The organism is Brevibacterium yomogidense, from assembly GCF_900163715.1.
Classification (GTDB): Bacteria; Actinomycetota; Actinomycetes; order Actinomycetales; family Brevibacteriaceae; genus Brevibacterium; species Brevibacterium yomogidense_A.
In genome coordinates this window covers 1-56125 of record NZ_FWFF01000009.1, presented here as the reverse complement: position 1 = coordinate 56125, position 56125 = coordinate 1, and the positions used below count along the sequence as shown (strand labels likewise).

The following is a 56125-nucleotide window of genomic DNA, read 5'->3' as shown; positions in this document are numbered from 1 at the left end:
CTCGACATGAACCTGCCCGACGGCCACGGGCTGATGCTCGTGCGCAGCCTCCGCGCGCGCAAGGTGCCGGTCGACGTCATCGCGGTGACCGCTGCACGCGATATGCAGGTCGTGCAGGAGGCGCTGTCCCTGGGAGTCGTCCACTACATCCTCAAGCCGTTCACATTCCCGGTCTTCAAGACCAAGCTCGAGGCGTTCCGCAGCTTCCGCCTGTCACTGGGAGCAGAGCAGGGCGGGAACGGCCAGATCACCCAGTCGCAGGTGGACGCCGCCGTCGAGGGCCTGCGTGCAGGGACCGGCCCGCAGCGGGCGAAGGGCGTGCCGGACGCCGTGCAGGACCAGATCCTGGGACTCCTCGCCGACGAGGGGCACTCCGCGGCAGAGGCAGCCGACCGGATCGGAGTCTCCCGCGTGACCGCCCGCCGCTACCTCGAGGCGATGGCGGACGTGGGGCTCCTGGAGCGGAGGCCGCGCTACGGCAGTGCGGGCCGCCCCGTCCTCGAATACGTCGCGATCGCCTGACGGCGGAGCCGGCAGTTAGGACCGAGGCCGAGGCGGCTCGGACCGAGGCTGCTGGGACCGGGGCCTCCGGGCTCAGGTGCCCGGGACCTCGGCTGCGGTCGGTTCAGCGGGAGGCGCGCCAGGAGGCGGTCTCCTCCCGAGCGATCTTAGCGGCGATCCCCACGTACGAGCCGGGCGTGAGCGCCGCGAGGCGTGCGGCATCCTCGTCGGGCAGCCCGAGCCCGCCCACGAACTCCCGGAGTGCGGGGCCGTCGACGCGGTGACCGCGGGTGAGCTCCTTGAGCTTCTCATAGGGGTTGTCCATCCCTCCCACACCGCGGAGGAACGCCGCGCGCATGACGGACTGGATCGCCTCCGCGAGCACCTCCCAGTTGCGTTCGAGATCCGCGGACAGGGCGTCGGTGTTGCATTCGAGGCGCCCCAGGCCCTTGACGAGGTTGTTGAGCGCGAGCAGCGAGTGGCCGAACGCCACACCGATGTTGCGCTGCGTGGTCGAGTCCGTGAGGTCGCGCTGGAGCCGTGAGGTGGTGAGCGTCGACGCCAGCGAATCCAGCAGGGCGTTGGAGATCTCGAGGTTCGCCTCTGCGTTCTCGAACCGGATCGGATTGACCTTGTGCGGCATGGTCGAGGAGCCGGTCGCGCCCTCGACGGGGATCTGGGTGAAGTACTCCATCGAGATGTAGGTCCACATATCCGTGGCGAGGTTGTGGCAGATGCGGTTGAAGCGGCTGATGTCCGCGAACAGCTCCGCCTGCCAGTCGTGCGATTCGATCTGCGTCGTCACGGGGTTGAAGGTCAGGCCCAGGTGCTCGACGAAGCTCTGCGCGATGCCGGGCCAGTCGACGCCGGGGGAGGCGACGACGTGGGCGGCGTACGTACCGGTCGCGCCGTTGATCTTGCCGAGGAATTCGGTCTTCTCGATGCGATCCAGCTGGCGGCGCAGGCGGTGGATGAACACCGCGATCTCCTTGCCCATGGTGGACGGCGTCGCCGGCTGCCCGTGCGTGTGGGACAGCAGCGCTGTGTCCGCGAGCTCCTCGGCCATGTCTGCCAGGGAGTCGACGAGCGTCCGAGCGGTCGGCAGCCAGACGTCCTGGACGGCGCCCCTGATCCCCAGCGCGTACGAGAGATTGTTGACGTCCTCCGAGGTGCAGCAGAAGTGGACGAGCTCCGAGAGGTCGCCCGCGCCGATCTGATCGAGGAACTCCTTGATCGAGTACTCGACGGCCTTGACGTCGTGGACCGTGACGGCCTCGAAGGTCCGCAGCTGGTCGATCGTCTCCGCGTCGAACCCTGCGGCCCACTCGCGCAGCTGCGTCTTCTCGTCCTCGAGCAGCTCCCGCGTGCCGCGCACGGCGCCGGATTCGGCCAGGTGGATGAACCATTCCGCCTCGACGTGGACCCGATTGCGGTTGAGCGCAGCCTCGGACAGGTAGTCGATGAGCGGAGCGGCGTCGGCGCGATAGCGGCCGTCGAGCGGGCTGAGCGCGAGGGCGGGGTCGATCTGGGCGAGCTGCACACGGTTCGTCATGCGGCGATTCTCTCACGCGGGTGTGTGCGCACCCGAGGTCACCGTCCGGTACGCGGACGGCTCCCCGCGCGCACGGGTCCCTGGGGACCGGCGCGGCCGCATCCACAGGTCGCGGGCGGAGGTGGTGCACCGAGCCGCACGGGCGAAGGGTGTCAGGAGGCGAGGGGCCGGGCGGCGGAGAGCACGTGAGGGAGAGGTGGGCATCGTGACGGGTATCGAGGGGGCTGCGGCCGCGGTGATCGAGGCGCTCGAGGCGGACAGGGCGGTGTGGGTGGCGCAGGCAGGTGAGATCGGCGCGATCGTCGCTCGCAGTCAGGACGCGCAGCACGTGGAGTGGAGCTCCTCGTCCAGCGGAGCATTCAGGGACGCGCTGGCCGGCTGGGTGCGCGACGGGCACGATCTCATGAGTCTGGCCGACGACGTCATCGTCGCGATGACTGCCCACATTGATGCGCTGCGCGAGGTCGTGGACGCCCTCGCCGCGGCCGCGGCAGCGGGAGGCGAGGGGCCCGGCCTGCCGCTGCCCGGGCTGGGGAATCCCGTCCCCTTCGGAGGTCTCCTGTGAGTCGGACGGATGCGCCGGACGGCAGGCGGGTCTGGTGCGCGGTGAGCGCGCTCGACGTCTTCTCCGCATCCCTGAGCCGCGGTGGAGGCTGGCCCACGGTGCTGCGCCCGGCATCGGTCGCGCAGCGGCTCGATGCCGCAGGCTCTGCTACGGCGGGGTCTGCTGCGGCGGGCTCTGCTGCGGCGGGCTCGGCTGAGGCGACAGCGTCATGCGCGAGGACTGCTTGGCCTCCCTCGGCTGCGGGTGAGAGGCCGGCGCAGGGCGCAGGACTCTGCGACCGCGTGATGGGCTTCGCGGACACGGCGCCGGTGCGCGCGGTCCACTGGTTCCTCGGACCGCGCGGGACGCTCATCGCCGAATCCGCGTGGGGGAGTGCCATCGCCGCGGTCCTCGTCGGCTGGGCACCCCACGACGACGGACGTGCGCAGGGTCGCCACGGAGCAGCAGCCGAGGTCGACGTCGCCGGCAGCCATTCTGCGGAGCGCCGTGCGCCTCTGCCCGGGGCGCTGCTGCTCGGCGTGTTCGACACCGCGGACACCGCGCGCCGCCTCGCAGAGCTCGTACCGGAGCCCGCACATGCTGACCTCGCAGTCGTGGGGCGGTGGGCGCTGCCTGACGGATGCCCTCCCATGCGTGTGCACTCCGTCGTCCATCCGGAGCCTGGAGTGCTGCGACGGGAGCTCGTCACACAGCTGACTGAAGCGTTCGAACGCTCGCAGGAGGGTGCACGGCAGGAGGGTGCGCAGGCCCGTGCCGAGGCCAGCACACGTGCCCGTGTGCAGGACCCGCGCCGATGAGTGCGGGGCCGGCGCAGGATGTCACTGTCACCGGCGGGTCGGGTGGGACGACGGCGCGTCTGGACGACATGCGGGCAGGTGCCGACGTCCTCTCCGCACGCGCCGAGGAGTTCGAAGCGGTGCTCGTGACGCTGGCGCGTGCGGAAGCGGACGCGACGGTCCTCGCGCTCGCCGCGTCGCCCGTGACGGGAGCGGCGCTCGAGGTCGCGTGCGCGCGGTTCTTCGCCCGGTCGGCGGGCGCGGGCCTGCGGATCCGGGGCATCGCCTCAGCGCTTCGGGGATGCGCGGACGCCTATGAATCCGCCGATGCGCTCATCGCGGCCTCCTTCGCCCTCGTGCTCGACACCGCCGCGAACGTGGCGGGACACATGGTGCGCGCTGTCGTGTTCCATCCCGTCACGATGCTCGTCGTCGGGAGTGCGGCGGTGCAGGGGCTCGTGGTCGGCACCGGTGTCGTCCATGTGTGGAATGCGGCGAAGGACGCGGGAGTCCTCGAGCACATCGAGCAGGTCACCGGGATCGACGTCGACGAGGTCGCGGAGCACGGAGCGGAAGCGGTGCTCGGCGTCCTGGCGGACGGTGCCGTGTGGGTGGTGCAGGGTGCAGGAGAGCACTCGGAGCTCACCGGGGCGGCGATGGAGCACGTCCTCCCGGGCTTCGTCGCAGGGTTCGTGGGCGTCCCTCCGGGCCTCGTGTTCACCCCTGCGGACTGGGGTGCGATCCCGCGGGACTCGCAGACGCTGACCGGCTTCGTGCTCGCAGGCCTCTCGCCGTTCGGGTTCTTCGGGGACCAGAGCCTGCTGCCGGATCCGCAGCATCGCCCACCGGTCGACGTGCGCGAGGTCGACGACGGTGACGGTCATGGACGGCCCGGCGGGGCCTCCGCAGGCCACGCGCACGCACCGGGGTCGGTCCGGGCGCTCTGGGAGCGGCAGTGGGCGCAGTCGCGGGGACGGGACAACGGGCGGGTGCGGGTCGAGCAGATCGAGGGCGCGGACGGTCGGAGGAGGCACATCGTCTACGTGCCCGCGACGACGCAGAACACGCTGCGTGCGGGGCGGGAGACCACCGACCACACGACGAACCTCGAAACGGCATCCGGTCGACGCTCCGCACAGCACGAGGTGGTGCGGACCGCCATCGAGGAGGCGGGGGTCGAGCCCGAGGACGAGGTCATGCTCGTCGGCTACTCCCAGGGCGGGCTGGTCGCCGCGTCACTGCTGGCGGATGAGGAGTTCCGTCAGCGCGTCAACGTCACGACCGTGTTCACGGTGGGGTCGCCCGTGTCGGACTTCGCGCCGCCGGACGGGGTGGACATGCTGTCCATCGAGCACGAGCAGGACCTGGTGCCCGACCTCGATGGCGCGCGCAATGCGGATACGGCGGACTGGGCGACGCTCACGGTGGACCTCGACGAGGCGGAGCAGAGGGAGGCGCTCGCCGGGAAGGGGTGGAGCCAGGAGCGGATCGACGCGGCCTTCGACGGGCCCGTCTACGCACACGGGGGCGAGCTCTACGACAACACCCTGACCGGCCTGGAGGAGAGCGGGCACCCGGAGCTCGCGCAGTGGCAGGAGCGCAACAGCCGGTTCTTCGACGGACCGCTGGGGAGCACGCACTCCTTCGAAGGCACGCGACCGTGAGCATCACCGTCACGCGACCGTGAGCATCGCGTGCCCATGGCACTCTGACCTGCGAATACTTGGACATAAAAGTATGACGTCAGAGTGATTGTGGGCGATCGCAGGTGGTCGCTGAGGGGGCTGTTCGGAACCTCTAACGCGGAATGCGCGGCCGTACGTTGGGAAGCACGACAGGAGAACGACTCAGGTTGGCACGGCTCACGCGCTCAGGTATCGTAAATCCCACGATGTGAAACGCATCACGACAGGAGTGCCCACACAACCGTGGACACTCCACCATCCGAGCGCTGTACCCACACCCGGGAGCAGCGTCCAGGAGAGGAGAAGGAACGATGACGTCCGAGATTTCAGCGGGAGCGCGTGCGAAGAGGCAGGCGGGACCGCACATGATTCAGATGCTCACCCCGGAGGGGGAGCGTGTCAGCTCAGGCGAATACGACGTGTTCGCGGCTGAACTCGACACGCAGGACCTCTTCGGCTTCTACCGCGACATGGTGCTGGTGCGCCGCGTCGACGCGGAGGGCCAGGCACTGCAGCGCCAGGGCCAGCTGGGCCTGTGGGCGCCGCTGCTGGGCCAGGAGGCCGCGCAGATCGGCCTGGGCCGCGCGCTGCGGAAGCAGGATTTCGTCTTCCCGACGTACCGCGAGCACGGCGTCGCATGGACGCGCGGGATCGACCCCACGGAACTGCTGGGCATCTTCCGGGGCCAGAGCCACGGCGGGTGGGACCCGCAGGCCAACCGCTTCCACACCTACACGATCGTGATCGGCTCCCAGGTCCTCCACGCGGCCGGCTACGGCATGGGGATCCAGATGGACGGCGACGTGGGCACCGGTGACATCGATCGCGATTCGATCGCAGTCGCCTGCTTCGGCGATGGTGCGAGCTCGCAGGGCGACGTCTCGGAGGGCCTCACGTTCGCCGGCGCGTTCAACGCCCCGGTCCTCTTCTACTGCCAGAACAACCAGTGGGCGATCTCCGAGCCCACCTCCATCCAGACTCCGACCCCCCTGTACCAGCGGGGCAAGGGCTTCGGTATCCCGGGCATCCGCGTCGACGGCAACGATGTGCTGGCGACCTACGCGGTGGCGCGCGCCAGCGCGGACTCGATCCGCGCGGGCAACGGGCCGCTCCTCATCGAGGCCTTCACGTACCGCATGGGTGCGCACACGACGGCCGACGATCCCTCGAAGTACCGCAGCGATGCGGAGACGGAGGCGTGGGCGGCGAAGGACCCGATCGTGCGGCTGCGCCGCTACCTCGAGAACCAGGGCGTGACCGCGGACGAATTCGCGGCGGTCGACGCGGAAGCAGATCAGATGGCCGCCCGCATCCGCGCCGCGTGCGTCGAGATGGCGCCGCCTCCGCCCGCAGAGATGTGGACGCACGTCTACAGCGAGCCCCACGCACTGGTCGATGAGGAGCGCGACGCCTACCTCGCCTACCTCGACTCCTTCGCCGACGTGGAGGAGCACGCCTGATATGACGAGCACCATGCCTCTGTCGAAGGCGATCACAGCGGGACTGCGCAAGGCGATGGAGGATGACCCCAAGGTCGTGCTCATCGGCGAGGACATCGGGAAGCTCGGCGGCGTGTTCCGCGTGACCGAGGGCCTGCAGAAGGACTTCGGCGAGCAGCGGGTCATCGACGCGCCGCTCGCGGAGTCCGGAATCGTCGGCACGTCCATCGGAATGGCGATCCGCGGCTTCCGTCCCGTGATCGAGATCCAGTTCGACGCCTTCATCTTCCCGGCCTACGACCAGATCGTCACCCAGGTCGCGAAGCTCCACGCCCGCACCGGCGGCAACGAGAAGATCCCCGTGGTCATCCGTGTCCCGTACGGCGGCGGGATCGGTTCCCCCGAACACCACTCCGAGAGCCCGGAAGCGGTCTTCGCGCACCATGCGGGCCTGCGGGTCATCTCCCCGTCGACGGCCCACGACGCGTACTGGATGATCCAGGACGCGATCCGCAGCGACGACCCGGTGATGTTCTTCGAGCCCAAGCGCCGGTACTGGATGAAGGGCGACGTCGACACGGACGAGCGCGGTGCCGCGACGCACTCCGCTCAGGTCGTGCGCGAGGGCACCGACCTCACACTCGTGTCCTACGGACCGCTCGTCCCCACCGCTCTGGATGTCGCGAATGCGAAGGCCGACGAGGGTGCGAACGTCGAGGTCATCGACCTCCGCAGCCTCAGCCCGATCGACTTCGACACCGTCGAGCAGTCGGTGAAGCGCACCGGTCGGCTGGTCGTCGCCCATGAGGCCCCGGTGTTCCTGGGGCTGGGCGCTGAGCTCGCCGCGCGCATCACTGAACGCAGCTTCTACCACCTCGAGGCCCCGGTCCTGCGGGTCGGCGGGTTCCACACTCCCTATCCGCCGTCGAAGCTCGAAGAGCACTACCTGCCCGACCTCGACCGCATCCTCGACGCCGTCGACCGGTCGCTCGCCTACTGAGCCCGGTCGACCGAGTCTCCGAAAGGACACCATGTCTGACGTCTTCCTCCTCCCCGATCCGGGAGAGGGACTCACTGAAGCCGACATCGTCTCGTGGAAGGTCGCCGCAGGCGACGCGGTGACGGTCAACCAGATCCTCGTCGAGATCGAGACTGCGAAGTCACTCGTCGAGCTCCCCAGCCCCCACGCGGGCACGATCGGCGCCTTGCTCGTCGACGAGGGCGAGACGGTCGCGGTGGGTACGCCCATCGTCCGCTTCGGCCCGGTGGGCGGGGAGGACCCTGCCCCGGCCACCACCTCGGGCGCGGAGGCATCCGCCGCCGAGGCCGCTCCCGCCGAGCCGTCCGAGGAATCCTCGGGCGCCACACTCGTGGGCTACGGGGCAGTCGCCTCGTCGTCCCGGCGCCGCCCGCGCAAGGCGGCGGCCGGCGGTGCAGCCGCACCGTCCGCGCCCGCCCCGTCCGGGAGTCCGGCGACCGGTGGCGCGGCCCCTGCCGCGCCCGCGGCCGCCGTCCCGCCGCCCGATGACTTCTCTTCCGCCGCGGGGGGTGCGCCACAGGCCGGGGGCGACAGCCGGCCGATGGCGAAGCCGCCCGTGCGGAAGCTCGCGAAGGAGCACGGCGTCGACCTGGCGGCCGTGACACCCACCGGGGCGCGCGGCGAGGTCACACGGTCCGACCTCCTCGCGCACCTCGAATCCGGCGGTTCCGCAGGCACGTCGACAGCCGGTGGCGCCGCAGTCGGTGCCGCTGCAGTCGGTGCCACCGCCGGCGCAGCGGCGGCCGGAGCCGCAGCGGCGAGCGTCGGGGCGGGTGCCTCGGCGGCGAACGCGTCGCGCGAGGAGCGCGTCCCCGTCAAGGGCGTGAAGAAGGCCATGGCCAACGCGATGGTCACCTCCGCGTTCACCTCACCGCACGTGACGATCGGCGTGGACGTCGACGTCACCGGCATGATGGATCTGGTGCGCCGTCTCAAGGCCGATCGTGCGCTGGGCGACGACGTGCGGGTCTCCCCGCTCCTGATCATCGCGAAGGCGGTGACCCGGGCGGCGATCATGTACCCCTACATGAACGCCCGCATGGACGGTGACGAGGTGACGCTGCGCCACTACGTGAACCTCGGCATCGCCGCGGCCACGGACCGCGGTCTGATCGTGCCGAACATCAAGGATGCGGACGCGATGGGGCTGGCGGATCTGGGCCGCGGCATCGGCGAGCTCGTGGAGGTCGCCCGGTCGGGGAAGACCCCACCGGCAGCGCAGTCCGGCGGGACGATCACCATCACGAACGTGGGTGTGTTCGGCGTGGACTGGGGCACTCCGATCATCAATCCGGGCGAGAGCGCGATCGTCGCCGCGGGACGAGTGCAGAAGAAGCCCTGGGTCGTCGGGGATGCCATCGTGCCGCGCGAGGTCATGACGCTGACGGTCTCCGCGGACCACCGCGTGGTCGACGGCGAGACCATCTCGAAGTTCCTCCGGGACGTCGCCGATGTGCTCGAGGATCCCGTGCGCCTCATCTTCTGACGCGGTGCCCCGTGCGGGGCACCGGCAGGACGCAGATGCGCATCTCTGTGCTGCACAGAGCGCGGGCCGGTGACGCGGGCCGGAAGCGCTGTTATCCTGCCGAGCAGGCGGTTGCGACGGATTCGGGCCGCTCTTCGACGGTTTCGGGCCGTGTGACGAAAGGGTAGGGGTGTCGCCTCATCAGAACGCGCCGATGCGCCGGCGGAGGCGATCCGCTCAGCGTGATTCGCTGGTCGCGATCATGGATCGTGATCGCCGGCTCATCTCTGCGCAGGAGCTGCACACGAATCTTCGCGCCGCAGGCGCAGAGATCTCACTCGCGACCGTCTACCGCCACCTGCTGAGCCTCAGCGAGAAGGGCGAGATCCACACGGTCCACGGTCGCGACGGCGAGGCACTGTACCGACGCTGCGGCGATCGCCTCCACCACCACCTGCGGTGCCACGGCTGCGGGCGGACGGAGGAGATCACGGCGCAGGTGGAGCAGGACGCGATGCTCTCGGCCGCCGCAGACGCGGGCTACGACGACGTGCAGTTCACGATCGAGCTCGCGGGCCGCTGCGCCGTCTGCCGGTCATGCGGCGACCAGGGGCATCGGGACGCCTGACGAGACGACTCAGTCGTTGAGTGCGGTCGTCCCGTCCGGGCCCTCGGACGTCGAGAGCTTCTTCGCGAAGCAGTTGTCGCGGTCCAGGCCCAGGTTCGTGCAGGTCGCGAGTGCCTCGTCGGGACTGTCGTAGGGCTCCGCGAGGACGGTGACCCAGAAGTCCGCGAGCCGGAAGCTGCTCCAGTCGCCGCTCCACAGGAGGATCGCCTCCGGATGCCGCCTCTGGTTCTCCTCGAACTCCTCCAGGATCGCCTGGTCGTCCCACGTGCGTCCGTTGGCCTCGAGCCCCGGCTTCTTGGCGCTCAGCTGCACGACCCACTGATCGGCGAGCTGCTCCTCTGCGACACGGGTCCCGTCGGTCACGTGCGCGCTCAGCTGCTCGTCCGCCGTCGCGGGAGCGCCTCCCGTGTCGTCGGGTGCGGGGCTGTCCGCGGCCGAGGAGGAGCCCGGGGATTCGATGTCGGTCGCCTGGATGCCGCGGTCCGGTCCGAGGAACGCGACTCCCAGCCCGATCCCCAGCGCGAGGACCGCCAGCGTCGCGATCACGCCGATGAGGACGGGGCCGGTGCGTCTCCGGCGGACGCCGTGGTCTCCCGGGGCAGCGGCGGAGGTCCGCCCGGCTGCGGTGCCGCCCGCGGATGCGGAGGCGGCGCCGGGAGCCGCAGGGGCGGGGCCCGCAGTGGGCCGCTTCGTGGGGCGGGGAGGGACGGCGCCGTGGGTGACCGGGGCCTCGGCGGGGGCGCCCTGTGCCCGGGCGGGGTGCGATGGGACGGAGCCCGACCCGGACGGGCCGTGCGGGGGGCCCTGCTGTGCGGGGAGTTCCGCGGAATGGCGCGCGATGTATTCGTAGTAGGTGGACCGGTCGTGCGCTGCGGAACCGCCGGCACCGGGTGCGTCTGCTCCTCCCGTGCGCGGCCCCGAATACTCGTGCTCGAAGCTGTGGGCCTTGCGGATCCGCGGACGGGGCGAAGAGGGTGGCTCCGGGGAGCTCATCGGGCCCCGAGCGTTCGGTGCCCGACCCTCACGGGGTCTGGCAGGAGATGCATGCTGTCACTCTTGCACGCGAGGGCGGGTGCGGCAACACCGACCGCAGGCACGCGAGTACGGGTGGGCGGACGCGACCGGCGGGGAGCGCTCCAGCGCGACTTGCCGCACGAGGGCCCGCTCGCATAGGATTGTGGACTGTTGTGAACGCGGCGCGTCGTCCTGCACGATTCGCCGCACGTGCTCATTGAGCGCTGCACGTATGCTAGGCCCTCTCTCACAGGCTTCGGCTACAGCGCTGGTGAGACATCACGTGCCCCGTCACTCGACGAGGCGCGTACGCACACCCGCACCGGGTGTCTGCATATCACCGCTCGCGGTTCCAGAGGCGTGTGCCCGCACACGCAGGAGCTGCACCCGGTGGAATCTGTGCTGATGTCTGCGAAGGATGCAGGCAGACGATCGGATCAGCGCGTGTCCGCACGTGGGATGCCGGTCGGTGCTTCACCGCCGCCAACTGTGAACTGGAGGAAGTCATGGCAGCAACCTGCCAGGTGACCGGGGCCGTCCCCGGTTTCGGACACAACGTGTCCCACTCGAACCGACGCACCAAGCGTCGCTTCGACCCGAACATTCAGAAGAAGCGCTACTACGTGCCGTCTCTGCGCCGCAACATCACGCTGAACGTGTCCACCAAGGGCATCAAGCTGATCGACGCGCGCGGGATCGACGCTGTCGTGAGCGACCTCATCTCGAAGGGAGTGAAGCTCTGATGGCAAAGGCCCAGGACATTCGCCCCATCATCAAGCTGAAGTCGACTGCCGGCACCGGGTTCACCTACGTGACCCGTAAGAACCGCCGCAACAACCCGGACCGCATCGTGCTCAAGAAGTACGACCCCGTGGTCCGCAAGCACGTCGATTTCCGAGAGGAGCGCTGAGCGCACATGGCTAAGAAGTCCAAGATCGCACGCGAGAAGCAGCGTCAGGTCATCGTGGAGCGCTACGCCGAGCGCCGCGCCACGCTGAAGCGCCAGCTGGTCAGCCCGGACAGCACCGATGATCAGCGCGAAGAGGCCCGTCTGGGCCTGCAGAAGCTGCCCCGCGACGCGTCGCCGGTCCGCCTCCGCAACCGCGACCAGGTCGACGGCCGCCCGCGCGGTCACCTCCGCAAGTTCGGCCTGTCGCGCGTGCGCTTCCGCGACATGGCGCACAAGGGCCAGCTGCCCGGTGTGACGAAGTCCAGCTGGTGATCTCCTGAGGATCCGCGTGCCGGATCCTCTGAACGGGGGTCGACGTCTGGTAGTTTCGGACCAGTCGTAACCCGAACACAGCACTGAAGCAGTACTCCAGTCCTGAAGGAGGACACATCCATGGCTAAGAACCGCAGCGAACTGGTTGCAGAGGTCGCAGAGAAGTCCGGTCTGACCCAGAAGCAGGTCTCCGACGTGCTCGACGGCGTCTTCGAGTCCTTCACTGAGGCTGTCTCCAGCGGCGAGAAGCTCACCATCCCGGGCTGGCTGTCCGTCGAGCGCACCGAGCGTGCAGCTCGCAAGGGCCGCAACCCGCAGACCGGTGCCGAGATCGAGATCCCGGCAGGCTACTCCGTGAAGCTGTCCGCCGGTTCGAAGCTCAAGGCTGCTGCCGGCACCAAGTGACACGAGTGCGCTCACGCGCATGATCGCCGAAGGGCGGTCGGGATCCTCCGGGACCCGGCCGCCCTTCTGCATTCAGCCGGCCCTTCGCATTCAGCCGGCACTCTGCGACCACCTGCCCGCGTTCGCCCGCGGTCATCCCGCGGCGATACCCTGGGGCCATGCGCATCTCTGGAATCCAGCTGGGTTACGACGACCACGAAACGCTCGCAGACCGCGTCGTGAGGGCCGCGGACCTGGTCCGCACTCAGCATTCGTCCGACCTCATCGTCCTGCCCGAGCTGTGGCCGTCCTCCGGCTTCGGCTACCGCAGCTGGGGCCCCGCCGCCCAGACCCTGGACGGCCCGATCGTCACAGCCATGCGCGCTGCGGCACGGGACACCGGCGCCCACCTCCACATGGGCTCCCTCATCGAGGGGACTCCCGAGGCCCTCGAACGGCTCGCCTCCGTCGACCACGATGTGAAGCGCCTGCCCGAGCTGCCCGACGGCGAGCGCGGCCTGTGGAACACCTCGGTGCTCATCGACCCGGCAGGGGAGATCATCTCCGTCTACCGCAAGATCCACCGGTTCGGCTTCGGCAACGGTGAGCCCAAGCTGCTCGAGGCCGGTGAGGACATCGTCACCGCGCCGATCGAGGTCGACGGGCGGACCGTGACGCTGGGTCTCGCGACGTGCTACGACCTCCGCTTCCCCGAACAGTTCCGCGCGCTCCTCGATGCAGGTGCAGAGGTGTTCGTCGTCCCCGCGGCCTGGCCCGCGCCGCGCGTCGATCACTGGAGCCTCCTCGCCCGTGCGCGCGCCGCAGAGGACTTCTGCGCGATGGTCGCTGTGAACACCGCCGGCTTCCACGCGAAGACCCAGATGGGCGGGCACTCGGTGATCCTCGACGCGTCCGCGAGCGTCCTCGCGGAGGCCGGACCAGACGAATCGATCATCACCGCGGACATCGACATCGAAGCGATCCACTCCCGCCGGACGTCGTTCCCCGCGCTGGGCGACCGACGGCTGTGACGGAGGGTGTGCGGAATGCGGTGAGTGCGTCGGCCAAGGCGACCCCGGCGACCCGCGGCGACGCGACCACGGGGATCGAACCCCAGGTCCGGATCGCCGCGGTCCCGCTGTTCGTCCTGATCGGCGCTCTCGCGGGCTCGATCGGACTCATCGCGACGGGAGCGGCAGCGCCGACGGTGCTCGCGGACTCCGGCCCGCTGGGCCGGTGGGGCCTGCCGATCGCCGAGTTCGTCTTCAACTCCGCGATGGCGCTGACCATCGGCTCCCTCCTGCTGGCCGTCGTCGTGTTCCCACGCACCACCGGACGCAAATCCTCCCGCATCGACCCCGAATGGAATCGTCTGCTGGGCGTCGCCCAGGTGGCCTCGGCGGTCTGGACCCTCTCGTCCGTCGCCGTCCTCGTGCTGACCTATGTCGACACCGCGGGTGCTCAGGCGTTCCAGGGGGAGTTCTCCGGTCAGCTGTGGTCCTTCATCACGGAGATCGACCTGGGCCGCGTCTGGCTGGCGATCGTCGGCCTCATCGCCGTGGGCTCCATGCTGGTGTTCGGCCTGCGCTCGTTCGCCGGAGTGGCAGCGGCTCTCGTCGTGTCCGCGCTGCCGATCCTGCTGCTGTCGATCCTCGGCCACTCCGCAGAGGCCGATGGGCACATCGAGGCGGTCGGCAGCCTCTCGATCCACCTGGTCGGCGTGGTGATCTGGCTGGGCGGCCTCCTGTCGCTCGCGCTCATCGCACCCGGTCTCACGCGTCGTGCGGACCTCGGCTCGATCGTCGCCCGCTACTCGACGATCGCGCTCATCGCCTACGCGCTGGTGATGTACTCGGGACTCACGAACGCGCTGCTGCGCGTGGGCGGGATCGACGACTGGCTGACACCGTACGGGCTGGTGCTCGTCACCAAGCTGGCGCTCACGATCCTGCTCGGCTTCGCCGGATGGTCCCATCGCCGCGCGGTGATCGGGCGACTGCCCGGCGCCGTCCCCGCGCCGACCGCGCCCCGTACCGGGTCCGACGCACCCGCCGCGAACCGCGAGGGAGCAGCGAGCCGTGCGGGAGCAGCGAGCCGTGCGACGGCCTCGGGCGCGGCACTGCTGTTCTGGCGACTGGTGCTGGGAGAGATCGTCCTCTTCGGTGCGGCGACCGCGCTGGGCGTGGTCCTGTCGCGGACCGCGCCGCCCGTCCCGGACGAGCCGCCCGCCGAGCCGACTGCGTTCCAGATCCTGTCCGGCGAGACTCTGCCACCGGAGCCCACGGCCGCCCGGTACTTCACGGAGTGGCTCTTCGACCCGATCTGGGTCGTCATCACGGTGGGCGCGGCGGTGCTCTACCTGCTCGCGGTCAAGCGGCTGCGCGATCGCGGTGACTCCTGGCCGATCCACCGGACGATCTGCTGGCTGCTGGGGCTCGCGGTCCTCTTCTACGTGACCTGCGGCGGCGCGTCGGTCTACGGCCGCGTGCTGTTCTCCGCCCACATGCTCCAGCACATGGCACTGGTCATGATCGCGCCGATCCCCCTGGTGCTCGGGGCGCCGGTCACCCTGCTCATGCGCGGACTCGCGCCTCGTCGGGACGGATCGCGGGGCGTGCGCGAATGGGTGCTCGCGATCGTCCACTCGCGCTATGCGAGGTTCTTCTCGCATCCGATCGTCGCGGCGATCAACTTCGCGGGCTCGCTCATCGTCTTCTACTACTCCGGCATCATGTGGTACGCGCTCGACACCCACATCGGGCACGAGCTCATGATCCTGCACTTCCTGGCGGCGGGGTACTTCTTCGCGCAGTCGATCATCGGCGTCGACCCGGGGGTGAACCGCTATCCGTACCCGGTACGGCTGCTGGTCCTGCTCGTCACGATGGCCTTCCACGCCTTCTTCGGCATCTCGATCATGTCCTCGACGGCACTCATCGCCGGCGACTGGTACGGGAACGTGGGCCACGGATGGGTCAGCGCGATCGAGGATCAGGCGCGCGGCGGAGAGATCGCGTGGGGGATCGGCGAGTTCCCCACACTGGGGCTCGCGATCATCATGGCGGTGGAATGGTTCAAGTCGTCGACCCGCGAGGCGAAGCGCAGCGATCGCGCGGAGGACAGGTCCGGCGATGCGGAGCTGGAGGCGTACAACGCGATGCTCGCCGAGCTCGCCGCGGCGAACGAGGTGCCCTCGAAGGGGAACGGGGAGCGCTCGACGGACCGCCCTCGATCGCCGCAGGCAGGGAACCCTCCCGCAGAGGACTAGGGTCTCCCCGCACAGACGGCATCTGCAGGATCGCAGGGCAGGGGCTGACACGTCTCTGGGAGTGTCGCTTGAATCCTTGCGCTGCGGGACGCATGCTGGGTGACGTACGGCACACGAGCGGGCGACGCTGCCTGCCCGTGCGCTCCGCATCGGCCGTCGGTGCGCTCCGGTGGATCCAGGCGACGTGGTCGGGATCGCAGACCGGTCGGCACGCACACGACGGCCGCCGTCCCCATGGGAGCCCGCATGTCCACCCATCCAGGTGAGACGCCATCCACCAAGAAGTCGAAGACGAGGCAGCTGCAGCAGGTCGTCGCGGCTTCGATGGCTGGAACGGTCGTCGAATGGTACGAGTTCTTCCTCTACGCCTCCGCCGCGACGCTGGTCTTCAACCACATCCTCTTCCCGCAGTCGGACAACCCGTTCGACGCGGTGCTGCTGGCCTTCGGGTCCTACGCGGTCGGCTTCATCGCACGGCCCGTGGGCGGCATCGTCTTCGGCCACTTCGGTGACAAGTACGGTCGCAAGGCCCTCCTCCAGTTCTCGATCATCCTGGTGGGCGTGTCGACCTTCCTCATGGGCTGCCTGCCCACGTTCGATCAGATCGGCTATGCCGCGCCGGTCATCCTCGTGCTGCTGCGTCTGATCCAGGGATTCGCAGTCGGCGGTGAGTGGGGCGGCGCCGTCCTGCTGGTCGCTGAGCACTCGCCGGCGAAGGACCGCGGGTTCTGGGCCTCCTGGCCCCAGTCCGGCGTGCCCCTGGGCAATCTGCTGGCGACGGGCGTCCTCTTCGTGCTCACCGCGGTCCTGTCCAGCGAGGCGTTCCTGTCATGGGGCTGGAGGGTCGCCTTCTGGCTGTCTGCCGTCATCGTCATCATCGGCTGGTACATCCGCACCCGCGTGAGCGATGCCCCGATCTTCCAGGAGGCGCACCAGGAGATCCATGAGGAGGACGCGGGCTACGGCGTCATCGAGGTCTTCAAGCGCTACCCCCGCGGCGTGTTCGCAGCGATGGGCCTGCGCCTGGTGGAGAACATCCACTACTACCTCGTCGTCACGTTCTCCATCACGTACCTGTCGATCCAGGTGGGCATCGAGAATGCGGAGATCCTGGGCCTCCTCCTGGGCGCCCACGCGCTCCACGCGATCATGGTGCCGTTCATCGGCAAGCTCACCGACATCGTCGGCCGGAAGCCGCCGTACCTGATCGGCATCCTGCTGACGGCGACCTGGGGCTTCTTCGCCTTCCCGCTGTACGACACGGGCGACGGGCTGATGATCTTCATCGGCATCCTCGCGGGCCTGATCTTCCACGGGTTCATGTACGCGCCCCAGCCCGCGATCATGTCGGAGATGTTCCCCACCCGCATGCGCTACTCCGGAGTGTCGCTGGGCTACCAGGTCACGGCGATCGTGGCCGGTTCGTTCGCCCCGATCATCGCGACCGCTCTGCTCAGCGCAACGGGTTCGTCGATCCCGATCGCCATCTACCTGGCCGTCGCCGCTGCGATCTCGCTGGTCGCGCTGTACTTCACGAAGGAGACCCGCGGCGTCGACCTCATGGACGTCGACCGGGTGGACTCCGAATCCCGTGCCGCCCGTCGTCACGGGAAGCTCGAGGAGCACCCGGGCAGGTGATCCTGCGGCAGTGACGGCACGAGATGCCGTCAGTGACGGCAGAGGTGCCGGACACACGCCGAGGCGCCAGTCACCCGTGGAGGTGACCGGCGCCTCGGCGTGTGTCCGGCGCTGTACTCAGCCCGGCAGTTCACCGCGGAGGTGCCGGTCCAGGTTGGTGAGCGCCTCGTCCCAGCCGTCGTGGACGAAGCCGTCACCGGGGTGCCCCGCGATCCCGCGCAGGTGGAGGACGAGCTCCGTCTGCTCGCCCTGCGGGCTGAAGGTGAGTGTGATGACGGGAGCGCTCTCCACGGGCGTGTCCGGCTCGCCCCACGTGAAGACGAGCCGGTCCTGGGGGAGGACCTCGAGGAACTCGCCGCCGGTCGGGAACTGCTCACCGGTCTCGTCGTTCGTCATCGTGTAGCGATAGCGGCCGCCCGCGCGGACGTCGAACGCCACGGAATCGGTCGTGACCCCGAACGGACCCAGCCACTGGGCGAGTTCGGATTCGTCGGTCCACGACCTCCAGACGAGGTCTCGTGGTGCGTCGAGGGTGCGGGTGATCGAGAATTCGGGGATCTGATCGGTGCTGTCTGCGGTGGTCATCGTGCTCACTCCTGAACATCGTCGTTCGTTCTCGCTGTCATCGCCTCGAGGTGGTGCTCGAGTGCGTCGAGGCGAAGATTCCAGTCGCGGCGCTGCTCCTCGACCCATGCCGCGGCGTCGCCGAGCGGCTGGGCCTCCAGCGACAGCGTCCGCCACTGGGCCTTCACCGTGCGCGTGACGAGACCCGCGCGCTCGAGCACCTTGAGGTGCTGTGAGATCGCAGGCGCACTCATGTCGAACGGTTCGGCCACCTCGCCCACCGTGGCCGGTCCCTGTGCCAGGCGACTGAGGATCTCCCGGCGTGTGGGATCGGCGAGTGCGGCGAAGATGAGGCTGAGGCGGTCTGTGGCTGCCATTGAAGCAACTCCTTTATGAAGGAATACCTTAACTGTAGACCCGGTCGAGGTCGGGGTCAAGGGGTGATCGTCTGTGGCGGCGGTGGGTGGCACTGGGCGGCACTGGGCGGCACTCGGCGGCCCTGGGCGGCCCTAGGCGGAGGAGTCGGGGGAGTCGGGGGAGTGCGGCTCTGCCACGACCGTCGCCGTGCCCCGGCCGCTGAGCAGCTTCGAGATGGGGCACCGCGCGTGCGCGGCGGCGGCGAGCCGGTCCGCGGACTCCGGATCGGCGCCGGCGAAGGACACGAAGGCCGTCGGGGTGAAGGCGAACCCGGGTCCGGAGGCATCCTCGTGCAGGGTGACCTCGACCCGGACCGTCACATCGCGACCTGGTGCGACGATGCGGGCGCTCCCGGAGAGGCAGGTCGCCCACGCGAGGGCCAGGAGCTCTTCGGGATTCGAGGGGTGGTCTCCCGGCTCCGGCGATTCCGGCGGCGGGCTGAGGAGGGGCGAGCGCACCGCGACGCGCCACCCGGTGTCCGTCACGCTCTCGCCGTCAGAGCCGGTCCGGTTGACCGCGGTCGCGGTGTACAGCACGGGCTGCGGGTCCTCGGTCATTCGACGTCCTCTCCCCGGCCGCAGCTCTGCGTGTGAGGCGGCAGGTCCGTCCATCGAGGGTGTGCGCAAGCTAATACCCGCACCCCCTCCACGGTGGTCACGACCACCATAGACTGCTGGGGTTGCCATGAAGATCCAAGGGAATTCACACGCGCCCTGAAGCCGGTCTTCCTGCGTGCCGCCCCGTGCGGGCACGCAGCCCCGCGAGCACGCTGGAGAACCCCGCCCCATGTCCGACCGCCCCGCACCGCCCGGCACGAGCTCGGCAGACGAGCGTGCGCCTGCCGCGAGCAGCCCTGCAGTGGACCTGCGCGGTGTCACGAAGCGATTCGGCTCAGTCACCGCACTCGATGACGTGACGCTCGCGATCGAGCGGCAGGAGATCTTCGGAGTGCTGGGTGAGAGCGGGGCGGGGAAGTCCACGCTGCTGGAGCTGCTGGGAGCGCTCGCCCATCCGACGGACGGCACTGTGCTGCTGGACGGGGTGGACCCGTCGACGCTGTCCCCGCGGCAGCTCAACCGGCTGCGGCACGGGATCGGCACCGTCTTCCAAGGCTTCAACCTGCTGGGCAATCGCACGGTCCGACAGAACATGGAGCTGCCGCTCACGATCCAGCGGCGCAGCGATCCGGAGCTGCTCGCCTCACTGCTCGCCTTCGTCGGGCTCGAGCACCGCGGCGACCACTATCCGGCGCAGCTGTCCGGTGGGGAGAAGCAGCGCGTCGCGATCGCCCGTGCACTGGCCACGCGGCCCTCCGTGCTCCTGGCCGACGAACCGACCTCCGCCCTCGACACCTCGACGACGGCGGACATCCTCACGCTCCTGCGCAGCGCGCGCGACGAGTACGGCACCACCATCGTCGTGGTCACCCACGAGCTCGACGTGGCGAAGGCGATCTGCGATCGTGCGGCGGTCTTCGAGCGGGGGAGGCTGCGCGAGACGCTGACGGTGAACAGTCGACGGCGAGACGCGGACGGCAGCTACCTGGAGCACGCGCGGAAGGCGCTCACGGAATGACGGAGGTGCGCGCGTGAACGAGATCCTCGACGTCTTCGCGGAATCCGGCGACAAGATCGTCGAGGCGCTCGTGGAGACGGGGTACATGGTGCTCGCCGCCATCGTCGCCGCAGTGCTGCTCGGTCTGCCGCTGGGCACCCTCATCTTCCTGACCCGGCGCGGCGGCCTCGTCGAGAACCGTCCCGTCTGGATCGCGGCGGAGCTCTACGTCACCATCGTGCGGTCCTTCCCGTTCCTGCTGTTCGTCGTCTTCATGATCCCGGTGACGCGGATGGTGTTCGGGACGACCTTCGGAACGACCGCAGCCTCCTTCCCCCTGGCCTTCGTCGCGATCGCCATCTACGCGCGCCTGGTCGAGCAGATCCTGCTGGAGCTGCCCAGCGGCATCCTCACTGCGGCCCGGTCCATGGGGGCGAACATCTGGCAGACGGTGACGAAGTTCCTCTACGTCGAGGCTCGCTCCGGACTGGTGTACGCGCTCACATCCGCGACGATCAGCTTCGTCTCCTACTCGACAGTCCTGGGTGTGGTCGGCGGTGGCGGGATCGGCGACTTCGCGCTGCGCTACGGCTACCAGGAGTACCAGTTCACCCTCATGTACACGGCGATCGTCCTCACGATCGCCGCCGTCCTGGTCCTGCAGACGGCAGGCCACCTGATCTCCCGCGCTCTTGACAAGCGATGACCGACCACCGCACTCACGAAGGAAATGACACCATGACCCGTCGCACGCTCCTGCCCGCCGCAGCGCTGACCGCTGCCGCACTCACCCTGTCCGCCTGCGGTGCGGACGGAGGGGGCGGCACGACGACCCTCCAGGTCGCCGCAGCCACCCCGCCGATGACGGATGTCGTCGAGGCGGCTGCTGAGGCGATCGGCGACGGCTTTGAGATCGAGATGATCGAGGTCGCCGACTACGTGCAGCCCAACGCGATGCTCGAGGCCGGGGAGATCGACGCGAACTTCGTCCAGCACGTGCCCTTCATGGAGGAGTTCAACGAGGGCAACGACGCGTCGCTCGTCGGTGTGCAGCCGGTCTATCTCACGGCCGTCGCGTTCTACTCGCAGGAGCTCGACTCGATCGAGGAGCTGCCCGACGGGGGGCACGTCACCCTCCCGGCGGACAGCTCGAACCTGGGCCGCGCTCTGCAGATGCTGGCGGAGGAGGAGATCGTCACCCTGGATCCCGCAGCCGAAAGGTTCGAGGCCGGCATGGACGACATCACGGAGAACCCGCGCGATCTGGAGTTCGTCCAGGTTGAGCTGCTCCAGGCGAACGCCGCCTACGAGGAGTCGGACGCGGTGTTCAACCTGCCCGCCTTCGCGAATCAGATCGACCTGAGCCCGTTCGAGGACGGTCTGACCTTCGAGGAGGACCAGCAGTTCGCGGTGACGCTCGTGTCCCGTGAGGACAACCAGGACTCCCCGGAGGTCGCCGCGCTCAAGGAGGCCTTCACGAGCGAGCAGGTGGTGGCGGTCCTCGAGGAGTTCGAGAACACCCCGGCGTTCTGAGCCGGTGGGATGCGCGTATCCCACCCTCTGAAGGACAGCTGAGGGACAGCTGAGGCGGCTCCTGAGGCGCCGCGTGACGGACTGCACCCTGCTGTGTCCGTCAGGCTCCCTAGACTGGGCGGTGTCCGTGCGGCACCAGACGCACCCGCACGGCTCACCACCCGGCCCGGTGGCGAAGTCCATCCGGGACGGTCGACGATGAGGGGGTCCGCTCGTGCCGATGACGCAGGCGATGCTGGAGACGGCCGCGCAGCATCCCGACCGGCCGGCGATCGTCGGTGAAGGCGAGAGCCTCACGTACCGCGAACTCATCGCCGACTCCTCTCGCCTCTTCGCCGTCGTCGACGGCCTCCACCGTGCACAGGCTGATCCGCCGGCACCCGCCGCGGAGACCCGCGGGATCCCGATCGCGGCCATCAGCGCGGAATCGGCGTTCGCGACCGCCCGCTTCGTCGTGGGACTCGCGGGGTTCCGGGCGGTGTCCGCGACGATCGACCCGCGCTGGCCGCTCGAGCACCGCGTCGACGTCGTCCTCACGACGGGGATCGGCCTGGTCGTCACGGACACCGACGATCTGGCACCCGCATTGGCACAGCGCGGGTGGACGGGGACCGTGATCGGCCTCGACGACTTCACCCGCAGCATCGACGGGCTGCGCGGGGCCCCGACCGGACCGCCCCTGGAGCGGCCTGCGGTCCGCGACGGGGACGAGGCGTTCCTCATGCTCTTCTCCTCCGGCACGACGAGCAACCCGAAGGCGTTCCTCAAGACCCGCGACCAGTACCGGGCGAACGCGGCGGTCTCCACCGCGCACCTCGAGCCGTTCGCAGGCGTCGCGACGCTGGCCCCCGGGCCGGTCTCCTACAGCCTCACCCTCTATGCGGTCGTCGAATGCATGGCCACGGGCGGCAGCGTGCATGTCGCCGATGGGTTCGACCCGCTCGCCCTCGCCCATCGCATCGACGACGAGGCGATCACCCGCGTCGTCGTCGTGCCGGCCGTGGTCCGCGCCCTGACAGACGCGGCCCGCCGCGCTCCCGAACGCTTCGCGCGCCTCGACCTGGTCGTGACCGGCGGGGCGAACCTGCCCGCGTCGATCCGCGCAGGCCTCGCCGACGTGCTGCCCCACGTGAGGCTCATCAGCTACTACGGCGCCGCAGAGATCGGCTTCATCGGCGACAGCCGGGACGGCGACGGGACGCTCATCAGCATCTACGACGGCATCGGCGCACAGATCCGGGAGGAGTCCGGGGACCTGGCACCCGACGGGGAGATCGGCACTCTCTGGATCCTCGCGGCGGCATGCTCCGCGGGCTACCTCGCGGGCACGACCGACGAGGTACTGGTGGGCCCGGACGGCTGGGCGACCGTCCACGACCAGGGCCGGATCGTCGACGGACGGCTGGAGCTCGTGGGCAGAGCCGGGGACATCGCGATCACCGGCGGGCACAAGGTCGCCCTGCCCGAGGTCGAACGCGCCTTCGACGACCTCGTCGGCCTGAGAGACGTGTGCGCTGTGCCTCTGCCGGATCCCGCGCTGGGCACTGTGGTCGCGCTGGTCATCGAGGCCGGGGCCGGTGAGGGGCCGGCGGGCTCTTCGGCGACAGCTGCTCTGACGAAGGACGTCCTGCGCGAGCACGCCCAGGAGCGTCTCGCGCCCCAGTACGTGCCGCGGCGCTGGTTCCGGGTCGATGCGCTTCCCCGCACCGTGGGCGGCAAGATCCGCAGACCGGCGACGCGAGACCTCGTGCTCGAGGGGAAGGCGGAACGGCTGTGACGGAGATGCGGCGCGTCGTGGTCACCGGGCTGGGTGCGATCACACCCAGCGGGAACAGCGCAGACGCGCTGTGGGAGGCGGCCCGCGCCGGCCGCAGTGCCATCGGCGTGCTCGAGGGTGAGGAGTTCGCAGATCTGCCGGTGCGGATCGGCGGCCAGGTGCGTGACTTCGACCCCGAGGCGCATCTGCCGCGCGCGCTCGCCCGTCGTCTCAGTCCGGTCCAGCAGTGGGCCATCGCCGCCGCGGACCAGGCTGTCGCGCAGGCGATCAAGGTATCCGGAGCAGAAGCCGATCCAGGAGTCTCGGCGGCCTCCGGGGACCGGGCAGCGGCCTCGGCGGTGGTGCCGGCGCCCGACGATCTCCCCTGGGATCCTCAGCGTCTCGTCGTCCTCGCTGCAACCGGGTCAGGACCCGTCGATGCGATGCAGGCCGCGACGCGCGCGTACGACGAGGGCGGACCTCGGTCGGTGCCGCTGACGCTTGCGATTTACGGTGCGCCCGATGGGGCGGCGGCCCTGCTGAGCCAGCGGTACGGAGCGCTCGGCACGTCGCATGGCGTGAGCGCGACGTGCGCGTCCGGCGCGGTCGGGCTGGGGGACGGGCTGCGACTCATCCGGCACGGGTACGCGGACGCGGTGCTGGTGGTGGGCATGGAGGATTGCCTGGGTCCGGTGAACCTCTCCTCGAACGCGAACCTGCGCGCGCTCGCCGCCGGCTTCGAGGCCGATCCGGCCTCCGCGAGCCGCCCCTTCGACCGCGACCGGTCGGGCTTCGTCATGTCCCACGGGGCCGCTGCGATCCTGCTCGAGGCCGAGGACACGGCGCAGGGCCGGGGCGCCGAGGCCCTGGCGGAGCTTACGGGATTCGGCGCCTCGAGCGACGCCCACCATCCGACCGCCCCGCATCCGGAGGGCCGCGGCGCGGCGCTGTCGATGCGTGCGTGCCTCGCTGATGCAGGGCTGGGTCCGGAAGCCGTCGACCACGTGAATGCGCACGGCACCGGCACTCCTGCCGGGGACGCGGCAGAGGTGAGGGCTCTGTCCGAGGTGCTGGGGCCTCGGGCGCGGGAGGTTCCTGTCACGGCGACGAAGTCGACGACCGGGCACCTGCTGGGTGCCGCCGGCGTCGTCGAGGGGATCCTCGCGATCCGCTCGCTGAGGGACGGCCTCATCCCGCCCACCCTCAACGCGGACGATCCGGAGTTCGACCTCGACCTGGTGCGCGGTGAGGCGCGGAGGATCGACCTGGGCACGGTGCTGTCGACATCGTTCGGCTTCGGAGGGCACAACGCGGCGGTCCTGTTCGCGCGCATGGAGAGACACGAGGAGGAGTCACGATGACGCATTCGCACGAGGCGCCGGCGGCGGCACGGGAGGCGCGGCACGAGGAGCTCGCGCAGACCTACCTGCCGGATGACCTGCTGGAGAGGTTCCGGACGAGGGCGGCCGACTACGACCGGGAGAACGCCTTCTTCTACGACGACCTCGAAGAGCTGAAGGCGTCCGGATACCTGCGGCTCTTCGTGCCGGAGTCGATGGGCGGCCCGGGTCTCACGCTGCACGAGGTCACGCGACTGCAGCAGCGGCTGGCGACGGCCGCACCGGGCACGGCGCTGGCGGTCAACATGCATCTCATGTGCACGGGCGTCGTCCACGCGATGGGTGCGCGGGGGGACCACTCGCTCGACTGGGTGCTGGAGGAGGCCCAGGCGGGCGAGGTGTTCGCGTTCGGGATCAGCGAACCGGCGAACGACTGGGTGCTGCAGGGTTCGAATACGCAGGCGGAGCCGCAGGCCGACGGCGGCTACCTGCTGAGCGGCGTGAAGATCTTCACCTCCCTCACCCCGGTGTGGACGCGGCTGATCGTGCACGGGCTCGACACCTCTGATGCCGCGGAACCGCGGCTGGTCTACGGGTTCCTCGATCGCAGTGCCGACGGGATCAAACCCTCCGATGACTGGGACGTCATGGGGATGCGTCCGTCCCACAGCCGCGCGACGATCCTCGACGACGTGCGGATGGAGCCGGAGCGGGTGGCCAGGCGCATCGAACCGGGTCCCGTGCCGGATCTGCTCACGTTCGCGATCACGAGCAACTTCCAGCTGCTCATCGCATCCGTCTACGCGGGTGTGGCGCAGCGGGCGCTGGAGCTGGGGGCGGAGGCGCTGAAGAAGCGGAAGTCCGCGAAGAGGGGCGTGTCCTACGCCGAGGTGCCGGAGACGCGCGTGCGCCTGGCCGATGCGCACATGGACTACCTGGCGGTGCCCGCGCAGCTGGACTCCTACACGCGGGACTTCGATGAGCTCGCCGACCACGGGGCGGGCTGGCCGCTGCGGCTCGTGAGTGCGCGGATCAACGCGTCGCGCGCGGCGCGGAGGACCGCGGAGGCCGCACTCATGTGCTCCGGTGGAAGCGGATTCGGCAACGGGAACGAGATCAGCCGCGTGTTCCGGGATGCGACTGCCGGGCTCTTCCACCCGCCCAGCGAGGACGCGGCCCGGCCGATGTACGCGGCAGCGCTGCTGGATGAGTGAGGTTGCTGGACAGGTGAGTGGGGGCGTGAGAGCCCGCTCCTGACGTAACGTGGGTCACATGAGTGAACTGCTGACCAACCGCCGCGCCCTCGTCACGGGCGGAGCCTCCGGGATCGGCCGGGCCGTCGCGCTCGCCTTCGCCGCAGAGGGGGCCCACGTCATCCTCGCCGACCGGGACGGGGACGGTGCACGCGCGGTCGCCGACGAGATCGCGGAAGCAGCAGGCGCGAGCCGCGCGGATGCCGGTGAGACGGGTGGCCCCTACCGCGACGCGGCGCCTGCGGCGGCCGGCACGACGGCCACGGCGAGAGTCAGCACCGCGGAGGTGTGGGAGGTGGACCTGGCGGACACCTCGGCGCTGGAGGAGCGGTTCCGCGGCTCACCGCTGGACGTCGACATCCTCGTGAACAATGCAGGCATCCAGCGGATCCATCCGCTGGAGGAGTTCCCGCTGGAGGAGTGGCGGTTCATCCAGACGCTCATGCTCGAATCGCCCTTCGTGCTCACGAAGGCGGCGCTGCCCGTGATGTACGAGCGCGGGTGGGGCCGCATCATCAACCTGTCGTCGGTCCACGGGATCCGCGCGTCCGCGTTCAAGTCCGCGTACGTCGCCGCGAAGCACGGGCTCATGGGGCTCACGAAGACGACCGCACTGGAAGGCGGGCCCAAGGGCGTCACCTGCAATGCGATCAATCCCGGCTACGTCATGACGCCGCTGGTGGAGTCGCAGGTCGCGGACCAGGCGACGACCCGCGGGATCAGCGAGGACGCAGTGCTGGAAGAGGTCTTCCTGGAGCATTCTGCGGTCCCGTCGCTGCCGGGGGCGGAAGACGTCGCCGCGATCGCCGTGCTCATGGCGTCGGAGGCCGGTCGGGCGATCAACGGCTCCGGGTACTCGATCGACGGGGGCTGGTCCGCGGAATGAGTGCGTTGAGTGAGTGGAGAGAGAGTGCGGAGTGAGTGAGGCGCCGCCCGTCGTGTCGAGCGGACATTCCAGCACATTGAGTCGTCACTCCTGCACACGAAACGGGGCTTCTCAGTGCTGAATTGATGACTCAGTACGTGCTGCTGAGGGGAGGCCGTCGCGCAGAGCCAGCAGGACCTGTTCGACGGCGGGACGGCGGAGGACCTCCGGGCGCACCGCCGCCCAGTACTCCATCGGCCGTGAGAAGGTCGGGAGGACGCGCACCAGGGCAGGGTGGGTGGGATCGCCCGGACCATCGTGAGTGCGACCGGCGTGACCGGCGCGATGTTCGCCGCGGTCCGCCGGAGCCTCCTCGCCGGCGGTGGTGGGAAGCAGGCCGATCCCGACGCCCAGCTGCGTCGCACGCACGTGCAGATGGACCTCATTAGAGCGGAAATGGCCCGCAGGCTGGGGCAGCCCCTCCGTCGCGTGTGCCAGATCCTCGACGCTCAGCGAGTGCTCCGGATAGTAGATGAGGCGGTGCGCTGACATCTGGGCGAGCGACTCCGGCTCCCCGTTCTCCTCGATGTACTCCTGCGAGGCGAAGAGGCCCAGCGAGTAGTGCCGGAGGAACTGTGCGATGGACTGCGGGGCGTCCGGACGCCCGACCACGACCTCGATGTCCACCCCCGACCGGTAGCGGCGCGCCCGCTGGGTGGCTGTGAGGACCTCCACCTGCAGCCCGGGGTGCACCCGCTGCAGCTGCGCGAGGACCGGCAACGCGAACCAGTCGGCGTAGCCCGCGGGTGCGGCGAGGCGGACCGTTCCGGTCAGCGCATCAGCCGCTCCGTCCCGACCCGTCGTGGAGGCGGCGGAGGAGAGCGCGGCCTCCACGGCCTCGGCGGCGGGCAGCAGTCGACGACCGCGAGGGGTCAGCTCCCACCCGTCGGGGGAGGCGGCGAGGACGCGCTCGCCCACCGCCTTCTCCAGTGCCGCGATCCGACGGGACACGGTCGTGTGGTTGACGCCCATGCTGGTCGCGGCGGCCGTGTACTTGCCCAGGCGCGCGACGGCCAGCAGCGCGAGGAGATCGTCCGGCGCTATGCGCAGGCTGGGGGACGGGTGTGCGTGCGGGCTCGTCATTCCCGCATGCTATCTGCACTCGCGCACACCATCGGTGCGCAACCTGCGAGCGGTGCTGGACTGCGCCGCTGCTCGGTGGGGAATAGGCTGGTGCCACGCACGTCACATCTCGCATGCATCATGCAAGGAGGCATCATGGCACACATCGGTTGGATCGGGCTCGGGAATATGGGCCACCCCATGACGAAGAATCTCATCGCAGCGGGCCACACGGTCACCGGCTACGACGTGGTCGAGGCCGCGATCACCGCCGCCGCTGAGGACGGGGTCACCCCTGCGGCCTCCATCGCCGAGGCCGTCGCCGGCGCAGACGTCGTCTTCACGATGCTGCCCAAGGGTGAGCACGCCCGCACCGTGTACCTCGACGCGGACGGCGTCTTCGACTCCGCTGAGACGTCGACGCTGCTGGTCGATTCGTCGACGATCGACTTCGACTCCGCACGGACGCTGCACAAGGAGGCCCGCGAGCGGGGCTTCCGCTTCCTCGACGGCCCGGTCTCCGGAGGCATCGGCGGCGCGCAGGCAGGGACGCTCACCTTCATGCTCGGCGGTGACGAGGACGTGGTCGCTGAAGCCAAGCCGATCATCGAGGTCATGGCGGGGAACATCTTCCACGCCGGCGGCGAGGCGGCGGGTCAGGCGGCGAAGATCGCGAACAACATGCAGCTGGCGATCAGCCTGCAGGGCGTCGTCGAGGGCGCAGTCCTCGCGCAGCGCTTCGGCCTGGACCCCAAGGTGTTCTTCGACATCGCATCGGTGTCGTCGGGCGATTCGTGGCCGCTGCGCAACTGGTACCCGGTCCCCGGCGTGGTCGAGACCTCGCCGTCGGAGCGCGAGTTCGCCGCCGGCTTCTCCACGATGCTCATGCACAAGGACCTGGGCCTGGCGCTCGCCGGTGCAGAGTCGCAGGGCGTCGACCTGCCCGCGGCATCGCTCGTCCACGAGAAGCTGCAGCAGCTGATCGACGACGGCTGGGGGAACTACGACACGTCGATCCTCATCCGCAGCGTCGATCCTGAGTCGAAGGGGCTGCCGAAGGAGAAGTGACGGGCTGACGAGCCGTTGGGCCGACTGGCGAGACGCGGTCCGGCGGGGGCCTGTCGTGGCCGGCTTGAAGCCAGCACGCTCGCAGCCTCCACACCCAGAGCCATAGCCACCAACTTTCATCAGACCGCACAGGAAAGAAGTTGTGCGGTCTGATGAAAGTTGGTGGCTTCTGCTGGTTGTGAGGGCGAGAGGCGGTCCGGCGGCAGCTGGAGGTCAGCCCCGCGCACCGAAGATCGTCGAGCCGACGCGGACGATCGTCGCGCCCTCCTCGATCGCCAGGGCGTAGTCCGCGCTCATCCCCATCGAGAGATCCGTCGCACCCTCCGGCAGCACCCCTGTTTCGCGGAGGCGCGCGGACAGCTCCCGGAGCTCCGCGTAGGACGGGCGGATCTCCTCGTCGCTCGTGCCGGGGAAGCCGATCGTCATGAGGCCGCGGATCCGCAGGTGGGGGAGCTCGCGGACCTGCTCCGCGAGTTCCTCCGCTGCATCCGGCGTCACTCCGAACTTCGAGTCCTCCCGTGACGTGTTCACCTGGAGAAGGACGCCGAGCAGGGGTGCGTCTGCGGCGGCGTGCAGCGTCCCCGGGGCCTCGGCGACGAGCGCCTCATGACCCTCCGCTGCGAGAGCGGCGATCCGGTCCGACAGCTTCTGCGCGACCGCGAGGCTGTCGATCGACTGCACGCACACGGCACCCGCTCGCAGGGTGTGGTTCACCTTGTTCCGCTGCAGCGGGCCGATGAGGTGGGGCTCGTGGGGGATGTCCGCGAGCTCGGGGGCCTTCGCCTGCAGCTCCTGCACCCGGTTCTCGCCGATGAGCGTGTGTCCCGCCTGAAGCGCGACGCGGATGCGCGCAGCCGGCTGCGTCTTCGTCGCCAGCATGACCCGGACGGCTTCGGGATCGTCGTGGGCGGACTCCGACGCGGTGCGGACATTTTCCGTCACCTGTGCCAGGCGCTCGCGGATGGTGCGGGCGTCGTCGCCCGCGGCCTCCTGCGGAACGGCGCCCTGTGTGGCGGCGGATGAGGCATCGGGTGCGGTCTGGTCACTCATGCCGTGATTGTCTCAGAGTGCGCGCACGCCCTGTTGAGACCTCCACGTGCAGCGAGTACCGCGGCGCCGCGACTGGCCCCCGGGCGTGTGCCAGCCCCCTCGTACAGTCGCCGGGAACACGGGAGGCGGCGCGCATGTTCCCTCGTGTGACACGCGCGCACCGCGCGGATGCGCGCAGATGGGAGAATCACCGGCATGACCGCTCAGCAGAACACCTCCACACAGGCCGAGGCCCCCGCCGCGGCTGCCGCTCCCGGCACCGCCACCGCGACGGCGCCTCCCGCCCGGAACGGCATCCGCCTGCGCGCCCCGGAGCTCACCGGCCGCCGGTGGATCAACACCGGCGGGGAGGACCTCACACTCCAGGACCTGCGCGGCAAGATCGTGCTCCTGGACTTCTGGACCTTCTGCTGCATCAACTGCCTCCACGTGCTGGACGAGCTGCGTCCGATCGAGGAGAAGTACGGCGACGTGCTCGTGACGATCGGCGTGCACAGCCCCAAGTTCGAGTTCGAGCGGACAGTCGAGGCCGTCGACCAGGCAGTCGAGCGCTACGGCGTCGAGCACATCGTCCTGGACGATCCGGACCTCGTCACCTGGCAGGCCTACACCGCGCGCGCGTGGCCGACGCTCACGCTCATCGACCCGGAGGGCTACATCGTGGCCTCGATGTCCGGCGAGGGCCATTCCGCGGGTCTCGCATCCCTCATCGAGGAACTGGCCGCTGAGCACGAGGCGAAGGGCACGCTCCACCGCGGCGACGGCCCCTACGTGCCGCCGGCACCCGTCGAGCGCGACCTGTCCTACCCCGGCAAGGTCATCCGCCTCGCTGACGTGCCCGGCCACGAGGGGAACCTCCTCGTCGCGGACTCCGGCCACCACTCGCTCGTCGAGTTCGACCCCAACGGCACCCGCATCCTCCAGCGCATCGGCACGGGCGTGCGGGGACGCACCGACGGAGCGGACGACACCGCACAGTTCTCCGAGCCCGGCGGGATCACCGAACTGCCGCGCGATCTCGCCGACGCCGCCGGCTACGACCTCGTCATCGCGGACACCGTCAACCACCTGCTGCGTGGCGTGCGGCTGGGTGCACCCGGCGAAGCGGCCGTCGTCACGACGCTGGCCGGCACCGGCGAGCAGTTCATGGTGGGCGCGCACGACAACGTCACCGACAAGCCCGGAGCGCAGGCGCCGTTCGAGGAGCCCGGCACCGCGATCAAGCTGTCGAGCCCGTGGGACGTCCTCTGGTCCGCGGAGTCGGAGCGCGTCGTCATCGCGATGGCCGGCAACCACACGATCTGGGACTTCGACCCTCGCACCGGCGTCGTCCGCCAGCTGTCGGGCACGATGAACGAGGGGCTGCGCGACTCCGCCTCCTCGGACGAGCCCGCGTGGTACGCGCAGACCTCCGGCCTCGCCCCCGCGGCAGACGGGACGATCTGGATCGCGGACTCGGAGACTTCGGCGCTGCGCCGCCTCGACCCGCGCGACGGCACCGTCACCACACAGGTGGGCGTGGGGCTCTTCGACTTCGGATTCCAGGACGGCCCCGCAGCGGAGGCCCGTCTCCAGCACCCGCTGGGCGTCGCCGAACTGCCTGACGGGTCGGTCGCGATCGCTGACACCTACAACGGCGCGGTCCGCCGCTACGACCCGCTGACGAAGACCGTGAGCACTCTGGCGCGCGGCCTCGCGGAACCGTCCGACATCCTCGTCGTCCTCCCCGAGCACGCGGAGGGTACGGCCGCCGACGCCCGCGAGGCTCACCTGCTCGTCGCCGAATCCGCGGCGCACCAGCTCACCGCCGTGTCGATCCCCGCGGAAGCGCTCGTCGTCGCAGAAGGCGCGCAGCAGACGACGCGGCCCGCGACGACCATCGGCGATGGCGCACTCGAGATCGAGGTCGGCTTCACCGTGCCGACCGGGCAGAAGCTCGACGACCGGTGGGGCGATCCGACGCACCTGCAGGTCTCCTCGACCCCGCCGGAGCTCATCGCCTCCGGCGCCGGCGGCCAGGACGGCATGTCGCGGTCACTGACGCTGAACCCCGAGGTCCGCTCCGGCGTCCTCCACATCACCGCGCGCGCGGCGTCGTGCGATGGTGAGCCCGGCGGTGAGATCCCGCTGCATGCGGCCTGCCACCTCTACCAGCAGGACTGGGGCATCCCCGTCGAGCTGGAGGCCGGGGGAGACGACGTGCTGCGGCTGGACCTCCGCGGCACGAACTGACGAGGCTGCTGGGCTGACGAGGCGGCCGGACCGCCGCCGAGGCCGCCCCACCGCAGGCGCAGCAGTCAGCTGCCGTCCGCGACCGGTGCCTCGTCGGCCGGTCCATCGTCTGGACCGTCGGGTTCGTCCGCATCCTGCTCCGCGTCGGACTCCTCGCCCAGACCGGCCCCGCCGGACAGTCCCGCTTCGAGCGGCTGGATCGCAGGCTTGCCGTCCTCGATCGTGACGGCGGCGCTGAACGTGAACGAGACCGGTTCGTCGAAGTCCGATTCCATCGCCGTGACGATGTCGCGGTAGCGGCCGGACACCTGGGCGACGCCCTCCGCCGGCGCGGTGACCAGGCGACGGCGCTCGGTCGACAGCTGCACGTCCGGGTACTCGACCATCTCCCACGACACGTCGCCGAGCATCGTGTTGACCGTGTCGTGCCCGAAGGTGCATCCGGCAGGCATGAGAGTCGTCGCGGTGACGCATTCGTCCAGGTGCTCGTGCACGAGGCGCTCGACCTCGGCTCGCAGCTCCTCAGTGGGCTCGGCGGCCAACTGGACCTCGACCTCGGGAGCGGATCCGTCGACCACTGCGTTCTGCGCAGTGGAGCGGAAGTAGTCCTCGGCGAAGCCCACGCTGTACTCGACGGGGTAGAGGACGGGCAGGCCGTCGCGGGGCGCAGGCACGTCCGCGTTGTTGATGCGGACGGTCGAGGCTCCGTCGACGACCAGGTCGAGCCGCGGCAGCGTTCCCGGATCGATGAGCCAATCGGGGAACATGCCCCACGTGCCGGGAGCCCTGACCAGCGAGAACTCCTGCGTCTGCGTCGTCCCCGCCAGATCGAATTCGGCGGTGACCGCCGCTGTGTCGCCGTCCACCTCGGCGTGCGTGACGGACACGCGGGTCGGGAGTGAGGGGGCGCCTTCCAGCGCGGCGTCGGTGAGCGCCCACCCGTCGGTGATCTCACCGGTGACGAGTCGCCCGAGCGCGGCATCCGCGTCCGCTCGGTCCAGCGCCTCGAAGTAGGCGCTCACGGTGCGCGCGGGACCGTACGCGACCATCCCGAGGACCGGCACGCTGGTGACGGTGAGCACGACGACCAGCAGCCCGGCGATGGCCAGGCTGCGTGCGCGTGCTGCAGAGGTGCGAGTGCGGACACCCGCGGATTCGTCGTGGTCTGTCATTCCTCGACCGACCATACGTGGATCCGCTGCGTGTCCACCTCCGCCCAGAGTCGCGAGCCCATGGTGATCCGCCCGAGCTGGCTCTCCAGATCGGGTCCCAGCCCGGGCTGGAGGAGCGCCCACGTCCCGGGCGCCGGTGCATCCGCCGCCGAGGCCCCGCCGGGCTCCGCGGCGGCCGTGCGGTCGTCGGGAACGCCCTCACCCGGACTGTTCGCGATAGGACCGCAGGGGGTGGCCTCGCCGCCCAGGGCGGGGGTGATCGCACCCCAAGCACGGCGGGAGGAGGCGTCGAGGACGTCGGCGACGAGGGGGAGGCCCGCCTCGTTGTCCGCGGGGGACAGGCGCACCTGCAGGAGGCTGCCCTCGTCGCGGATGCCGATGACGATGACTTCGAACACGGACTCGCCGCGGAATGCGGGGTCGAATTCGTCGACGGACAGCGTGACCGCGTCCGTGGGGATCGCGAGGTACACCTTGCCGTCCAGGTCGGTGCGTCGCCGCACCTGCGAGTGTCCGATGCTCAGCCAGCCGCGGCGGGCGAGGCCCGACATGACGTTCGCGCCGGCCAGCGAGGCGGTGAGGCCGCCGCGCGGGCGGCCCAGGATCGTGGTGGCGTCGCCCTCCTGAGCGACCTGCTCCGCGTCGAGCTCGATGGTCCGGGCGCCCAGGACGAGCGCGTCGACCGGGGAATCCGTCGACAGGACAGCGCCCAGACCGCTCGTGCGCAGCTCACGCACGAGGATCGATCGCAGTCCTGCACGCTGATGCCCGGGGACGTCTGCGAAGGGGGAGTCGAGGACGACGTGCGTCACGTCCGCGGCGGTCTCGCCCACGAGGACGACGGCGGCGAACCGCAGCCGCGCGCGTGAGACGAGTGAGAGGTCCTCGATCCGCGTCCGCGGACCCACATCGGATGCGAGCCCGACGCGGGTGAGGACCTCCTGCTGACGAGTCGTGTCCGTGACACCGGTGTGCGTCTGCAGCCAGCGGCCCAGCCGCTCCCGGGCCTCGCGGCCCTCGCCCGCAGGGGCGGGGAGGGCGCGCGTGCCGGGCTGGTCCGCGACAGCACGCAGAACGGCGCTGACGTCCTCGGCCCGCCCCATGAGCACGAGGTCGTCACCGCCGTTCAGCGGCGTGCTGGTCAGCGGGTCACCGGAGAGCCGCACGGCGCTCAGATCCAGAGCGGATCCTGCGCGCTGCCCCGGCTCCCCGATGCCTGCCATGGAGTCAGAACTCCGAGGGGTCGGCCTGCGCGGAACGACGGCGCGTCACGACGACTGCCGCGGCACCCACGACCAGCAGGCCTGCGCCCAGCGCCAGTCCTGTGAGCTCGGTGCCCGTGCGCGGCAGATCCGCGGCGCTGCCCGAGCGCGATCCGTCGCCGGATCCGCCCTGGTCGCCCGAACCGCCGCCCTCGGAACCGTTGTCGTCGGACCCGTTGTCGTCCGAGTCGTCGGCTCCACCCTGCGAGTCGTCCTCGTCGTCTCGTTCGACCTCGGTCCCGTTCGTCACGACGGTGAACTCACCGGTGAGGTCTTCGAAGCCCTCACCCGAGGCGACCACTGAGTAGGCGCCCAGCACGGCCTTGCCGTCCGGGTGCAGCTGGAACACGGCGGTGCCGTCGTCGTTCACGGTCTTCGAGGTCTCGAACGTGGAAACCTGTCCCTGCTCGTGAGCCACGCTCAGCGACACCTCGGAACCGGCAGCGGCATCCGTGACGGTGATCGTCACGCCGCCGTCGGAGGACGAGAACGCCTCCGAGGTGATCTCGGTCGGGTCGATCGCGAGCTCCGGATCGACGTCCTCCTCGGGATCGTCCGTGGTGGTCTTGGTCGGTGTGGGTTCCGCGGTCTCGGTGGGCTCTGCGGTCTCTGTCGGTTCAGCGGTCTCGGTGGGCTCCGCCGTCTCCGTCGCCTCGGGGGACTCCGGGGGCGGCGGCGGTGCGGGCATCCTCGGCTGCCGGGTCTGCGTCGGTGTCGGCGACGGCTCAGCAGTCTCCGTGGGCTCCGCCGTCTCTGTGGGCGTGGGCTCCGCCGTCTCAGTCGGCTCTGCCGTCTGCGTGGGCTCTGCCGTCTCTGTGGGCGTTGGCTCCGCCGTTTCGGTCGGAGTGGGCTCCGCCGTTTCCGTGGGCTCTGCCGTCTTGGTCGGCTCGGCCGTCTGGGTGGGTGTCGGCTCCGCGCTCTCGGTCGGCTCCGCTGTCTCAGTCGGAGTCGGCTCCGCCGTCTCGGTGGGCTCGGCAGTCTTCGTCGGAGTCGGCTCCGCAGTCTCCTCGACCTCGTCGACGACCTCGAAGGAGACGGGCTTCGTCTCCTTCTCAGTCTTGAGATCCGTGAGGTAGAGCTTGTAGGAGCCCTGCGGCACCTTCGCGTCGCCAGTGATCGTGAAGAAGTAGCGCCCGTTGACCTCGCCGTCCTCCGTGACGGTGAGCTCGGATTCGGGCGTGTACTCGGTGCCCTCTGTCCCGACGACCGTGACGGTCGCCTTCTGCTCAGGCGTGAATCCGGTTCCGGAGAAGCGGATGCCCTTCTGCTCGTCCGCGATGTCCTCCTGGGACACCTCGGCGACTTCGACGATCGCCTGCGGATCCGCGTCGTCGGAAGCGTCGTCCGTGGACTGGCTCTCCGGCGCTGCGGAGTCAGGTGGGCTCACCGTGGCAGGACCACCGGTGGGGATGTTGTCCGGAAGCTCGACGGAGTCGGAGCTGTCCGTGGTCGGGGAAGCAGTTGAAGCGAAAGCGGGAACGGCGATGAGGCCGGAAACCGCGGCGGCTACTGCGGGGGCAAGAACAAGACTTTTCGAAGTCTTCACAGTGTTGCCTTTCGGTCGTTGTTGCACACGACCGCGCAGTCGGCAAAATCCTCCCGGCACCCTCTGGCTGAAAGGGGAAGGCACCAACGTGCGCGGGCGTAGTCAAAGGCCACTGTAGAGCATGAACGTGACGAATTCGAGATTCTCGGAGGAAACGAGGTGCATGGACTGCATTCCGTGATGTATGGGCGTCCTCGCGCAGGTCGCGGTACATTGGCCGGGTGAGCCTCCTTTCCGACCGTGACATCAGCGCTGAGATCTCCGCCGGCCGGGTGGGCCTGGACCCATTCGATCCGGCCCTCATCCAGCCCGCGAGCATCGACGTGTGCCTGGACCGGTACTTCCGCCTCTTCGACAACCACAAGTACTCCGTCATCGATCCGGCTGCGCACCAGCCGGAGCTCACCCGGCTCGTCGAGGTCGATCCGACGGAGCCGTTCGTGCTCCATCCCGGCGAGTTCGTGTTGGCGTCGACGCTCGAGCTGATCACGCTCCCGAACGACGTCTCGGCCAGGCTCGAGGGGAAGTCATCGCTCGGCCGACTGGGACTCCTCACCCACTCGACCGCAGGTTTCATCGATCCGGGCTTCTCCGGCCACGTCACCCTCGAGCTGTCGAACGTCGCGACTCTGCCCATCACGCTGTGGCCGGGCATGAAGATCGGTCAGCTGTGCTTCTTCCGCATGTCGTCGGCCTCCCAGTCGCCCTACGGATCGGTCGGCAACCTGAACAGGTACCAGGGGCAGCGAGGCCCCACGGCCTCCCGCGCGCATCGTGACTTCTACGTGTCGCCCGCCTGCGGCGACGGCGCCGCGACTGCACCGTCCGGCTCCGCGGAGGCCGCTTCGGAGCCTCAGCCGTCGGAGGGGTGACGCGGCATGAGCATCGACCCCCGCGTCGCCGCATTCGCGGAATCGCACCTGCTGCTGCTCGACCCGGAGCTGGAGCCGTTCGACGTTGTGAGCCTGCTGCGGAACATCCGGCCGACGCTTCCCACGGGTGACCCCGTGCAGGGTGAGAACGGCGCCAGGTCATACCGGATGTCCCGGTACTCGCAGCTGGTCGGGCCGTTCTCAGTCGATCAGCGGATGGCGGACGCTCTGAGCCTGCCGCGGGACGTCTCTGCACTCTTCGCGCTCGAATGCCCCCGCGACCGGGAGCCGGTCCCTCCGCCGTCCTGGATGCCCGACATCGACGGGTTCGTGTCCGCATTCCCCTCCGGGCTCCCGTGCAAGGAGGAGGGGCGCGTGCTCGACGAGGTCCTCGCGGTCGCCCGCCGGCTGCGGCTCGCCGTCCGCCTGGCCGACGAGCCGGACCTGGGCCTCCGCATCCTCCGCCCCGACACGGAGACGAACCCGAACATCTTCGTCTACTCCGAGAACTGGCTGAAGCCCCAGGTGCTGCTGACGCAGGTCGCGAGCGTGGCGCCGCAGGTGCGGTGGCCGCGGCCGCCCAGCCCCCTGGAGGCGGCCCGTGCGCGGGAGCTGGGTGGGGGTGACGGCCCCGTCGAGCTGGACGGGTATGCAGTCGAAGTCCCCCTCACCGAACAGCTGGGCCCGCGTGCCGGGTTCATCGAGATCCAGGTCGCGCTCGACGAGTACACCCCGACGGCCCTGCGCGATCATGTGTCGGGGCCGCAGATCGCCTACACGCTGCGATGGGTCGACACGGACAACCGCGGCCGGTTCGCCGACATCGACGACGAGCTGCGGGCGATCCGCACGGAGGCGATCGGCGTCCTCGAGCGATGCGCCGCGGTGATCATGACCGCCGTCGGCGGAGCGGGTGTCGATGAGAGCGGCTTCCTGGTGTCCGCACAGCAGCTGCAGGGCTGATCCGAGGAGGCGGGTCATATTCCTCCTCATCGACCTCGCGCGCAAGCAGGCTTCCGGAATGTGAGATATTGATTCGTTCGGCCCAGGTGCCCTGTGGAAGAATCGGTAACCGCGACCGGAGACTGAAGGACTGGGGTGTGAGCCGATGGGTGTGCTGCTGGGATCCCTGTTCCTCGCAGCGCTCGCCGCCCCCCTGATCTTCCGTGCACTCGGCCGCACCGGATTCGTCGCACTGTCGCTCGTGCCCTTCGCCGGCCTCGTGTACTCGCTCACCCTCATCCCCACGGTCTTCTCCGACTCGCCGGAGCCCGTGGTCGAAGTGCTCGGGTGGATGCCGCAGCTGTCGATGTCGATCGTGCTGCGCATGGACGCGCTGTCCTGGATCCTCTCGCTGCTGGTCACCGGAGTCGGCGGCCTGGTCTTCATCTACTGCAGTCGCTACTTCGACGCCGACGAAGTGCGCCTCGCCCGGTTCGCGGGCGTCCTCATGGCATTCGTCGGGATGATGTACGGCCTCATCGTGGCAGACGAGCTGCTCACGCTCTTCATCTTCTGGGAGGGCACGACGGTGTTCTCCTACTTCCTCATCGGTCAGTACGCGGGCAGGCAGCAGGCGCGCCGCGCCGCGCTGCAGGCGCTCATCGTCACGACGTTCGGCGGGCTGGCGATGTTCGTCGGGATGATCCTGCTGGGGGTCCAGTACGGGACCGGACGGATCACGGAGATCGTCGCGATCGGGTACGACGGGCACGGGCTCACCGCGCTCGCGATCGTCCTCATCCTCATCGGCGCCCTCTCGAAGTCCGCGCTCATCCCCTTCCACTTCTGGCTGCCGGGCGCGATGGCGGCCCCCACGCCGGTGAGCGCGTACCTGCACGCGGCCGCCATGGTGAAGGCCGGCATCTATCTGATCCTCCGCCTCGCCCCCGGATTCGCGGACATGCCCTACTGGCGCGAGGGCCTCATCGCCGTCGGACTCCTCACGATGCTCCTGGGCGGCTGGCAGGCGCTGAAGGAGACGGACCTCAAGCTCATCCTCGCCTACGGCACGGTGTCGCAGCTGGGCTTCATGACGATGATGGCGTCGTTCGGGGACCGGGACGTCACCACCGCCGCTGTGGCGCTGCTGCTGGGCCACTCGATGTTCAAGGGGACCCTGTTCCTCACGGTGGGCATCATCGACCACCGCGTCGGCACCCGTGATCTCCGCAAGCTGTCCGGCTACGGGCGCTCCTACCCCCTCATCGCCGTGTTCGGCACGGTGTCCGCCGCATCGATGGCGGGTCTGCCTCCCACGATGGGCTACCTGGCGAAGGAAGCCGTCTACGGCACGCTCCTGGACCACGGGACGAAGCTCGCGATCGTCGCCCTCATCGGCGTGTTCCTGGGCTCCGTCCTCACCGTCGCCTACTCCGCGCGCTTCGTCTGGGGGGCGTTCGCCTCGAAGCCGGGAGTCGAGGCGACCGTCCGCACAGAGCGCGACGGGCCGCTGTTCACCGCTGCGCCGGCAGCCCTCACGCTCATGACGATCGGCGGTGCGTTCGCAGCCGGGGCCATCGACCGGATCGCGACCAGCTGGTCCTCCCAGCTCCCCGTGGATCCTGCCGCGGACCCCGCGGAGCCCTACCACATCGCGCTCTGGCACGGTTTCGAGCCGGCGCTCCTGCTCTCCGCCCTCACGATCGCCGCGGGCCTCACGATGTTCGTGTTCCGACGGCAGGTGAGCCTCTTCCAGGCAGCTCTGCCGGATGGGATCGACTTCCACCGCAGCTACCGCAGGATCATCGGCGGACTGGAGAAGACCGCTGCGTTCGTGACCGCACGCACCCAGCGCGGGTCGATGCCGTTCTACCAGGGCGTCATCTACGTGTTCGCGATCGGCGCGCTCGGCATCACGCTGCTGAACAACGACGTCTGGCCGGAAGAGGTCGTGTGGGTCGACAGCGCGGTGCAGCTGCTGCCGGCCGCCATCATGGTGATGGCGGCCGTCATGGTGACGCGCATGACCAAGCGGTTCGCCGCGGTCGTCGTGTGCGGACTGACCGGCTATGCGATGGTCGTCTTCTTCGCGCTCCAGGGAGCCCCGGACCTCGCACTCACCCAGATCCTGGTGGAGACCATCACGATCGTGGTCTTCGTGTTCGTGCTCCGGCGCCTCCCCGCCCGGATCGGCAAGGGCGACAGCAAGGTGACCCCGGCCCTGCGCACCGTCATCGCGGTGTCGTTCGCGGTCGTCATGATGGTCCTGGCGGTCGTCGCCCTCGGAGCCCGCCAGCACCTGCCGATCTCCGATGCGTTCCCCCGCCTCGCCTTCGACGGCGGCCACGGTCAGAACATCGTCAACGTGACCCTCGTCGACATCCGTGCGTGGGACACCATGGGCGAGCTCGCCGTGGTCATCGCGTGTGCGATCGGCGTCGCCAGCCTCGTCTTCGTCACGGGACAGGGCGACAGCATCTCGCCGCTCGGCGCCCCCCGGCGCGGTCGTTCGCGATTCGTGCCCGTCACAGAGCCCGTCCGCCCCCGTCCGCTCGACCTCAGCGCCACGCCGGAGTCGCGGATCCACACGGATCCGGCCTGGGAGGCGCCGTCTGCGCAGGAGAAGCGCAATGCGTGGCTGCTGGCCGGACGCACGCTCGCGCCCGGCAACCGCTCGATCGTCCTCGAAGTCGCCGTCCGACTGCTGTTCCACGCCTTCCTCGTCTTCTCCGTCTACCTGCTCTTCGCGGGTCACAACAACCCCGGCGGTGGCTTCGCCGCCGGACTCGTCGCCGGACTCGCCTTCATCACCCGCTACCTCGCCGGAGGCCGCTACGAGTTCGCCGAGGCCGTTCGGCTGCCCTCCGGTCTGCTCATGGGCGTCGGCATGCTGCTGGCTGCGGGCACTGCGGCGGGGGGCTTCCTCTGGGGCGATTCGGCGCTGCAGTCGTTCTACGTGTCCACCGACCTGCCGATCCTGGGATACGTCAGCTTCGGCTCCTCGGTCATCTTCGACATCGGCGTGTACTTCATCGTCGTGGGGCTGGTCGTGGGCATCATCCGCAGCCTCGCGGTCGAGGTGGACATCCAGCTGGTCGAGGACGAGGACCGCATCGCGGAGGAGCTGCCCAACGACGTGGACACCGCGGAGTACGAGCGGATCCGTGAGCTGCTGGGCCGCACGGACCGGCTCGACGTCGACGGAACGAGTGCAGGGGGCCGACTGTGACCCCGCCACTCGTCATGGTCATCGCGATGGGAGCGATGTACGCCGCAGGCATCTACCTCATGCTCGACCGGTCGCTGACCCGCGTGCTCCTGGGGTTCCTGCTCATGGGCAACGCGACGAACCTGCTCCTCCTGCTCACCGGCGGGCTGCCCGGGCGTCCCCCGCTCACGGACGGGGAGAACTTCTCGACTGACGGGATGCTCGACCCGCTCCCGCAGGCGCTCATCCTCACGGCGATCGTCATCTCCTTCAGTCTGACGGCCTTCCTCCTCGCGATGGTCTACCGCTCCTGGCGGTTCGTGCGCGACGAGTCCCTCCAGGACGACCTCGAGGACATGCGCGTCGCACTCGAGGCGACCGGCGGATCCGGGGAGGAGGCCGGGACGAGCGGCGAGTACGAGGACACCGAGTTCGGCGATGAGGCGCTCACGCCCCTGGACGACGATGCACCGGACCTCGACGAGGACGGCACGCCGGAGGAGCGGGCCGAGCTGCGAGAGGCGCACGAGGCGGCGTCGGATCACGACACGGAGGAGGAGACGCGATGAACGACCTCCCCGGCCTCATGCTCGCCCTGCCGATCATCCTGCCGCTGCTGGCTGCGGGCGCGACGCTGATCACCCTGCGCAGCTCACGTGCGCAGAGCATCATCACGATGGTCACGCTGGCCGCGACGACGACACTGTCGCTCCTCCTCCTGGTGCACGTGGACCAGAACGGACCCGTCGTCCTCGCGGTGGGCGGCTGGGCACTGCCGTTCGGCATCGCCCTCGTGGCGGATCGACTGGCGGCGCTCATGCTCGTCGTGTCGAGCATCGTGACGCTCGGGGTCTACATCTACGCGACGGGTCAGGACACATCGCGGACGGAGAAGAGCGACGACACGCCCGTGTCGATCTTCAACCCCGCCTACCTGATCCTCTGCGCAGGGGTCTCGAACGCGTTCCTCGCGGGTGACCTCTTCAACCTGTACGTCGGCTTCGAGATGCTGCTGGCGGCGTCCTACGTGCTGCTCACCCTCGGTGCCACTACCCAGCGGATCCGCGCGGGCGTCACGTACATCGTCATCTCGCTCGTCTCCTCGCTGATCTTCCTCGCGGCGATCGCGCTCATCTACGGTGCGACCGGCACGGTGAACATGGCGCACCTGTCCGACCGCCTGTCCGAGCTCCCGGTCGACATCCAGCTGATCCTCCACGTCGCCCTGCTGATCGGCTTCGGCATCAAGGCGGCGGTCTTCCCGCTCTCCTTCTGGCTGCCGGACTCCTACCCGACCGCGCCGGCGCCCGTCACCGCCGTCTTCGCGGGCCTGCTCACGAAGGTCGGCATCTACGCGATCATCCGCACGGAGACGGTCCTCTTCGCCACGTCGGATCTGCGGGCACCGCTGCTGGTCGTCGCAGGTCTCACGCTGCTCGTCGGGATCCTCGGTGCGATCGCGCAGTCGGACATCAAGCGGATCCTGTCCTTCACCCTGGTGTCCCACATCGGGTACATGCTGTTCGGGGTTGCGATGGGCACCCACCTGGGCCTGACGGCCGCGATCTACTACACGCTGCACCACATCGTCGCGCAGACGGCCATGTTCCTCGCGATCGGACTCCTCGAGCTGCGCGCGGGATCGACCTCGCTCCGCAAGCTCGGCGGTCTGTCGACGCTCGCGCCGTTCATCAGCGTCCTCTACCTCATACCCGCGCTCAACCTGGCGGGCATCCCGCCCTTCTCCGGCTTCATCGGCAAGGTGGCGCTCTTCGACGCGGGCTTCCACTCGTCGGACTGGCTCGTGGGAATACTCGTGGGCGTCGGCACCCTCACCTCGCTCCTGACGCTCTACGTCATCGGGAAGTCGTGGAACCTGGGGTTCTGGCGGGAGCCCGCGGACGCGGACGAGCCCACGCCGGCACTCGTGGCCGAGGCGAAGGAGCGGCGCGACTCGCTCGCCCGGACCGGGACCTGGAAGAGCACGGTCCGACTCCCCTCGCTCATGACCGGGGCCACGGCTGCCATGGTGATCGTGTCCTGCCTGCTCACGGTGCTGGCACAGCCGCTGTGGCAGGTGTCGTCCCGCGCCTCACAGGGACTCATGGGCCCGGAGACCTACACCTCGATCGTCCTGGACGACGACGAAGCGGACGGTGTGGGCGACGGCCGCCACGCGCCCGTGCCGGAGAATGGCCAGGGGGGTGAGCGGTGATGGTGGCACGCAGGCGTCGCCAGGGCTTCGTCGAGCAGCTGCTCTACGTGCTCGTGCTCATCGTCGTCTGGGTATTCCTGTGGGACGAGGTCAGTGGGATGGTGGTCATCAGCGGCGCGCTGCTGGCGTTCGCCCTGATGCGAGCCTTCTACCTGCCGCCCATCCAGCTGTCGGGCCGGCTGAACTTCTACTACGGGGCCTATTTCCTCCTGTGGTTCATGCTCAACGTCCTCATCGCGTCCTTCCAGGTCGCATGGCTCACCGTGCGTCCGCGACCGGTGGACGCGGGGTCGGTCATCGCTGTCGACCTCGCGACCCGCTCAGACCTGCTCATCACCCTGGTCACCATGGTGAACGGGCTCATTCCCGGATCCCTCGTCATCGAGATCGATCGTGCCCGCGCCGTGGTGTTCGTGCACGGACTCAACTGCGCGGACGAGGAGGAGCTGGAGCGCGTGCGGGAGAAGACCCACCAGATCGAGACCCTGCTCATCTGCGCGATCGGCTCGCCCCACGACATCGAGGCGCTCAACGACGCACGGGCGGAGCGCGGTCTGAAGCCCGTGCTCGAGAAGCGCGCGATCCGCGAGCGCGCTCGGCGTGCACGAGCGGCGAAGGAAGCGAGGGCACGAGGATGAACGGTCAGCAGGGCATTCCGCTCGTGTCCGTCGATGACGGCATGGGGCTGACGATCGCGCTCGCGATCGGTGCGGTCTTCCTCGCGGCTGTGGTCATCGCGATCGTCCGCATCGTCCGGGGGCCGTCGATCCTGGACCGCATGATCGCGACGGACGCATTCCTCGCGACGATCATGTGCGGTCTGGGCGGGGTGGCGGCCTTCAGCGCGAGGACGGACCTCTTCCCCGTCATGCTCGTCATCTCGATGTTCGGCTTCGTCGGTGCCGTGGGGGTCTCGCGCTACGTCTCCCGCGCTGACCTGCGGACCACGTCGCGATTCCGCAGGATGGAGCGCGGGCAGGGGTCCGGCACCATCGGGACGGCCGACGGGTACGAGCCGTCCGTCCCGGAACTCGCGATCGAGCTCCAGGAGGCCCGGCGGATGGATCCGGAGCGAGCCGCCCGGATGGAGACAGCCGGAACGGACCTGGACACATCATCGATGCGAGTGAACGCCGATCCCGACGATGTGTCGCAGGGACACGCGACACCGTCCGAGGGGAACCTCGACGCGGACCCGGCGGCGGAAGCCATCGCGGATTCGGACACGCAATCGTCCGATGCGGAGCACCGTGACGACGAGACGCGCGGAGGTCAGTCATGACCCTCGACATCGTGTCCACGATCTTCATCGCAGGTGCGGCACTCCTCTCCCTCGCCGCGGCGATCGGTTCAGTGCGCTTCCCCGACCTCCTGTCGCGCATGCACGCATCGTCGAAGCCGCAGCTGTTCGGCCTCGTCATGGTGATGTTCGCGGTGGCTCTGCAGATCCAGCAGTGGGGTCCGGTGACGACGATGCTCGTCATCGTCCTGTTCCAGCTCTTCACGGTCCCCGTCGCCGCGCACATGATCGGCAGAGCCGGTTACCGGACGAAGCACCTGCGCCGTTCGATGCTGTACCGTGACGAATTGGACGACGCCGTCGCCCGCGCGCAGGCCCGTGACGTCCACGCGCGCGAGGCTGCGGAGCGTGAGCAGGCGGCGCAGGCCGCACGCGACAAGGACCAGGAGACCGCCGACCAGTCCGGCGGGTCCGCGAGTGGAGAAGACAGGACCCCCAACGATCATGACGAGCCAGACACCGGACGCTGAGCCCGACGCCCCACTCGTCCTCGTCGCGGACGATGAGCCGGATGTCCTCGGCGCAGTGGTCCCCTTCATGCAGAGGTCCGGGTTCCGCGTCATCTCCGCTGACGACGGCAAGCTCGCACTGGACGAGATCCGCCGGCACCGTCCGGACGCATGCGTCCTGGACGTCCTCATGCCCGGTGCGGACGGCCGTGAAGTGCTCCGCACCCTGCGCCGCGAGGAGAACTGGGTCCCCGTCGTGCTGCTCACCCAGGTGGGCGAGGCCGTGGAGCGGGCCATGGCGCTGGAAGAGGGCGCCGACGACTACCTCAACAAGCCGTTCGACCCGCACGAGCTCGTGGCCCGCGTCCGGGCCGTGCTGCGCCGCACGAAGAACGACGGTCCTCCGCTCGCGACCGCAGCAGTGCTCCGCTCGACGTTCGGCCTGGCCCTGGATCGCGTGGGACGCCGCGCCTGGCTGGGTGACCGTGAGCTCGTCGTCACGCCCAAGGGCTTCACGCTGCTGGAGTACCTCATGGTCCACGCCGATGAACTGGTCGAGCGCTCGCGCCTCCTCGAGGTCCTGTGGGGGTTCGACGATGCGGTGGGGACGCGCGCGGTCGACTCACGCGTCGCGGAGCTGCGGCGCGTGCTCGGTGAGGACGCGGCAGACCCCCGGTGGATCGCGACGGTGCAGGGTCGGGGCTACCGCTTCGTCTCCTCCGTCACCGGTGCCGATTCCCTGAGGTGAGCAGATGAACTCGTACCTCGTCTTCGAGATCCGCATCTGGCTGGTGCTCGTCCTCGTCCTGCTCGTGCTGGCCGCCGCAGCGGTGGGGGTGTGGTTCCTGCTCCGATGGATCCGCCGCTCCCGCGATGCCGCGGTCCAGGAGACGCGGGCGGCTGCGGAGGCGGACGCGCTGCAGCGACGCAATCGCATGCTCATCCGCCTCGATCACGAACTGAAGAATCCGCTCACGGCACTGCGGACGTCCGTGGCCACCGTGAGATCGGCGGCGGAGGAGGACGCTCCGGACGGGAAGATCATCTCCCAGTCCGCGCGGCAGATCGACACGTCGGCCAGGCGCGTCGCCCGCCTGCTGGCGGACCTGCGCAAGCTCGCAGACGTCGAATCGCGTTCGATCGACTATCGCCGCGTCGACATGGACGCTCTCATCCAGCAGGCGGTCGAGGACGCCCGCACCGCTCCCGGAGCGGAGGACCGGATGATCGTCGCGACTGTCGCGCGCGCCCCGTGGAAGCTCCCCGATGTGCTGGGAGAGGAGGACCTCCTCCTCTCCGCCATCCTCAACCTGCTCGGCAATGCGATCAAGTACTCGTCCGATACGGACACGGTGGAGCTGCGGGCCAACGAGCAGATCATCGACAAGCACCGCTGGGTCGTCGTCGAGGTCGCGGACACGGGGTCGGGGATCCCCGTCGAAGAGCAGCAGTCCGTCTGGGACGAGCTGCATCGCGGTTCGCGGGTGCGCTCTGTCGCGGGCTCCGGCATGGGGCTCTCCCTTGTCCGTGCGATCGTGACGCGGCACGGGGGGTCGGTCGAGCTGTTCAGCCAGGAGGGGATCGGCACGTCCGTGCGCCTCGTCATCCCCGTGCTGGGAGACGCCCCGCCGCCCGGAGAGCTGGAGGGCTACGGCGCACGGGCTGCGGCCGGATCGCGTCCCGTGCAGCCGTTCCAGGATCAGAAGGCCCACACCGGTCCGGGTGCGGGGCAGATCCTGCCGCCTCGCGAGCCGAACTCCGAGGAGCGGCGGATCATGGGAACGCCGCGCCGCACGTCGAAGCGCAGGATCCAATCCGTCAACGGTGAGCTCGTCGATACGAGCACGGGGGAGAACTTCGGCCCGACCGGCGGCCAGCAGGGACAGAGCGGACCCGGGTTCGATTCCGGACCGTACCGTCGCTTCAAGCCCCCGCACCCCTCTGGCGGAGCACCCAGCGGCCCGCAGCCGCAGGGCACGCCCCCTCCAGGAGGGCAGGCCTCGGGCGTCCCCGGACCGGTCGGGGCGCCGGGCGCGCAGACGCCGTACGGATCCGCGCCCGGAGCGCCCGCGCAGTATGGTTCCGGTCCCACCCCGCAGGCTCCCCACGGATCCGGTCCGGCACCGCAGCCTCCGTACGGATCAGGTCCGGGTCCGCACCCGCCCACCGGATCAGGACCTCCGCCCTCGCGGGGGCCCGGTGGTCCTGCGCCGCAGAACGGTCCCGGCACCGGAGACCCAGGTGACGGAGAGCGCACGCCGTGACCAGGCGCCTGTCCCCGCAGCAGCGGCGCTGGACCGTCGCCGCGGCCAGTGCCGCTGTCATGCTCATCGTCAGCGGCTGCGGCCTCGTCGGCGTGCGCGTCTCGGATGAAGCCGGCGGTCCGCTGCGCATCGGTGCGCAGCCCACGATGGGTCCTGAGCCGGACCCCACGGAGACCCTCGACCCGGCGCTCGCGGACCACACGCTGCAGAACGTGCGGTTCACCGACGGCTGTCCGGCACGGGTGTCGATCCACGTGCCGACCGACTGGACCGGCAACGCGTCGGCCTCCTCCTTCAACGCCAGGCCCTCCGATTCGGGGCTGGACGACGCACGGCTCTCCGTGTACTGCTCCGAGGCGTACAGCGGGTCCGCGTCGGAGTCGGTGGCCTCGATGCAGAGCTACCAGTTCACCGATTCCGCGACCACGATCAGTGCCGAGCGCACCGGGCAGGCGGGGCCGGGGTACTTCTGGACATACGAAGCGGAGCTGGGTCCGGAGGAGGCCTTCTACATCGACGAGCCGACGTCCGCCGTGGGCAGCGTCGTCGGCTACCCGATCGCCGGGAAGGTCTACCAGATCCAGTTCAACTACTACTTCGCCAGCGACGACGCGGACGCCCGTGCACTCGCAACCGCGTCGATCGCGAATCTCGCCGTCGAGGGCTCCGAGATCGGTGCGCCGCAGTGGTCGAGCAGTCCGGGGTCGAGCACTCCGGGTGACGGCTGACGGCGGGGGTCAGTACCCCTGACGCGGAGCGGCCTCGGCGGCCTGTGTACCGGTGGCATGCGCACGGATGGCGGAGTGGCCCTGCGCAAGCCCCCGGGCGAAGACTGAGAGGTCCGCGCCGTCGGAGAGGACGGTGAAGCCCTTGTCCCACGCCATCTGCGCGAATTCGACCGACGGGCAGAAGATGCCGGTCGCCGTGCCGGAATCCCGGCCCGCTGCGACGACCGCATCGAGGGCGTCGAGGAAGGACGGGTCGTCCCAGCGACCGGGGACGCCCAGGTTCGTCGACAGGTCCAGGGGACCGACGAAGAGCACGTCGACTCCGTCGACCTCACCGATCGCGCGAGCGTTCCGCACCGCCTCCGGCGTCTCGATCTGCGGGAGGAAGACGGTGAACGCGTTCGCATTCGCCTGACTCACCGCAGGATCGCCGCCCCGGTAGAGGTCGTGCGGGAGGCCGAACGCCGAACCCCGCTGGCCCAGGGGCGGATACTTCATCCACGAGACCATCTCCGCGGCCTGCTCGGCAGTCTGTACCCAGGGCATCATGATGCCCTCTGCGCCGGCGTCCAGAGCAGTCGTCACGAGGTCCTTGCGGTGTCCCGCGACCCGCACGAAGGACGCGATGTCCAGGCGCCGCGAGACGGCGAGGGAGTTCCTCACGTCGTCCAGCGACCAGCCCGTGTGCTCGAGGTCGTAGAGGATCCAGTCGGAGCCGCCCTGCGCGGCCAGTGCACCGATCCCCGTCGTCGCGAATTCGAGGGTGAACATTCCTACCTGGGGAGCGCCCGTGCCCAGGGCCTCCTTGAACGTCGTCGTCGTCATGCCGCCACAGTAGCGGACGCGCGCGTCTCCTGCGCCGTCAGCGCCGGTCGCGGTCCGGGGAGCCGGCGTGGGATCCTGGAGCCATGGATGCTCTTCTTCTCGTCGACACGACCCGCGAACATCTCCCGTCGCCGGCACCGCAGCCGCTCATCGATCTGGTCGACCGCGCCCGAGGCGTCGGCGGGGTCATCGTGCACGTCGCCGACCGCTCGGTCGACGATGTCGCGGACGCAGCGGACGCATCAGGCGCGACGGACGCCGTAGACGAAGCAGACGCAGCTGGCGCAGCCGACACAGACGCTGCGGACGACGCAGACGTCCAGCCGCAGATCGATTCCGTGGTCGGCACGACGACGGACGAGCTCGTCCTCGTCTCCGCGGTGCCGGACGCCTTCGAAGGAGTCGACGACCTTGCGGAGGGGCTGGACGACCTGGGGGTCGATCGGATCATCATCGCGGGATCGAACGCACGCGGAGCACTGCTGGAGTCGGCGGCGGCAGCGCTCGCGATCGGCTTCGAGCTCACCGTCGTCCGCGACGGGATCGGCGAGCCCGGTGAGTGGGTGGAGGAGCTGGAGGCCGCGGGTGCGGTGGTGAAGAGCGGCGCGGACGTGTGGCTCAAGATGTGACGGCGCGCAGTCGTCGCGCGTGCGATCTTCTCGCATGCGAGGAGGGCCGGGAGCGGACGTGATGTCCGCTCCCGGCCCTCCTCGTGGGAACCGTGCTGCCTGTGCGGGTGTCAGCCCGCCAGTGCGCCGGCCTTCCAGTCCTCGACGAACTGCTCGTTGTCGCCGACCCACTCGTCGACGGCGCCATCGAGGTCTTCGCCGCCGTAGTTCTCATCTGAGAACATGACGTTCTCCAGGCTGGAGAGGTTCTCGTCGTCGATCACGAGGTTCTTCAGCAGCTGGGTGGCGCCCGGATTGTCATCGGCGAATCCGGGGCGTGCGAAGTTGTAGATGATCTCCGCGTCGCCCATGGCGCCTTCCGGGTCCTCGAGATCGCGGACAGGGAACGCGTCGTAGGCCCAGTGCGGACGCCACAGCGTGACGAGGACGTCCTCGCCGGCATCAGTCGAGGACTGCAGCTCTGCGAGCATCGCCGGTGTCGAGGAGACCTTGAAGTCGTAGTCCTCGAGACCGTAGGTGGGGATGGCCTCCTCCTCTGTCACGCGGGTGAGACCAGCGCCTGCCTCGATGCCGTAGATCGTGCCGCCGAAGTCATCGACCATGTCCGGCAGGTCGGCGATCGACTGCGCCTCCGAATCCTCGTTCACGGCGAGGGTCAGCTTCGCGTTGTCGTACCAGCAGCCGGCTGCTTCCAGATCATCGCCGAACTGCTCGATGTAGTCCTCGTGCGTGACCGGCAGCCAGCCGTCCATGACGAAGTCGATGTCGCCCTCCGCCACGGCGGTGAACGCCGGACCTGCGTCGAACGCCTCGACTGCGACTGTGAAGCCGTCCTCCTCGAGGACGTGCTTCGTGAGGTGCGCCGCGGCGAAGGACTCGTCCCAGCCGTTGAACGCACCGATCGTGATCTCCTTGTTCTCGTCGGAGGCGACGTCTGCCTCAGCCGATTCGGCGCCGGGCGTGCAGTCCGCCCAGTCGGTCTCGCCGCCGCCCGCTGCGGAGTCATCGCTGCTTCCGCCGCCTTCGTCGCCGGAGCCTCCGGCATCGGTGGCACCGCAAGCGGTGAGGGCGAGGAGACCGGCTGCCAGTGCGCCGGTCAGCGGCATGAGCTTCTTGACCTTCATGTCTGAACTCCCTTTCGTGAGTGGTTGTCTGTCTCGCTCAAGCGGATGCGCGCTTGGCGCGCTCGAGCGGGGTCTTCTGTCCGAGTCCTGCCGTCATGCGGTCCAGGAAGACGGCGAGGATGACGACCGCGAGGCCGGCCTCCACACCGATGCCCACGTTGAGGCGGCTGATCGCGCCGACCACTTCACCGCCGAGTCCGCCGGAGCCGGCCATGCCGGCGAGGACGACCATCGACAGTGCGAGCATGATGACCTGGTTGATGCCCGCCATGATCGTCGCCATGGCGAGAGGCAGCTGGACCTTGAAGAGGATGTGCGACGGAGTGGCTCCGAACGCCTGTGCGGCTTCGACCTTCTCGCCGTCGACCTGGCGGATCGCCAGCTCGGTCAGGCGCACGCCCGGAGGCATCGCGAAGATGATCGTCGCGAAGGCGCCGGGCACGACGCCCACGCTGAACATGACGATCGCCGGGACGAGGTAGGCCAGGGCCGGCATCGACTGCATGAAGTCGAGGACCGGCTTGACGATCATCGACACGACCTGGGACTTCGAGGCGAGAACGCCCAGCGGCAGGGCGAGCGCGAGGGCGACGACGACCGCCACGACCACGAGCGCCAGCGTGGACATCGAGTTCTCCCACTGGTCCAGTGCCCAGATCGCGTAGAAGCCCACGAAGGTGAACAGCCCGATCTTCCAGTTCGCGGCGGCCCATGCGATGCACGCGAAGATCAGCATCATCACGATGGTCAGGACCGCGCGCAGGATGCTCGTCTCGTCGATGATCTCGTTCTCGACGAGCACCTGCGGGAAGGAGAACACCAGGTAGAGCAGCTCATACGATTCCTGCATGAGCCACGTGAAGCCGTCGATGAGCCATTTGAAGACCACACCGAACCAGTCGATGAACGCATCCGCCCAGTCGCCCAGCGGGACCCGGGGGTAGAGGAAGTCGAGGAAACTCATCGGTCAGCTCCCTTCGTGTCGTCTGCCGGGCCTTCGACGGCGGCGTCACCCGTTCCGTCTGCGAATGTGGACGTCGATGTCGTGGCGTGGGCCGGGTCGTCCGCGTTGCCAGCGGCCGCGATGCCCGGCTTGGGCTCTGGAGCGTCCGAGTCGTCCTGCGAGGGATCGACGTCGTCCTGCGGCTCGACGGTCGCCGGGAGGGGCGTCACCAGCGGCATCTCTCCCGTATCCGGTCCCAGCTGCGACATCGAGTTGAGCACCGCGATGCGCGGGATGACTCCCAGCAGTCGGTTGTCGTCGTCCACGACGGCCAGCGGCACGCGTGCCGTGGACGAGGGCGCGAACAGCTCCGACAGGGGAGTGTCCGGGCCGACCATGAGGATGCCCTCGGTCTCGATGTGGTCGCTGAGCACTGTCGCGTCCTCACGCGCTGCGCGGACCGCGCTGCTGTCCGACACGGTGCCCAGCAGGTGCCGGGTGTTGTCGATGACGAACAGCCCGGACACGCGTTCGCGCTCGAAGAGGCGCATCGCGGTGCGAGGGCTCTCCGAGTGGCGGACGACCGCACTGGTGTCCTGCATGATCGACGACGCCGTGAGCACGCGCGTGCGGTCGACGTCCTGCACGAAGTTCGCGACGTAGTCGTCCGTGGGACGGGTGAGGATGTCCTGCGACGTGCCGATCTGGGCGATCCTGCCGTCGCGCATGACTGCGATGCGGTCGCCCAGGTACATCGCCTCGTTGAGGTCGTGGGTGATGAAGACGATCGTCTTCCCGAGGGAGGCCTGCAGCTCGACGAGCTGGTCCTGCATCTCGCGTCGGATCAGCGGATCGAGCGCGGAGAACGCCTCATCCATGAGGAGGATGTCAGTCTCCGCGGCCAGCGCGCGGGCGAGGCCGACGCGCTGCTGCATGCCGCCGGACAGCTGGTTCGGGTACTTGTCGCCCCAACCGCCCAGGCCGACCGTGTCCAGCCACGTGTCCGCGCGCTCGATCGCCTCGCCGCGCCCGACGCCCTGGAGGCTCAGCGCGTAGGCCGCATTCTCGCGGACGGTGCGGTGGGGGAGGAGCGCGAAGTGCTGGAAGACCATGGAGATGTGGTCGCGACGGGCCTGGCGCAGGTCGGTCGCGGTCATGGCGCCGATGTCATTGCCGGCGATCTCGATCGTGCCGTCGGACGGAGTCCAGAGGCCGTTGATCATGCGGATCAGCGTGGACTTGCCCGATCCGGACAGCCCCATGACGACGAAGATCTCGCCCTTGTTGACTTCGAAGCTCGCATCGATGACGGCTGCAGTGCCCAGGTCGGTGAGTTCGGAGCGGTCAGCGCCTGCCTTGATGCGCTTGACCACTTCCTTCTCGTTCCGGCCGAAGACCTTCCAGACGTGCGAGGCGCGGACTACTGCCACGTGACCGCATCCTTCCTATCGTGGACGTTTCTCTCGACGAACCCGGGTGACGACCGAAGGGACCTGGTGTCGGGACCTGGTGTCGACCTCGGTCGTCGGAGAACCGACCGGTGGTGGGGTGAGCGAACGGCTGGACGACCGGACGCACAGCGCGTACACCGGACGTCGCCGTGATTCCATCGACTCAGTCTAACCCGGTGCTTGTGGATAACTCTGTGGAGTATGGAGGTGAGGGTCAGGCGACACCAAGAATGCTCACATCGTCAGCGCTCTCACCTGCAGGAACGTCGTGCCACCTCGTTACCCTATTGTTAGGCGGTTTCCGAGTGGTCCTTGTGCGGACTCTCAAGAACGAGGTCATCCGCGTACGCTCGTGAGCGGTGTGCCACGATGCGGAACTCCCGGAGCAGCGCTGCGGACACGGGTGCGGACCGGCTTCCCCTGACCGGGACGTCACGGGCGTCGGTAGAGTGCCGACATGAAGCCGCTCCCGTTCGTGCCCGATGCCCGTCCCGCGATCATCGTCCCGATCCTCGCCCGGACCGGCGAGGCAGCTGCGCGTCAGGCGATCGCGGCGTCCTCCCACGAAGGGGTCGACGTCTTCGAATGGCGGATCGACCCCCTGTTCGCGCCCGATCGGCATGAGGGGCGAGAGGGCATCATGGCTGAGCTCGAGCGCTCATACGACGCCTTCGCCCGGTCGCAGATCCCGACCCTCGTCACGGTCCGATCGGAGGCCGAGGGCGGATACTGCCCGGTCGACGCGTATGCGGACGCCGTCTCAGCGGCGATCTCGTTGGCGCCCGAGGCGGTCGACGTGGAGCTCGGGCGCGGTGGATCCGCAGAGCTCCTGTCCGCAGCGCGTGAGCGGGGTGCGGCGACCATCGCGTCCGCGCACGCGTGGGAGTCGACGCCTTCGGCGAGTGAGCTCGACGAGCTGTTCGCCCAGATGGCAGGGGCCGGCGCGGATGTGGCCAAGGTCGCGGCGATGCCGCACTCCATGGACGATGTGCTCACGCTGCTGGGCGCGACGTGGCGCGCCTCCCAGGCGCACGAGATCCCGGTCATCGGGATCGCGATGGGGGAGCTGGGCCGTGTGACGCGACTCTGCGGTGCGGAGTTCGGATCGGCGGCGACGTTCGCGACCGTGGGCACGGGCTCCGCGCCCGGTCAGATGACTGCGGAACAGGTCGACATGGTCAGGTCGATCCTGCTGCGCGGCTGAGCGCCGACTCCGCGTCGCTCAGCCGCTGCGCGCTCAGTTCTCGAGGCGCGCCTTGTTCGGGCGCATCGCCTTGGGCAGCGATTCCTCGCCGAACCTGTTGCGGATCGTCTTCGCCGCGTAGCGCTGGATCGTCAGCTGCACGACTGCGACTCCCACTCCGGACACGATCGTCCAGGCGAGGGCTTCGCTGAGGCCGATCTCATCGTCGTTCGGGTTCATCGGGACTGCGCGGTGCGTCGACTTCTCCCACACCGCGGCGAGCGCCTTGCGGGTCGCCATCGCGGCGAGTGCCGTGCCGCCCACGCCGATGATCTGCCATGCGATCTTGCCCATGTTCTCCTCCTGCTGATGGCGGGTGCGCTGCGTCTTCCTCCTCAGCCTAGCGTCTGCGGCGAGCGGTCGCGCAGTGGCGGCGAGGGTGCGGCCCGAGGCCGTGATCAGGCTGCTCGGATCCATCCGTGCAGGCGGGACGTGGAGGCCGGGTCGTGCGGGAGGGTCTTGCCGTCGACCTCGAGCACCGGGACGGCCGTGCGGACGGAGGAGACGAGCCATGCCGCGTCCGCTTCGAGGACGTCGTCGATCGTGAGGTCCGCGTATGCGACGGCCAGTCCTGCGGCCTCGGCGCCTGTGAACACCGCGCGCTGGGTGGTGCCGTGCAGCAGTCCCGCGCGCGGATCGGGAGTCAGCAGCGTGTCGCCTCGCTGGATGACGAGGTTCGACGTCGGGCCCTCGAGGACGATGCCGTCGTCGGACACGAACAGCGCTTCGTCCGCGCCCTGCGCGACGGCATGGCGCGCGGCGGCCTGGTTGACCGCATAGGACAGGGTCTTCGCGCCGATGAGCAGCCAGGGCGCGGACTCGCCCACGTAGGCGTCGTACCCGCGGTTCAGCGTGACGACGCGGACCCCGTCCGTGCGCTGCGCCCGCTGGCCGTCGGTCACTCCGATGGGGAACGCCCAGCCCCGGGCGCCGTGCGGGACGCCGGCGGCGCGATGCGCGGTCGGATCGGCATGGGCATCGAGCCCGCGGGACATGGCGTACCGGACGGAGAACTCTGTGACGGGCCCACGGGCGGTGCTGAGGTCAGCACTGCCGATGACTGCGGTGATGACTGCGGCGACCGCCTCCTCGAAGAGCTCCCGCGGCGGTGCCGGCAGGTCGAGCATCGCGGCGGACTGCTCGAACCGTGTGAAGTGCGGTCCCTCGCTGTGCACGCGGGGTGCGCCGGTCTCTGCGTCGACGGAGACGAGGACGGTCTCGAAGATGCCCTCTCCCCGGTGGATCGCGAGGTCCTCGACGGGGAACTGGGCCGACTCCAGGTGCGTGCTGGTGACCGTTCCGGCATCGATGTCGATGAGGGCGAGGGCTGTTAGCATGCGGCCCATCGTAGGCCGGGAATGATCGATGCGGTCAGCCGCGGCGGGTTACCCCGTCCGTCCAGACCTCTGCGAGGGTCTTCGCGATCGAGGCGACGGACGCGGGTGACGTGTTCCCGTACCCGGGGTTGAACCGCTGCAGCGCGTAGAACTCCGTCATGGACCCCAGCAGCTCTGCGGCCACACGGGTGTCGAGGTCGGGGCGGATCGAGCCCTCGCGGATGCCGCGGTCCAGCGAGTGCTGGATGCGGACGTGGAAGCGGCGGCGCGCGTAGAGTCCGATTTCCGCCACGTGCGGATCCGAGGGCGCGAGTTCGATGAGGATGCCGAAGAGGTCGTGGTTCTCCCCGTAGAGCTCGAGGTAGGCGAGCGTCGTCGCCTCGACCGATGCGCGCGGATCATCGGGGTCCCACGGGGTGCTCACCGATCGGTACACGTCCTCGTGGAAGATCGTGAGCAGTTCGAGCATGAGGGATCGGCGGTCCTCGAAGTACCGGTAGAACGCCCCTGCGGAGATGCCTGCCGCGTCAGTGATGTCGGAGACGCGCACGAGCCCGTATCCGCGCTCGCCGAAGAGCCGGCGAGCCGACGCCAGCAGGCGTGCGCGGGCTGTCTCTAATACACATCTCCACACCCCCGAGACCACGAGACATTCGCTAATCTCTTATGCCGTCTTCTACTTGAA

53 protein-coding genes and 2 pseudogenes (1 of these 55 cut by a window edge) are annotated in these 56125 nt (G+C 69.3%); 37 read left to right on the top strand and 18 right to left on the bottom strand.

Going from position 1 to position 56125, the window contains the following annotated elements; translation table 11 throughout:
* Positions 1 to 522: the 3' portion of a response regulator gene (locus tag FM105_RS06235; RefSeq protein WP_087006434.1), read on the top strand. The gene continues 216 nt to the left of window position 1, outside the view; only the last 522 of its 738 coding nucleotides appear in the window; its start codon lies off the left edge, out of view; the stop codon is at positions 520 to 522.
* A gap of 103 nt (positions 523 to 625) precedes the next feature.
* On the opposite strand, the gene purB is transcribed toward FM105_RS06235, so the two are convergent.
* Complete coding sequence (gene purB / locus FM105_RS06230; RefSeq protein WP_087006413.1) at positions 626 to 2053, bottom strand: adenylosuccinate lyase; 1428 nt, start codon at positions 2051 to 2053, stop codon at positions 626 to 628.
* A gap of 205 nt (positions 2054 to 2258) precedes the next feature.
* Here purB and FM105_RS06225 point away from each other — a divergent pair, with 205 nt between their 5' ends.
* The 7 genes from FM105_RS06225 to FM105_RS06195 all read left to right on the top strand — a co-directional run bounded on the left by FM105_RS06225 (position 2259) and on the right by FM105_RS06195 (position 9650).
* Positions 2259 to 2618, top strand: coding sequence for a hypothetical protein (locus tag FM105_RS06225; protein ID WP_143275840.1), 360 nt, complete (start codon positions 2259 to 2261; stop codon positions 2616 to 2618).
* Complete coding sequence (locus FM105_RS14520; RefSeq protein WP_143275839.1) at positions 2615 to 3415, top strand: hypothetical protein; 801 nt, start codon at positions 2615 to 2617, stop codon at positions 3413 to 3415. Before FM105_RS06225 ends, FM105_RS14520 begins: the two co-directional genes overlap by 4 nt.
* Positions 3412 to 5058 (top strand): hypothetical protein, encoded by a 1647-nt coding sequence (locus tag FM105_RS06215; protein WP_087006408.1) that lies wholly within the window; start codon positions 3412 to 3414, stop codon positions 5056 to 5058. Before FM105_RS14520 ends, FM105_RS06215 begins: the two co-directional genes overlap by 4 nt.
* Positions 5059 to 5390: 332 nt before the next feature.
* A complete protein-coding gene (gene pdhA, locus FM105_RS06210; RefSeq protein WP_087006406.1) occupies positions 5391 to 6539 on the top strand; it encodes a pyruvate dehydrogenase (acetyl-transferring) E1 component subunit alpha in 1149 nt (382 codons plus the stop codon).
* Position 6540: 1 nt separating this feature from the next.
* Positions 6541 to 7518 (top strand): alpha-ketoacid dehydrogenase subunit beta, encoded by a 978-nt coding sequence (locus tag FM105_RS06205; protein WP_087006404.1) that lies wholly within the window; start codon positions 6541 to 6543, stop codon positions 7516 to 7518.
* A gap of 31 nt (positions 7519 to 7549) precedes the next feature.
* Positions 7550 to 9043, top strand: a complete 1494-nt coding sequence (locus FM105_RS06200) for a dihydrolipoamide acetyltransferase family protein (protein WP_087006401.1) — start codon at positions 7550 to 7552, stop codon at positions 9041 to 9043.
* Positions 9044 to 9236: 193 nt separating this feature from the next.
* Positions 9237 to 9650 (top strand): Fur family transcriptional regulator, encoded by a 414-nt coding sequence (locus tag FM105_RS06195; protein ID WP_087006399.1) that lies wholly within the window; start codon positions 9237 to 9239, stop codon positions 9648 to 9650.
* A gap of 9 nt (positions 9651 to 9659) precedes the next feature.
* Here the strand turns inward: FM105_RS06195 and FM105_RS06190 are convergent, their stop codons facing one another.
* On the bottom strand, positions 9660 to 10643 hold the full coding sequence (locus FM105_RS06190) for a hypothetical protein (protein ID WP_087006397.1): 984 nt from the start codon (positions 10641 to 10643) through the stop codon (positions 9660 to 9662).
* Between the two features lie 527 nt (positions 10644 to 11170).
* On the opposite strand from FM105_RS06190, the gene rpmB reads away from it, so the two are divergent.
* From rpmB to FM105_RS06155, 7 genes are all read left to right on the top strand, one after another.
* The gene (rpmB, locus tag FM105_RS06185; RefSeq protein WP_087006394.1) at positions 11171 to 11407 is read left to right on the top strand and encodes a 50S ribosomal protein L28; all 237 of its coding nucleotides are present in this window, start codon (positions 11171 to 11173) and stop codon (positions 11405 to 11407) included.
* Positions 11407 to 11574: a 50S ribosomal protein L33 gene (rpmG, locus tag FM105_RS06180; protein ID WP_087006391.1), complete on the top strand. Its 168-nt coding sequence runs from the start codon at positions 11407 to 11409 to the stop codon at positions 11572 to 11574. The genes rpmB and rpmG overlap by 1 nt, the downstream gene beginning before the upstream one ends.
* Before the next feature lie 6 nt (positions 11575 to 11580).
* A complete protein-coding gene (gene rpsN / locus FM105_RS06175) occupies positions 11581 to 11886 on the top strand; it encodes a 30S ribosomal protein S14 (protein WP_087006388.1) in 306 nt (101 codons plus the stop codon).
* A gap of 120 nt (positions 11887 to 12006) precedes the next feature.
* The gene (locus FM105_RS06170) at positions 12007 to 12291 is read left to right on the top strand and encodes an HU family DNA-binding protein (RefSeq protein WP_087006385.1); all 285 of its coding nucleotides are present in this window, start codon (positions 12007 to 12009) and stop codon (positions 12289 to 12291) included.
* Positions 12292 to 12449: 158 nt separating this feature from the next.
* A complete protein-coding gene (locus FM105_RS06165) occupies positions 12450 to 13301 on the top strand; it encodes a nitrilase-related carbon-nitrogen hydrolase (protein ID WP_087006381.1) in 852 nt (283 codons plus the stop codon).
* 20 nt (positions 13302 to 13321) lie between these two features.
* Complete coding sequence (locus FM105_RS06160) at positions 13322 to 15538, top strand: cytochrome c oxidase assembly protein (protein WP_087006431.1); 2217 nt, start codon at positions 13322 to 13324, stop codon at positions 15536 to 15538.
* A 246-nt stretch (positions 15539 to 15784) separates the two neighbouring features.
* The gene (locus tag FM105_RS06155; protein ID WP_087006379.1) at positions 15785 to 17176 is read left to right on the top strand and encodes an MFS transporter; all 1392 of its coding nucleotides are present in this window, start codon (positions 15785 to 15787) and stop codon (positions 17174 to 17176) included.
* A 117-nt stretch (positions 17177 to 17293) separates the two neighbouring features.
* Here the strand turns inward: FM105_RS06155 and FM105_RS06150 are convergent, their stop codons facing one another.
* The 3 genes from FM105_RS06150 to FM105_RS06140 all read right to left on the bottom strand — a co-directional run bounded on the left by FM105_RS06150 (position 17294) and on the right by FM105_RS06140 (position 18714).
* Positions 17294 to 17761 (bottom strand): SRPBCC family protein, encoded by a 468-nt coding sequence (locus FM105_RS06150; protein ID WP_087006376.1) that lies wholly within the window; start codon positions 17759 to 17761, stop codon positions 17294 to 17296.
* Between the two features lie 5 nt (positions 17762 to 17766).
* The gene (locus tag FM105_RS06145) at positions 17767 to 18117 is read right to left on the bottom strand and encodes an ArsR/SmtB family transcription factor (protein WP_087006373.1); all 351 of its coding nucleotides are present in this window, start codon (positions 18115 to 18117) and stop codon (positions 17767 to 17769) included.
* 132 nt (positions 18118 to 18249) lie between these two features.
* Positions 18250 to 18714 carry an OsmC family protein gene (locus FM105_RS06140; protein WP_179207096.1) on the bottom strand — a complete coding sequence of 155 codons (465 nt, stop codon included), beginning with the start codon at positions 18712 to 18714 and terminating at the stop codon, positions 18250 to 18252.
* A 229-nt stretch (positions 18715 to 18943) separates the two neighbouring features.
* On the opposite strand from FM105_RS06140, the gene FM105_RS06135 reads away from it, so the two are divergent.
* The 7 genes from FM105_RS06135 to FM105_RS06105 all read left to right on the top strand — a co-directional run bounded on the left by FM105_RS06135 (position 18944) and on the right by FM105_RS06105 (position 26479).
* The gene (locus FM105_RS06135) at positions 18944 to 19732 is read left to right on the top strand and encodes a methionine ABC transporter ATP-binding protein (RefSeq protein WP_087006367.1); all 789 of its coding nucleotides are present in this window, start codon (positions 18944 to 18946) and stop codon (positions 19730 to 19732) included.
* Between the two features lie 13 nt (positions 19733 to 19745).
* Positions 19746 to 20417 carry a methionine ABC transporter permease gene (locus tag FM105_RS06130; protein WP_179207095.1) on the top strand — a complete coding sequence of 224 codons (672 nt, stop codon included), beginning with the start codon at positions 19746 to 19748 and terminating at the stop codon, positions 20415 to 20417.
* Between the two features lie 32 nt (positions 20418 to 20449).
* The gene (locus FM105_RS06125; RefSeq protein WP_087006365.1) at positions 20450 to 21244 is read left to right on the top strand and encodes a MetQ/NlpA family ABC transporter substrate-binding protein; all 795 of its coding nucleotides are present in this window, start codon (positions 20450 to 20452) and stop codon (positions 21242 to 21244) included.
* Between the two features lie 220 nt (positions 21245 to 21464).
* Entirely contained in the window at positions 21465 to 23021 is a 1557-nt protein-coding gene (locus tag FM105_RS06120; RefSeq protein ID WP_306298566.1) for a class I adenylate-forming enzyme family protein, read from the top strand.
* Positions 23022 to 23026: 5 nt separating this feature from the next.
* A complete protein-coding gene (locus FM105_RS06115; protein WP_087006426.1) occupies positions 23027 to 24361 on the top strand; it encodes a beta-ketoacyl-[acyl-carrier-protein] synthase family protein in 1335 nt (444 codons plus the stop codon).
* Positions 24358 to 25554, top strand: a complete 1197-nt coding sequence (locus FM105_RS06110; RefSeq protein ID WP_087006358.1) for an acyl-CoA dehydrogenase family protein — start codon at positions 24358 to 24360, stop codon at positions 25552 to 25554. The genes FM105_RS06115 and FM105_RS06110 overlap by 4 nt, the downstream gene beginning before the upstream one ends.
* Positions 25555 to 25612: 58 nt before the next feature.
* A complete protein-coding gene (locus FM105_RS06105) occupies positions 25613 to 26479 on the top strand; it encodes an SDR family NAD(P)-dependent oxidoreductase (protein WP_087006356.1) in 867 nt (288 codons plus the stop codon).
* Between the two features lie 111 nt (positions 26480 to 26590).
* Here FM105_RS06105 and FM105_RS15040 read toward each other — a convergent pair.
* Together FM105_RS15040 and FM105_RS15035 are read right to left on the bottom strand one after the other, a co-directional pair.
* Positions 26591 to 27235 (bottom strand): annotated as a pseudogene (locus FM105_RS15040) (substrate-binding domain-containing protein); the annotation flags it as partial.
* 153 nt (positions 27236 to 27388) lie between these two features.
* Positions 27389 to 27601, bottom strand: a pseudogene (locus tag FM105_RS15035) (helix-turn-helix domain-containing protein); the annotation flags it as partial.
* 135 nt (positions 27602 to 27736) lie between these two features.
* Here FM105_RS15035 and mmsB point away from each other — a divergent pair.
* Positions 27737 to 28648 (top strand): 3-hydroxyisobutyrate dehydrogenase, encoded by a 912-nt coding sequence (mmsB, locus tag FM105_RS06095; protein WP_087006350.1) that lies wholly within the window; start codon positions 27737 to 27739, stop codon positions 28646 to 28648.
* A gap of 213 nt (positions 28649 to 28861) precedes the next feature.
* Here the strand turns inward: mmsB and FM105_RS06090 are convergent, their stop codons facing one another.
* Entirely contained in the window at positions 28862 to 29698 is an 837-nt protein-coding gene (locus FM105_RS06090; RefSeq protein WP_087006348.1) for a YggS family pyridoxal phosphate-dependent enzyme, read from the bottom strand.
* A 195-nt stretch (positions 29699 to 29893) separates the two neighbouring features.
* Here FM105_RS06090 and FM105_RS06085 point away from each other — a divergent pair, with 195 nt between their 5' ends.
* The gene (locus tag FM105_RS06085) at positions 29894 to 31930 is read left to right on the top strand and encodes an NHL domain-containing thioredoxin family protein (protein WP_087006345.1); all 2037 of its coding nucleotides are present in this window, start codon (positions 29894 to 29896) and stop codon (positions 31928 to 31930) included.
* Positions 31931 to 31995: 65 nt separating this feature from the next.
* Here FM105_RS06085 and FM105_RS06080 read toward each other — a convergent pair whose 3' ends face one another.
* Genes FM105_RS06080 through FM105_RS06070 form a run of 3 tightly spaced genes read right to left on the bottom strand, consistent with a single transcriptional unit; the run spans position 31996 to position 35910 of the window.
* Entirely contained in the window at positions 31996 to 33102 is a 1107-nt protein-coding gene (locus FM105_RS06080) for a hypothetical protein (RefSeq protein ID WP_087006342.1), read from the bottom strand.
* Positions 33099 to 34325 carry a hypothetical protein gene (locus FM105_RS06075; RefSeq protein ID WP_087006339.1) on the bottom strand — a complete coding sequence of 409 codons (1227 nt, stop codon included), beginning with the start codon at positions 34323 to 34325 and terminating at the stop codon, positions 33099 to 33101. The genes FM105_RS06080 and FM105_RS06075 overlap by 4 nt, the downstream gene beginning before the upstream one ends.
* Positions 34326 to 34329: 4 nt before the next feature.
* A complete protein-coding gene (locus FM105_RS06070) occupies positions 34330 to 35910 on the bottom strand; it encodes an LPXTG cell wall anchor domain-containing protein (protein ID WP_143275837.1) in 1581 nt (526 codons plus the stop codon).
* A gap of 221 nt (positions 35911 to 36131) precedes the next feature.
* On the opposite strand from FM105_RS06070, the gene dcd reads away from it, so the two are divergent.
* From dcd to FM105_RS06015, 11 genes are all read left to right on the top strand, one after another.
* Positions 36132 to 36782 (top strand): dCTP deaminase, encoded by a 651-nt coding sequence (gene dcd / locus FM105_RS06065; RefSeq protein ID WP_087006333.1) that lies wholly within the window; start codon positions 36132 to 36134, stop codon positions 36780 to 36782.
* A gap of 6 nt (positions 36783 to 36788) precedes the next feature.
* The gene (locus tag FM105_RS06060) at positions 36789 to 37745 is read left to right on the top strand and encodes a hypothetical protein (RefSeq protein ID WP_087006330.1); all 957 of its coding nucleotides are present in this window, start codon (positions 36789 to 36791) and stop codon (positions 37743 to 37745) included.
* Positions 37746 to 37890: 145 nt separating this feature from the next.
* Positions 37891 to 40953 carry a Na+/H+ antiporter subunit A gene (locus FM105_RS06055; RefSeq protein ID WP_179207094.1) on the top strand — a complete coding sequence of 1021 codons (3063 nt, stop codon included), beginning with the start codon at positions 37891 to 37893 and terminating at the stop codon, positions 40951 to 40953.
* Positions 40950 to 41501 carry a Na(+)/H(+) antiporter subunit C gene (locus tag FM105_RS06050; protein WP_087006327.1) on the top strand — a complete coding sequence of 184 codons (552 nt, stop codon included), beginning with the start codon at positions 40950 to 40952 and terminating at the stop codon, positions 41499 to 41501. Before FM105_RS06055 ends, FM105_RS06050 begins: the two co-directional genes overlap by 4 nt.
* Complete coding sequence (locus tag FM105_RS06045; protein WP_087006324.1) at positions 41498 to 43147, top strand: Na+/H+ antiporter subunit D; 1650 nt, start codon at positions 41498 to 41500, stop codon at positions 43145 to 43147. Before FM105_RS06050 ends, FM105_RS06045 begins: the two co-directional genes overlap by 4 nt.
* A complete protein-coding gene (locus FM105_RS06040) occupies positions 43147 to 43785 on the top strand; it encodes a Na+/H+ antiporter subunit E (protein ID WP_087006321.1) in 639 nt (212 codons plus the stop codon). Before FM105_RS06045 ends, FM105_RS06040 begins: the two co-directional genes overlap by 1 nt.
* Positions 43782 to 44429 (top strand): monovalent cation/H+ antiporter complex subunit F, encoded by a 648-nt coding sequence (locus FM105_RS06035; protein ID WP_256970264.1) that lies wholly within the window; start codon positions 43782 to 43784, stop codon positions 44427 to 44429. The genes FM105_RS06040 and FM105_RS06035 overlap by 4 nt, the downstream gene beginning before the upstream one ends.
* Entirely contained in the window at positions 44426 to 44917 is a 492-nt protein-coding gene (gene mnhG, locus FM105_RS06030; protein ID WP_087006318.1) for a monovalent cation/H(+) antiporter subunit G, read from the top strand. Before FM105_RS06035 ends, mnhG begins: the two co-directional genes overlap by 4 nt.
* Complete coding sequence (locus FM105_RS06025; protein ID WP_087006315.1) at positions 44892 to 45644, top strand: response regulator transcription factor; 753 nt, start codon at positions 44892 to 44894, stop codon at positions 45642 to 45644. The genes mnhG and FM105_RS06025 overlap by 26 nt, the downstream gene beginning before the upstream one ends.
* Before the next feature lie 4 nt (positions 45645 to 45648).
* A complete protein-coding gene (locus FM105_RS06020) occupies positions 45649 to 47160 on the top strand; it encodes a sensor histidine kinase (protein ID WP_087006312.1) in 1512 nt (503 codons plus the stop codon).
* Entirely contained in the window at positions 47157 to 47888 is a 732-nt protein-coding gene (locus tag FM105_RS06015; protein WP_087006308.1) for a hypothetical protein, read from the top strand. Before FM105_RS06020 ends, FM105_RS06015 begins: the two co-directional genes overlap by 4 nt.
* 9 nt (positions 47889 to 47897) lie before the next feature.
* Here FM105_RS06015 and FM105_RS06010 read toward each other — a convergent pair whose 3' ends face one another.
* Complete coding sequence (locus FM105_RS06010; protein WP_087006305.1) at positions 47898 to 48713, bottom strand: HpcH/HpaI aldolase family protein; 816 nt, start codon at positions 48711 to 48713, stop codon at positions 47898 to 47900.
* An 83-nt stretch (positions 48714 to 48796) separates the two neighbouring features.
* Between FM105_RS06010 and FM105_RS06005 the strand changes: the two genes are divergently transcribed.
* Entirely contained in the window at positions 48797 to 49342 is a 546-nt protein-coding gene (locus tag FM105_RS06005; RefSeq protein ID WP_087006302.1) for an isochorismatase family protein, read from the top strand.
* 110 nt (positions 49343 to 49452) lie between these two features.
* On the opposite strand, the gene FM105_RS06000 is transcribed toward FM105_RS06005, so the two are convergent.
* Genes FM105_RS06000 through FM105_RS05990 form a run of 3 tightly spaced genes read right to left on the bottom strand, consistent with a single transcriptional unit; the run spans position 49453 to position 52839 of the window.
* Positions 49453 to 50466, bottom strand: coding sequence for a glycine betaine ABC transporter substrate-binding protein (locus FM105_RS06000; RefSeq protein WP_087006299.1), 1014 nt, complete (start codon positions 50464 to 50466; stop codon positions 49453 to 49455).
* Between the two features lie 37 nt (positions 50467 to 50503).
* Complete coding sequence (locus FM105_RS05995; protein ID WP_087006296.1) at positions 50504 to 51430, bottom strand: ABC transporter permease; 927 nt, start codon at positions 51428 to 51430, stop codon at positions 50504 to 50506.
* Entirely contained in the window at positions 51427 to 52839 is a 1413-nt protein-coding gene (locus FM105_RS05990) for a quaternary amine ABC transporter ATP-binding protein (RefSeq protein WP_087006293.1), read from the bottom strand. The genes FM105_RS05995 and FM105_RS05990 overlap by 4 nt, the downstream gene beginning before the upstream one ends.
* Before the next feature lie 478 nt (positions 52840 to 53317).
* Here FM105_RS05990 and aroD point away from each other — a divergent pair, with 478 nt between their 5' ends.
* Complete coding sequence (gene aroD / locus FM105_RS05985) at positions 53318 to 54064, top strand: type I 3-dehydroquinate dehydratase (RefSeq protein ID WP_087006289.1); 747 nt, start codon at positions 53318 to 53320, stop codon at positions 54062 to 54064.
* A 33-nt stretch (positions 54065 to 54097) separates the two neighbouring features.
* Here the strand turns inward: aroD and FM105_RS05980 are convergent, their stop codons facing one another.
* The 3 genes from FM105_RS05980 to FM105_RS05970 are packed head-to-tail and all read right to left on the bottom strand — an operon-like array spanning position 54098 to position 56086.
* Positions 54098 to 54520: a DUF4235 domain-containing protein gene (locus FM105_RS05980; RefSeq protein WP_256970263.1), complete on the bottom strand. Its 423-nt coding sequence runs from the start codon at positions 54518 to 54520 to the stop codon at positions 54098 to 54100.
* Positions 54502 to 55440 carry an aminotransferase class IV gene (locus FM105_RS05975; RefSeq protein WP_256970262.1) on the bottom strand — a complete coding sequence of 313 codons (939 nt, stop codon included), beginning with the start codon at positions 55438 to 55440 and terminating at the stop codon, positions 54502 to 54504. The genes FM105_RS05980 and FM105_RS05975 overlap by 19 nt, the downstream gene beginning before the upstream one ends.
* 34 nt (positions 55441 to 55474) lie before the next feature.
* Entirely contained in the window at positions 55475 to 56086 is a 612-nt protein-coding gene (locus tag FM105_RS05970) for a TetR/AcrR family transcriptional regulator (protein ID WP_087006283.1), read from the bottom strand.
* Positions 56087 to 56125: the final 39 nt, after the last annotated feature.

What these genes read in the sequence shown, in the direction of transcription:
- mmsB (WP_087006350.1), top strand. Translation starts at nt 27,737, where the DNA reads ATGGCACACATCGGTTGGATCGGGCTCGGGAATATGGGCCACCCCATG.
- purB (WP_087006413.1), bottom strand. Translation starts at nt 2,053, where the DNA reads ATGACGAACCGTGTGCAGCTCGCCCAGATCGACCCCGCCCTCGCGCTC.
- FM105_RS06135 (WP_087006367.1), top strand. Translation starts at nt 18,944, where the DNA reads ATGTCCGACCGCCCCGCACCGCCCGGCACGAGCTCGGCAGACGAGCGT.
- FM105_RS06120 (WP_306298566.1), top strand. Translation starts at nt 21,465, where the DNA reads ATGACGCAGGCGATGCTGGAGACGGCCGCGCAGCATCCCGACCGGCCG.
- FM105_RS06165 (WP_087006381.1), top strand. Translation starts at nt 12,450, where the DNA reads ATGCGCATCTCTGGAATCCAGCTGGGTTACGACGACCACGAAACGCTC.
- FM105_RS06125 (WP_087006365.1), top strand. Translation starts at nt 20,450, where the DNA reads ATGACCCGTCGCACGCTCCTGCCCGCCGCAGCGCTGACCGCTGCCGCA.
- aroD (WP_087006289.1), top strand. Translation starts at nt 53,318, where the DNA reads ATGAAGCCGCTCCCGTTCGTGCCCGATGCCCGTCCCGCGATCATCGTC.
- FM105_RS06115 (WP_087006426.1), top strand. Translation starts at nt 23,027, where the DNA reads ATGCGGCGCGTCGTGGTCACCGGGCTGGGTGCGATCACACCCAGCGGG.
- rpmG (WP_087006391.1), top strand. Translation starts at nt 11,407, where the DNA reads ATGGCAAAGGCCCAGGACATTCGCCCCATCATCAAGCTGAAGTCGACT.
- FM105_RS06105 (WP_087006356.1), top strand. Translation starts at nt 25,613, where the DNA reads ATGAGTGAACTGCTGACCAACCGCCGCGCCCTCGTCACGGGCGGAGCC.
- FM105_RS06110 (WP_087006358.1), top strand. Translation starts at nt 24,358, where the DNA reads ATGACGCATTCGCACGAGGCGCCGGCGGCGGCACGGGAGGCGCGGCAC.
- pdhA (WP_087006406.1), top strand. Translation starts at nt 5,391, where the DNA reads ATGACGTCCGAGATTTCAGCGGGAGCGCGTGCGAAGAGGCAGGCGGGA.
- FM105_RS06080 (WP_087006342.1), bottom strand. Translation starts at nt 33,102, where the DNA reads ATGACAGACCACGACGAATCCGCGGGTGTCCGCACTCGCACCTCTGCA.
- FM105_RS06090 (WP_087006348.1), bottom strand. Translation starts at nt 29,698, where the DNA reads ATGAGTGACCAGACCGCACCCGATGCCTCATCCGCCGCCACACAGGGC.
- FM105_RS05975 (WP_256970262.1), bottom strand. Translation starts at nt 55,440, where the DNA reads ATGCTAACAGCCCTCGCCCTCATCGACATCGATGCCGGAACGGTCACC.
- FM105_RS06040 (WP_087006321.1), top strand. Translation starts at nt 43,147, where the DNA reads ATGGTGGCACGCAGGCGTCGCCAGGGCTTCGTCGAGCAGCTGCTCTAC.
- FM105_RS06055 (WP_179207094.1), top strand. Translation starts at nt 37,891, where the DNA reads ATGGGTGTGCTGCTGGGATCCCTGTTCCTCGCAGCGCTCGCCGCCCCC.
- FM105_RS06020 (WP_087006312.1), top strand. Translation starts at nt 45,649, where the DNA reads ATGAACTCGTACCTCGTCTTCGAGATCCGCATCTGGCTGGTGCTCGTC.
- FM105_RS06170 (WP_087006385.1), top strand. Translation starts at nt 12,007, where the DNA reads ATGGCTAAGAACCGCAGCGAACTGGTTGCAGAGGTCGCAGAGAAGTCC.
- FM105_RS06195 (WP_087006399.1), top strand. Translation starts at nt 9,237, where the DNA reads ATGCGCCGGCGGAGGCGATCCGCTCAGCGTGATTCGCTGGTCGCGATC.
- FM105_RS06140 (WP_179207096.1), bottom strand. Translation starts at nt 18,714, where the DNA reads ATGACCGAGGACCCGCAGCCCGTGCTGTACACCGCGACCGCGGTCAAC.
- FM105_RS06010 (WP_087006305.1), bottom strand. Translation starts at nt 48,713, where the DNA reads ATGACGACGACGACGTTCAAGGAGGCCCTGGGCACGGGCGCTCCCCAG.
- FM105_RS06085 (WP_087006345.1), top strand. Translation starts at nt 29,894, where the DNA reads ATGACCGCTCAGCAGAACACCTCCACACAGGCCGAGGCCCCCGCCGCG.
- FM105_RS06200 (WP_087006401.1), top strand. Translation starts at nt 7,550, where the DNA reads ATGTCTGACGTCTTCCTCCTCCCCGATCCGGGAGAGGGACTCACTGAA.
- FM105_RS06005 (WP_087006302.1), top strand. Translation starts at nt 48,797, where the DNA reads ATGGATGCTCTTCTTCTCGTCGACACGACCCGCGAACATCTCCCGTCG.
- FM105_RS06000 (WP_087006299.1), bottom strand. Translation starts at nt 50,466, where the DNA reads ATGAAGGTCAAGAAGCTCATGCCGCTGACCGGCGCACTGGCAGCCGGT.
- FM105_RS06190 (WP_087006397.1), bottom strand. Translation starts at nt 10,643, where the DNA reads ATGAGCTCCCCGGAGCCACCCTCTTCGCCCCGTCCGCGGATCCGCAAG.
- FM105_RS05980 (WP_256970263.1), bottom strand. Translation starts at nt 54,520, where the DNA reads ATGGATCCGAGCAGCCTGATCACGGCCTCGGGCCGCACCCTCGCCGCC.
- FM105_RS06075 (WP_087006339.1), bottom strand. Translation starts at nt 34,325, where the DNA reads ATGGCAGGCATCGGGGAGCCGGGGCAGCGCGCAGGATCCGCTCTGGAT.
- mnhG (WP_087006318.1), top strand. Translation starts at nt 44,426, where the DNA reads ATGACCCTCGACATCGTGTCCACGATCTTCATCGCAGGTGCGGCACTC.
- FM105_RS06205 (WP_087006404.1), top strand. Translation starts at nt 6,541, where the DNA reads ATGACGAGCACCATGCCTCTGTCGAAGGCGATCACAGCGGGACTGCGC.
- FM105_RS06155 (WP_087006379.1), top strand. Translation starts at nt 15,785, where the DNA reads ATGTCCACCCATCCAGGTGAGACGCCATCCACCAAGAAGTCGAAGACG.
- FM105_RS06060 (WP_087006330.1), top strand. Translation starts at nt 36,789, where the DNA reads ATGAGCATCGACCCCCGCGTCGCCGCATTCGCGGAATCGCACCTGCTG.
- rpsN (WP_087006388.1), top strand. Translation starts at nt 11,581, where the DNA reads ATGGCTAAGAAGTCCAAGATCGCACGCGAGAAGCAGCGTCAGGTCATC.
- FM105_RS06150 (WP_087006376.1), bottom strand. Translation starts at nt 17,761, where the DNA reads ATGACCACCGCAGACAGCACCGATCAGATCCCCGAATTCTCGATCACC.
- FM105_RS06215 (WP_087006408.1), top strand. Translation starts at nt 3,412, where the DNA reads ATGAGTGCGGGGCCGGCGCAGGATGTCACTGTCACCGGCGGGTCGGGT.
- FM105_RS06045 (WP_087006324.1), top strand. Translation starts at nt 41,498, where the DNA reads ATGAACGACCTCCCCGGCCTCATGCTCGCCCTGCCGATCATCCTGCCG.
- rpmB (WP_087006394.1), top strand. Translation starts at nt 11,171, where the DNA reads ATGGCAGCAACCTGCCAGGTGACCGGGGCCGTCCCCGGTTTCGGACAC.
- FM105_RS06025 (WP_087006315.1), top strand. Translation starts at nt 44,892, where the DNA reads ATGACGAGCCAGACACCGGACGCTGAGCCCGACGCCCCACTCGTCCTC.
- FM105_RS06145 (WP_087006373.1), bottom strand. Translation starts at nt 18,117, where the DNA reads ATGGCAGCCACAGACCGCCTCAGCCTCATCTTCGCCGCACTCGCCGAT.
- FM105_RS06035 (WP_256970264.1), top strand. Translation starts at nt 43,782, where the DNA reads ATGAACGGTCAGCAGGGCATTCCGCTCGTGTCCGTCGATGACGGCATG.
- FM105_RS05995 (WP_087006296.1), bottom strand. Translation starts at nt 51,430, where the DNA reads ATGAGTTTCCTCGACTTCCTCTACCCCCGGGTCCCGCTGGGCGACTGG.